General features: G+C 69.0%; 53 protein-coding genes, 1 tRNA gene and 3 pseudogenes (1 of these 57 only partly in view). 25 read left to right on the top strand and 32 right to left on the bottom strand.

The features are described from left to right. Positions 1 to 176, top strand: partial view of a hypothetical protein gene (locus AB0H88_RS03295; protein ID WP_357640647.1) — the 3' portion only. Its footprint begins 70 nt before the window's first position; only the last 176 of its 246 coding nucleotides appear in the window; its start codon lies beyond the left edge, outside the window; it ends in the stop codon at positions 174 to 176. Here AB0H88_RS03295 and AB0H88_RS03290 read toward each other — a convergent pair. Next, positions 173 to 1,192 carry a LacI family DNA-binding transcriptional regulator gene (locus tag AB0H88_RS03290; protein WP_357640644.1) on the bottom strand — a complete coding sequence of 340 codons (1,020 nt, stop codon included), beginning with the start codon at positions 1,190 to 1,192 and terminating at the stop codon, positions 173 to 175. The genes AB0H88_RS03295 and AB0H88_RS03290 overlap by 4 nt on opposite strands. Positions 1,193 to 1,588: 396 nt before the next feature. Here AB0H88_RS03290 and AB0H88_RS03285 point away from each other — a divergent pair, with 396 nt between their 5' ends. The 4 genes from AB0H88_RS03285 to AB0H88_RS03270 all read left to right on the top strand — a co-directional run bounded on the left by AB0H88_RS03285 (position 1,589) and on the right by AB0H88_RS03270 (position 6,457). Continuing rightward, positions 1,589 to 2,923 carry an extracellular solute-binding protein gene (locus tag AB0H88_RS03285; RefSeq protein WP_357640643.1) on the top strand — a complete coding sequence of 445 codons (1,335 nt, stop codon included), beginning with the start codon at positions 1,589 to 1,591 and terminating at the stop codon, positions 2,921 to 2,923. Between the two features lie 194 nt (positions 2,924 to 3,117). Beyond that, entirely contained in the window at positions 3,118 to 3,993 is an 876-nt protein-coding gene (locus tag AB0H88_RS03280) for a sugar ABC transporter permease (protein WP_357640641.1), read from the top strand. Continuing rightward, positions 3,990 to 4,895, top strand: coding sequence for a carbohydrate ABC transporter permease (locus tag AB0H88_RS03275; RefSeq protein ID WP_357640638.1), 906 nt, complete (start codon positions 3,990 to 3,992; stop codon positions 4,893 to 4,895). The genes AB0H88_RS03280 and AB0H88_RS03275 overlap by 4 nt, the downstream gene beginning before the upstream one ends. A 53-nt stretch (positions 4,896 to 4,948) precedes the next feature. Then, a complete protein-coding gene (locus AB0H88_RS03270; RefSeq protein WP_357640635.1) occupies positions 4,949 to 6,457 on the top strand; it encodes an alpha-N-arabinofuranosidase in 1,509 nt (502 codons plus the stop codon). Between the two features lie 194 nt (positions 6,458 to 6,651). On the opposite strand, the gene AB0H88_RS03265 is transcribed toward AB0H88_RS03270, so the two are convergent. From AB0H88_RS03265 to AB0H88_RS03245, 5 genes are read right to left on the bottom strand one after another with little or no spacing between them, the layout of a single operon-like run. Beyond that, positions 6,652 to 8,133, bottom strand: coding sequence for an alpha-N-arabinofuranosidase (locus tag AB0H88_RS03265; protein WP_357640632.1), 1,482 nt, complete (start codon positions 8,131 to 8,133; stop codon positions 6,652 to 6,654). Between the two features lie 3 nt (positions 8,134 to 8,136). Beyond that, on the bottom strand, positions 8,137 to 10,254 hold the full coding sequence (locus AB0H88_RS03260; protein WP_357640629.1) for a family 43 glycosylhydrolase: 2,118 nt from the start codon (positions 10,252 to 10,254) through the stop codon (positions 8,137 to 8,139). 9 nt (positions 10,255 to 10,263) lie between these two features. Further along, the gene (locus AB0H88_RS03255; protein ID WP_357640627.1) at positions 10,264 to 11,073 is read right to left on the bottom strand and encodes a carbohydrate ABC transporter permease; all 810 of its coding nucleotides are present in this window, start codon (positions 11,071 to 11,073) and stop codon (positions 10,264 to 10,266) included. Further along, positions 11,070 to 11,993, bottom strand: coding sequence for a sugar ABC transporter permease (locus tag AB0H88_RS03250; protein WP_357640625.1), 924 nt, complete (start codon positions 11,991 to 11,993; stop codon positions 11,070 to 11,072). Before AB0H88_RS03250 ends, AB0H88_RS03255 begins: the two co-directional genes overlap by 4 nt. Then, the gene (locus AB0H88_RS03245) at positions 11,993 to 13,324 is read right to left on the bottom strand and encodes an ABC transporter substrate-binding protein (protein WP_357640623.1); all 1,332 of its coding nucleotides are present in this window, start codon (positions 13,322 to 13,324) and stop codon (positions 11,993 to 11,995) included. The genes AB0H88_RS03250 and AB0H88_RS03245 overlap by 1 nt, the downstream gene beginning before the upstream one ends. A 132-nt stretch (positions 13,325 to 13,456) precedes the next feature. Between AB0H88_RS03245 and AB0H88_RS03240 the strand changes: the two genes are divergently transcribed. Both AB0H88_RS03240 and AB0H88_RS03235 read left to right on the top strand, forming a co-directional pair. Beyond that, positions 13,457 to 14,497 carry a LacI family DNA-binding transcriptional regulator gene (locus tag AB0H88_RS03240; RefSeq protein WP_357640620.1) on the top strand — a complete coding sequence of 347 codons (1,041 nt, stop codon included), beginning with the start codon at positions 13,457 to 13,459 and terminating at the stop codon, positions 14,495 to 14,497. A gap of 50 nt (positions 14,498 to 14,547) precedes the next feature. Then, positions 14,548 to 15,738, top strand: coding sequence for an NAD(P)/FAD-dependent oxidoreductase (locus AB0H88_RS03235; protein WP_357640617.1), 1,191 nt, complete (start codon positions 14,548 to 14,550; stop codon positions 15,736 to 15,738). Positions 15,739 to 15,873: 135 nt separating this feature from the next. On the opposite strand, the gene AB0H88_RS03230 is transcribed toward AB0H88_RS03235, so the two are convergent. After that, complete coding sequence (locus AB0H88_RS03230) at positions 15,874 to 16,749, bottom strand: UbiA family prenyltransferase (protein WP_357640614.1); 876 nt, start codon at positions 16,747 to 16,749, stop codon at positions 15,874 to 15,876. A 92-nt stretch (positions 16,750 to 16,841) separates the two neighbouring features. Here AB0H88_RS03230 and AB0H88_RS03225 point away from each other — a divergent pair, with 92 nt between their 5' ends. From AB0H88_RS03225 to AB0H88_RS03215, 3 genes are read left to right on the top strand one after another with little or no spacing between them, the layout of a single operon-like run. After that, on the top strand, positions 16,842 to 17,918 hold the full coding sequence (locus AB0H88_RS03225; RefSeq protein WP_357640612.1) for a 3-oxoacyl-[acyl-carrier-protein] synthase III C-terminal domain-containing protein: 1,077 nt from the start codon (positions 16,842 to 16,844) through the stop codon (positions 17,916 to 17,918). Between the two features lie 23 nt (positions 17,919 to 17,941). Further along, on the top strand, positions 17,942 to 18,463 hold the full coding sequence (locus tag AB0H88_RS03220; RefSeq protein ID WP_357640609.1) for an isoprenylcysteine carboxylmethyltransferase family protein: 522 nt from the start codon (positions 17,942 to 17,944) through the stop codon (positions 18,461 to 18,463). Between the two features lie 4 nt (positions 18,464 to 18,467). After that, positions 18,468 to 19,481 carry an NAD(P)/FAD-dependent oxidoreductase gene (locus AB0H88_RS03215; protein WP_357640606.1) on the top strand — a complete coding sequence of 338 codons (1,014 nt, stop codon included), beginning with the start codon at positions 18,468 to 18,470 and terminating at the stop codon, positions 19,479 to 19,481. A gap of 36 nt (positions 19,482 to 19,517) precedes the next feature. On the opposite strand, the gene AB0H88_RS03210 is transcribed toward AB0H88_RS03215, so the two are convergent. From AB0H88_RS03210 to AB0H88_RS03175, 8 genes are all read right to left on the bottom strand, one after another. Next, positions 19,518 to 19,952 carry a GtrA family protein gene (locus AB0H88_RS03210; RefSeq protein ID WP_357640604.1) on the bottom strand — a complete coding sequence of 145 codons (435 nt, stop codon included), beginning with the start codon at positions 19,950 to 19,952 and terminating at the stop codon, positions 19,518 to 19,520. Positions 19,953 to 20,146: 194 nt separating this feature from the next. Further along, complete coding sequence (locus AB0H88_RS03205) at positions 20,147 to 20,866, bottom strand: DUF4429 domain-containing protein (protein ID WP_357640602.1); 720 nt, start codon at positions 20,864 to 20,866, stop codon at positions 20,147 to 20,149. A 92-nt stretch (positions 20,867 to 20,958) separates the two neighbouring features. Beyond that, positions 20,959 to 22,143, bottom strand: a complete 1,185-nt coding sequence (locus tag AB0H88_RS03200; RefSeq protein WP_357640600.1) for a DUF2786 domain-containing protein — start codon at positions 22,141 to 22,143, stop codon at positions 20,959 to 20,961. 103 nt (positions 22,144 to 22,246) lie between these two features. Next, on the bottom strand, positions 22,247 to 23,629 hold the full coding sequence (locus AB0H88_RS03195) for a GH1 family beta-glucosidase (protein WP_357640597.1): 1,383 nt from the start codon (positions 23,627 to 23,629) through the stop codon (positions 22,247 to 22,249). Positions 23,630 to 23,662: 33 nt separating this feature from the next. Further along, complete coding sequence (locus tag AB0H88_RS03190) at positions 23,663 to 25,171, bottom strand: family 43 glycosylhydrolase (RefSeq protein WP_357640594.1); 1,509 nt, start codon at positions 25,169 to 25,171, stop codon at positions 23,663 to 23,665. Continuing rightward, a complete protein-coding gene (locus AB0H88_RS03185) occupies positions 25,168 to 25,995 on the bottom strand; it encodes a carbohydrate ABC transporter permease (protein WP_357640592.1) in 828 nt (275 codons plus the stop codon). Before AB0H88_RS03185 ends, AB0H88_RS03190 begins: the two co-directional genes overlap by 4 nt. Next, positions 25,992 to 26,933 (bottom strand): sugar ABC transporter permease, encoded by a 942-nt coding sequence (locus AB0H88_RS03180; RefSeq protein ID WP_357640589.1) that lies wholly within the window; start codon positions 26,931 to 26,933, stop codon positions 25,992 to 25,994. The genes AB0H88_RS03185 and AB0H88_RS03180 overlap by 4 nt, the downstream gene beginning before the upstream one ends. Positions 26,934 to 26,941: 8 nt before the next feature. Continuing rightward, complete coding sequence (locus tag AB0H88_RS03175) at positions 26,942 to 28,210, bottom strand: sugar ABC transporter substrate-binding protein (protein WP_357640587.1); 1,269 nt, start codon at positions 28,208 to 28,210, stop codon at positions 26,942 to 26,944. A 325-nt stretch (positions 28,211 to 28,535) separates the two neighbouring features. Here AB0H88_RS03175 and AB0H88_RS03170 point away from each other — a divergent pair, with 325 nt between their 5' ends. Beyond that, on the top strand, positions 28,536 to 29,792 hold the full coding sequence (locus AB0H88_RS03170; protein ID WP_357640584.1) for a LacI family DNA-binding transcriptional regulator: 1,257 nt from the start codon (positions 28,536 to 28,538) through the stop codon (positions 29,790 to 29,792). Positions 29,793 to 30,028: 236 nt separating this feature from the next. After that, a complete protein-coding gene (locus tag AB0H88_RS03165; RefSeq protein WP_357640583.1) occupies positions 30,029 to 30,601 on the top strand; it encodes a hypothetical protein in 573 nt (190 codons plus the stop codon). 273 nt (positions 30,602 to 30,874) lie between these two features. Here the strand turns inward: AB0H88_RS03165 and AB0H88_RS03160 are convergent, their stop codons facing one another. The 5 genes and pseudogenes from AB0H88_RS03160 to AB0H88_RS03140 form a co-directional block, all read right to left on the bottom strand. Then, entirely contained in the window at positions 30,875 to 31,351 is a 477-nt protein-coding gene (locus tag AB0H88_RS03160; protein WP_357640580.1) for a transposase family protein, read from the bottom strand. 85 nt (positions 31,352 to 31,436) lie between these two features. Next, positions 31,437 to 31,787, bottom strand: a pseudogene (locus AB0H88_RS03155) (IS110 family transposase); the annotation flags it as partial. Further along, positions 31,735 to 32,076: pseudogene (locus AB0H88_RS03150) on the bottom strand (hypothetical protein); the annotation flags it as partial. The pseudogenes AB0H88_RS03150 and AB0H88_RS03155, both read right to left, overlap by 53 nt. A 515-nt stretch (positions 32,077 to 32,591) precedes the next feature. Next, entirely contained in the window at positions 32,592 to 34,076 is a 1,485-nt protein-coding gene (gene tcuA, locus AB0H88_RS03145; RefSeq protein WP_357640578.1) for an FAD-dependent tricarballylate dehydrogenase TcuA, read from the bottom strand. Between the two features lie 34 nt (positions 34,077 to 34,110). Continuing rightward, complete coding sequence (locus tag AB0H88_RS03140; protein ID WP_357640576.1) at positions 34,111 to 34,815, bottom strand: GntR family transcriptional regulator; 705 nt, start codon at positions 34,813 to 34,815, stop codon at positions 34,111 to 34,113. 177 nt (positions 34,816 to 34,992) lie between these two features. Between AB0H88_RS03140 and AB0H88_RS03135 the strand changes: the two genes are divergently transcribed. From AB0H88_RS03135 to AB0H88_RS03115, 5 genes are read left to right on the top strand one after another with little or no spacing between them, the layout of a single operon-like run. Then, on the top strand, positions 34,993 to 36,651 hold the full coding sequence (locus AB0H88_RS03135; protein WP_357640573.1) for a thiamine pyrophosphate-binding protein: 1,659 nt from the start codon (positions 34,993 to 34,995) through the stop codon (positions 36,649 to 36,651). Then, positions 36,648 to 38,006, top strand: a complete 1,359-nt coding sequence (locus tag AB0H88_RS03130) for an MFS transporter (protein WP_357640571.1) — start codon at positions 36,648 to 36,650, stop codon at positions 38,004 to 38,006. The genes AB0H88_RS03135 and AB0H88_RS03130 overlap by 4 nt, the downstream gene beginning before the upstream one ends. Positions 38,007 to 38,042: 36 nt before the next feature. Next, positions 38,043 to 39,383, top strand: coding sequence for an MmgE/PrpD family protein (locus tag AB0H88_RS03125; protein ID WP_357640569.1), 1,341 nt, complete (start codon positions 38,043 to 38,045; stop codon positions 39,381 to 39,383). Beyond that, the gene (locus AB0H88_RS03120) at positions 39,380 to 40,378 is read left to right on the top strand and encodes an asparaginase (RefSeq protein WP_357640566.1); all 999 of its coding nucleotides are present in this window, start codon (positions 39,380 to 39,382) and stop codon (positions 40,376 to 40,378) included. Before AB0H88_RS03125 ends, AB0H88_RS03120 begins: the two co-directional genes overlap by 4 nt. Next, positions 40,375 to 41,277, top strand: coding sequence for a polysaccharide deacetylase family protein (locus AB0H88_RS03115; RefSeq protein ID WP_357640564.1), 903 nt, complete (start codon positions 40,375 to 40,377; stop codon positions 41,275 to 41,277). Before AB0H88_RS03120 ends, AB0H88_RS03115 begins: the two co-directional genes overlap by 4 nt. A gap of 452 nt (positions 41,278 to 41,729) precedes the next feature. On the opposite strand, the gene AB0H88_RS03110 is transcribed toward AB0H88_RS03115, so the two are convergent. Next, positions 41,730 to 42,017 carry a site-2 protease family protein gene (locus tag AB0H88_RS03110; protein ID WP_357640561.1) on the bottom strand — a complete coding sequence of 96 codons (288 nt, stop codon included), beginning with the start codon at positions 42,015 to 42,017 and terminating at the stop codon, positions 41,730 to 41,732. A 268-nt stretch (positions 42,018 to 42,285) separates the two neighbouring features. Here AB0H88_RS03110 and AB0H88_RS03105 point away from each other — a divergent pair, with 268 nt between their 5' ends. The 3 genes from AB0H88_RS03105 to AB0H88_RS03095 are packed head-to-tail and all read left to right on the top strand — an operon-like array spanning position 42,286 to position 44,403. Then, positions 42,286 to 42,780: a SigE family RNA polymerase sigma factor gene (locus AB0H88_RS03105; RefSeq protein ID WP_357640559.1), complete on the top strand. Its 495-nt coding sequence runs from the start codon at positions 42,286 to 42,288 to the stop codon at positions 42,778 to 42,780. Beyond that, a complete protein-coding gene (locus tag AB0H88_RS03100; RefSeq protein WP_357640557.1) occupies positions 42,773 to 44,023 on the top strand; it encodes a hypothetical protein in 1,251 nt (416 codons plus the stop codon). Before AB0H88_RS03105 ends, AB0H88_RS03100 begins: the two co-directional genes overlap by 8 nt. A 23-nt stretch (positions 44,024 to 44,046) precedes the next feature. Continuing rightward, positions 44,047 to 44,403, top strand: a complete 357-nt coding sequence (locus AB0H88_RS03095) for a hypothetical protein (protein ID WP_357640554.1) — start codon at positions 44,047 to 44,049, stop codon at positions 44,401 to 44,403. A 136-nt stretch (positions 44,404 to 44,539) separates the two neighbouring features. Here AB0H88_RS03095 and AB0H88_RS03090 read toward each other — a convergent pair. The 7 genes and pseudogenes from AB0H88_RS03090 to AB0H88_RS03060 form a co-directional block, all read right to left on the bottom strand. Further along, positions 44,540 to 44,812, bottom strand: a pseudogene (locus AB0H88_RS03090) (hypothetical protein); the annotation flags it as partial. Between the two features lie 423 nt (positions 44,813 to 45,235). Beyond that, the gene (locus tag AB0H88_RS03085) at positions 45,236 to 46,105 is read right to left on the bottom strand and encodes an alpha/beta hydrolase (RefSeq protein ID WP_357640552.1); all 870 of its coding nucleotides are present in this window, start codon (positions 46,103 to 46,105) and stop codon (positions 45,236 to 45,238) included. Between the two features lie 430 nt (positions 46,106 to 46,535). Continuing rightward, positions 46,536 to 47,012: an ester cyclase gene (locus AB0H88_RS03080; RefSeq protein WP_357640549.1), complete on the bottom strand. Its 477-nt coding sequence runs from the start codon at positions 47,010 to 47,012 to the stop codon at positions 46,536 to 46,538. A 49-nt stretch (positions 47,013 to 47,061) separates the two neighbouring features. After that, positions 47,062 to 48,009, bottom strand: a complete 948-nt coding sequence (locus tag AB0H88_RS03075; protein ID WP_357640546.1) for an NADP-dependent oxidoreductase — start codon at positions 48,007 to 48,009, stop codon at positions 47,062 to 47,064. A gap of 453 nt (positions 48,010 to 48,462) precedes the next feature. Further along, complete coding sequence (locus AB0H88_RS03070) at positions 48,463 to 49,113, bottom strand: helix-turn-helix domain-containing protein (protein WP_357640543.1); 651 nt, start codon at positions 49,111 to 49,113, stop codon at positions 48,463 to 48,465. Between the two features lie 221 nt (positions 49,114 to 49,334). After that, complete coding sequence (locus AB0H88_RS03065) at positions 49,335 to 49,532, bottom strand: hypothetical protein (RefSeq protein WP_357640540.1); 198 nt, start codon at positions 49,530 to 49,532, stop codon at positions 49,335 to 49,337. A gap of 153 nt (positions 49,533 to 49,685) precedes the next feature. Continuing rightward, positions 49,686 to 49,759: transfer RNA gene (locus AB0H88_RS03060), tRNA-Ile, on the bottom strand. A 106-nt stretch (positions 49,760 to 49,865) separates the two neighbouring features. On the opposite strand from AB0H88_RS03060, the gene AB0H88_RS03055 reads away from it, so the two are divergent. Then, positions 49,866 to 50,393 carry a histidine phosphatase family protein gene (locus tag AB0H88_RS03055; RefSeq protein ID WP_357640537.1) on the top strand — a complete coding sequence of 176 codons (528 nt, stop codon included), beginning with the start codon at positions 49,866 to 49,868 and terminating at the stop codon, positions 50,391 to 50,393. 120 nt (positions 50,394 to 50,513) lie between these two features. Here the strand turns inward: AB0H88_RS03055 and AB0H88_RS03050 are convergent, their stop codons facing one another. Next, complete coding sequence (locus tag AB0H88_RS03050) at positions 50,514 to 51,446, bottom strand: LysR family transcriptional regulator (RefSeq protein ID WP_357640534.1); 933 nt, start codon at positions 51,444 to 51,446, stop codon at positions 50,514 to 50,516. Positions 51,447 to 51,543: 97 nt separating this feature from the next. Here AB0H88_RS03050 and AB0H88_RS03045 point away from each other — a divergent pair, with 97 nt between their 5' ends. Beyond that, positions 51,544 to 51,768: a DUF6158 family protein gene (locus AB0H88_RS03045; RefSeq protein ID WP_357640531.1), complete on the top strand. Its 225-nt coding sequence runs from the start codon at positions 51,544 to 51,546 to the stop codon at positions 51,766 to 51,768. Beyond that, the gene (locus AB0H88_RS03040; RefSeq protein ID WP_357640528.1) at positions 51,768 to 52,004 is read left to right on the top strand and encodes a hypothetical protein; all 237 of its coding nucleotides are present in this window, start codon (positions 51,768 to 51,770) and stop codon (positions 52,002 to 52,004) included. Before AB0H88_RS03045 ends, AB0H88_RS03040 begins: the two co-directional genes overlap by 1 nt. A gap of 53 nt (positions 52,005 to 52,057) precedes the next feature. Here the strand turns inward: AB0H88_RS03040 and AB0H88_RS03035 are convergent, their stop codons facing one another. Further along, the gene (locus AB0H88_RS03035) at positions 52,058 to 52,219 is read right to left on the bottom strand and encodes a hypothetical protein (protein ID WP_357640525.1); all 162 of its coding nucleotides are present in this window, start codon (positions 52,217 to 52,219) and stop codon (positions 52,058 to 52,060) included. Continuing rightward, positions 52,216 to 53,847 (bottom strand): sodium:solute symporter family protein, encoded by a 1,632-nt coding sequence (locus AB0H88_RS03030; protein ID WP_357640523.1) that lies wholly within the window; start codon positions 53,845 to 53,847, stop codon positions 52,216 to 52,218. Before AB0H88_RS03030 ends, AB0H88_RS03035 begins: the two co-directional genes overlap by 4 nt. A 75-nt stretch (positions 53,848 to 53,922) precedes the next feature. Here AB0H88_RS03030 and AB0H88_RS03025 point away from each other — a divergent pair, with 75 nt between their 5' ends. After that, on the top strand, positions 53,923 to 54,702 hold the full coding sequence (locus AB0H88_RS03025; RefSeq protein ID WP_357640520.1) for a putative hydro-lyase: 780 nt from the start codon (positions 53,923 to 53,925) through the stop codon (positions 54,700 to 54,702). A 31-nt stretch (positions 54,703 to 54,733) separates the two neighbouring features. Here AB0H88_RS03025 and AB0H88_RS03020 read toward each other — a convergent pair whose 3' ends face one another. Then, a complete protein-coding gene (locus AB0H88_RS03020) occupies positions 54,734 to 55,315 on the bottom strand; it encodes an ATP-binding protein (protein ID WP_357640517.1) in 582 nt (193 codons plus the stop codon). A gap of 88 nt (positions 55,316 to 55,403) precedes the next feature. Between AB0H88_RS03020 and secY the strand changes: the two genes are divergently transcribed. Further along, positions 55,404 to 56,693, top strand: a complete 1,290-nt coding sequence (gene secY / locus AB0H88_RS03015; RefSeq protein WP_357640514.1) for a preprotein translocase subunit SecY — start codon at positions 55,404 to 55,406, stop codon at positions 56,691 to 56,693. The last annotated feature ends 28 nt before the right edge of the window (positions 56,694 to 56,721 follow it).

Genomic DNA, 56,721 nt, shown 5'->3' with positions numbered 1-56,721 from the left:
ACCATCGGACGTGGCGCGCCCTGGACTTCGGCGAGCGCCGGGTGAGCGCGGACGCGGCGTCGCGGCAGCTCGGGCCGCTGCCCGGGCCGATCGCCGAGCAACTGGCCGCCAGTGCCCCGGCATCTCGACACGTCCTGGCGGATCTTCTTGCGCTCTCGAGGCATGGGCTTTCCTAGCTGCGCCCGAGGGTGCTCTGGCGGGGGATCAGCCGGTGCTTGGCGAGCAGCTCGACGCCGGCAACCGGCTGGGGGCCGCTGATCCGCATGATCAGTCGCTCAACCGCCAGTTGGGCGATGGCGGTTTTGTCGGGGGAGATCGTGCTGATCGTGGGGTGGCTGTAGCGGCCGTCCTCGATGTCGTCGTAGCCGATGATGGCGATGTCCTCGGGAACGCGCAGCCCGCGCTCCAGGATGGTGTGGATGGCGCCGGAGGCAACCAGGTCGCTGTAGCAGAACACCGCGTCGGGCGGGTCATCGCGGTCAAGGAGTGCGGCCATCGCGGTCGCGCCGTCGGCCCGGTTGAACCGGGGGGTTCTGATGATCAGTGACTCGTCGACCGGCAGCCCGGCTGCGGCGTGCGCGTTGTGAAAGCCGCGCGTGCGCAACTGGGCCGCTTCGCCGGTCGCGTACGGCTGGTCGCCGATGGCCGCGATGCGTTTGCGGCCGAGTGAGATCAGATGTGAGACGGCATCCTGCGAGGCGGCGACGTCGTCGATTCCGATGTGGTCGAACGTGCCGTCGCAGACCCGTTCGCCGAGCACGACCAGGGGCAACGACAGGTCGCGCACGGACAGGTCCTGCTGGGACAGGCCGAGCGGGCTGATGATCATGCCGTCGAACAGGAAGCCTCGGGAGCCGCGCCTGATGAGCTCGCCCTCGTGCTGCCGGTCGCCGTCCGTCTGGTCGATGAGGACGTTGTAGCCGCTCTTGCGCGCGGCCGGAATGATGGCCTGTAAGAGTTCGGCGAAGTACGGGGTGTCCAGGTACGGCACGACGACCGCGATCTGACCGGAGCGGCCGTTGGCGAGGTTGCGGGCGAGCACGTTCGGCCGGTAGCCGAGTTCGGCGATGGCGCGCTCGACCTTCTCCCGGGTGGCCGCCGTCACGTGGGCGTAGCCGTTGACCACGTTCGAGACCGTGCGGGGCGAGACCCCGGCGAGCTCGGCAACGTCACGCAGCGTGGCGTCCCGCACGAGGTTCCTCCTGAGTGTAGGGGGCACTCATGTGCCCTGATGTAACGATCATATTTCGGAGATATTGCCTCTTGCCAGAGCCGGAGGGTCAGTGCATAGTCCTTTGCAGCGCTGCAAATGCCAACATACAACACAGCTTGCCCAGCGTGGGAGCTTCCCCTCCCCGCGTCATCCGCCGCGCGAGCGCGACATTGCATCCTCCATCCGCCGAGAACCTGTCCGGTGGCATCGACGGCCACGGTCCTCCGGATTGTTCCCGACCGAGTGCGCCCGTAGGCGAGCGTGCAGGGATCGTGTGCGCACCGCCGCGCGGATCGCAGGCCGGCAAGTTCACCCAGGAAGGCCGGAACATTGAGCTTTAGGAACAAGATGGCGCTTCGACGTCTTGTGGTCACGATGTCCATCTCGTCCATCGCCCTTGGCGCGGCCGCCTGCGGAAGCGGTGGAGACGGCGGTGACACCGCCGCCAAGGCCAAGCCGACGAACTGCACCAACAAGATCGTCCGCCCGGATGCCGCCCGCGTCACGGTCTGGGCCTGGTACCCCAACATGGCCAAGGTCGTCGACAACTTCAACAACGCGCACACCGACGTGCAGGTTTGCTGGACGAACGCTGGTCAGGGCGCCGCCCAGTACGCCAAGTTCCAGACCGCGATCGCGGCGAAGAAGGGCGCGCCCGACGTCATCATGCTGGAGAGCGACCAGTTGGTCGGCTTCGAGATCCAGGACGCCCTGGTCGACATCAGCGCCTATGGCGCCAACGAGGTGAAGGCCAACTTCAGCGACGGCGCCTGGAAGGACGTCTCGCAGGGCGAAGCCGTGTACGCGATACCGGTCGACGGCGGCCCGATGGCGATGATCTACCGCACGGACGTCTTCGAGAAGTACGGGATCAAGACGCCGCCGAAGACCTGGGCCGACTACGCCGAGGCCGCCGCGAAGGTGAAGGCCGCGGGCGGTCCGCTCTTCGGCGATCTCGGCAGCAACGTGCCGGCCGTGGTGACCGCCCTGATGATCCAGAAGGGCGCCAAGCCGTTCACCTACGACCTGGCGAACAAGCAGAACATCACCATCAAGCTCGACGACCAGGCCACCAAGGACGTGCTGAACTACTGGGCCGACCTGGTCGGCAAGAAGCTGGTCGGCACTGCGGACCAGTTCACCACCGACTACATCGCCGGTGTCGTCAACGGCAAGTACGCGACATACATCTCCGCGGCCTGGGCCCCCGGATACCTGACCGGAGCCGGCGTGGGCAGCGGCGCGTCGAAGGGCAAGTTCGCCGTGGCGCGGCTGCCTCAGTGGGATGTCAACGCGCCGGTCTCGGTGAACTGGGGCGGCTCCGCCTTCGCGGTGACCTCGCAGGCCGCGGACAAGAAGGCCGCGGCCAAGGTCGCGACGGGCCTCTACGCCGATGACGCGTCGCTGACCGACGGCTGGAAGACGCAGACCATCTTCCCGCTGAACCAGAGCGTGCTGAAGTCCGACGCTTTCATCAACAACAAGGTCGAGTTCTTCAACGGCCAGACGGCGAACAAGGACATCTACCTCCCCGCGGGGGACGCCTACCAGGGCGCCACGTACAGCCCCTTCACGGTCTACTACTACGCCCAGCTCCAGGCGCAGATCGTGAAGATCAACAGCGGCAAGACCACCGGCGACCAGGCGGCGACCGAGCTCCAGGACATCATGGTCAAGTACGCCAAGAGCCAGGGCTTCATCGTTCAGTGATCCGCCGACCGGACGGGCGCCCGCTGCTCTGCTCCTCCGCAGTCGGCGGTCGCCCGATCCTCGCTCGTGACGCGACGACGCCGCAAAGAGAGACGCGAACCGCCATGGCCCTCACCCGATCGACACCACCCACACCGCTACGCGCAAGCACCGGCACGCGGCACCGAGCCGCCTCGGCGCCACCAGGCCGCCGATTGGCGCGGCGTGGTGCCGTCGGCTGGCTGTTCATCCTGCCGTTCCTGGTGGTGTTCCTGGTCTTCCTGATAGCGCCGCTGCTCTACGCGGGCTACCTGAGTCTTTACACCAAGGGACTCGCCACCGGGACCGCCTTCGCGGGCATCGACAACTACATCCGCGCGTTCACCGACCCGTCCTTCCTCACGGGACTGTGGCTGGTGCTGCGGTTCAGCCTCGTGGTCATCCCGCTGCAAATGATCGTCGCGCTGGCGGCGGCACTCCTCTTCGACGAAATCACCGGCCGGCTCGCCCGCTTCTCCCGCCTGATGATCTTCCTGCCGTACGCGGTGCCCGCGGTGATCGGCGCACTGATGTGGGGCTTCCTCTACAGCCCGAGCTTCGGGCCGCTCGAGCAGATCTTCTCGCTGTTCAACACCCAGGCGCCGTTCATGCTCAGCCAGGGCAACATCTTCTACGGCCTGCTCAACGTCGTCACCTGGCAGTGGTCCGGCTATTACATGGTCATCATCTACGCCGCCTTGAAGGGCATCGACTCCTCGATCTACGAGGCGGCCCGGATCGATGGCGCCACCAGCCTGCAGATCGCGCTGCGCATCAAGGTCCCGATGGTGTCGTCGGCGTTCGCGCTCATCCTGATCTTCTCGCTGATCGGCACCCTGCAGTTCTTCACCGAGCCTCAAGCGCTCGGGCCGATCGCCAACGGCTCGGTGACGCCGGACTTCACACCCAACATCTACGCCTTCAACCTGGCCTTTACCTACGCCCAGTTCAACTATGCCTCGGCGATCTCCTTCGCGTTGGGAATCGTCGTCTTCGTGGCGGTCGCGATCTTCATGTTCTTCACCCGCAAGCGAGGGAGCATCTTCACGTGAGCACCGCATCCACCACGCGCGGGTCGAGTCCCCGCCGTGTGTCCACCGGGCGCGGGCGACGTCCCCGCCACGTCTTGGCGAAGCTGCTCATGCTGGCCCTGGTCTGCTACTTTCTCGTCCCGGTCTGGTGGCTCATCGTCGCCAGCACCAAGAACGCCGAAGGGCTGTTCTCCGGTACGGGCGCCCTGTGGTTCAACGGCTTCCACCTGTTCGACAACCTGCGGGACCTGTTCACCTTCAACAACGGCGAATACCTGCGCTGGCTGGGCAACTCGGTGCTGTACGCGCTGGCCGGCGGGATCGGTGCGACGATCATCTCGGTGCTGGGCGGATACGGATTCGCCAAGTACAGGTTCCGTGGGCGCAACGTCGTCTTCGCGCTGGTGCTCGGCTCGGTCATGGTGCCGCTGACCGCCCTGGTGATCCCGACGTTCGTCATGATGTCCAACGCCGGGCTGACCGACACGGTGTGGGCGGTCATTCTGCCCTCGCTGCTCAGCCCGTTCGGCGTCTACCTCATGCGCGTCTACACCGCGGCGTCCGTGCCCGACGACCTGCTCGACGCGGCCCACATCGACGGTGCGGGGGAACTGCGTACCTTCTTCCAGGTGGCGCTGCCGCTGATGCGGCCCGCGGTCGTGACCGTGCTGCTGCTGTCGGTCGTCTCCACCTGGAACAACTACTTCCTGCCGCTGACGATGCTGTCCGACGCGAAGCTGTACCCGCTCACCGTGGGCATCGGCCTGTGGTCGCAGCTGGCCAGCTCGAACAACGGCGGCGGTCAGTCGCTCTGGAGCCTGATCATCATCGGCTCCCTGGTGTCCGTCATCCCGCTCATCATCACCTTTCTCACCCTGCAGAAGCACTGGCAGGGCGGGCTGACCGTAGGCAGCCTCAAGTGAACCTCCCGCCCGACGCCACTCATGACCACATCCCCTCGATCTCTGGGAGATCTGTGCTTTCCGCGACCCTCACCCTCAACCCCGCCTTCACCATCGCACCGGTTTCCCGCCGCACCTTCGGCTCCTTCGTCGAGCACATGGGCAGATGCGTTTACACCGGCATCTACGAACCTTCACACCCCACCGCGGACGCCGACGGCTTCCGTGCCGACGTGCTCGCACTGACCCGCGAACTCGGCGTCTCGCTCGTGCGCTACCCCGGCGGCAACTTCGTCTCGGGCTACCGCTGGGAAGACGGCGTCGGCCCGGTCGCGGACCGGCCCGTACGGCGCGACCTGGCCTGGCACAGCCTGGAGACGAACGAGGTCGGCATCGACGAGTTCATGCGCTGGGCGCGCAAGGCCGACGTCGAGATCATGTACGCGGTCAACCTCGGTACCCGCGGCGTGCAGGAGGCCCTGGACGTACAGGAATATCTCAACCATCCCGACCGGACCCGCCTGGCACTCATGCGCCAAGCCAACGGATCCGCGGAACCGTACGGTGTGACCATGTTCTGCCTCGGCAACGAACTCGACGGCCCCTGGCAGACCGGGCACAAGACCGCCCGAGAGTACGGCCGGCTCGCCATGGAGACGGCCCGGGCACTGCGCAGCGCCGAGCCGTGGCTGGAACTGGTGGCCTGCGGCAGCTCCAGCTCCTCCATGCCGACCTTCGCCGCCTGGGAGGCAGAGGTCCTCGAGCTGACCTACGACGCGGTCGACTACATCTCGGCGCACGCCTACTACGAACCGATCGACGGTGACCTGGGCAGCTTCCTCGCCTCGGCGGTCGACATGGACCACTTCATCAACAGCGTCGCCGCCACTGCCGACAGCGTCGGCGCCAAGCTGAAGAGCTCCAAGCAGCTCAAGATCTCCTTCGACGAATGGAACGTCTGGTACCAAAGCACCTTCCAAGCCACACAGGAGACCGAGTGGCAGGTCGCCCCCCGGGTCATCGAGGACTGCTACAACGTTGTCGACGCCGTGGTGGTGGGCAACCTGCTGATCTCACTGCTGCGGCACAGCGATCGAGTGACCGCCGCCTGCCAGGCCCAGCTGGTCAACGTCATCGCCCCGATCCGCACCGAGCCCGGCGGTCCCACGTGGCGGCAGACGATCTTCCACCCGTTCGCACTGACCTCCCGCCTCGCCCGCGGCGAAGTGCTGCGTATAGAGACACAGGCGCCCAGCTACCCGACCGCCCGGTACGGTTCGGTGCCCGTCCTCGACGCCGTGGCCACCCACGACGCCGAGACCGGCGACGTCACGGTCTTCGTCGTGAACCGGCACCTCACCGACGGCATCGACCTGGCGGTCTCACTGGCCGACTTCCGCCCGGGCCTGCGGGTGTCGGAGTCGTACACCCTCGCCGACGAGGACCTGTATGCCACGAACACCATGGACGACCCCGACCGCGTCGTCCCCGGCCCAGCGAAGGACGCGGACGTCACCGACGGCATCTTGCGGGCAAGCCTGCCGCCAGTGTCCTGGACCGCGATCCGGCTGTCCGTCGACTGACCCGCACGGCCGAGGAGGGAAACCGAAACGCGATCGATCCCAACCGGGTCATCGACCTTCGTGATCGGGGGCACCCAGTTCGCCCTCCAGTACGGGCAGGGCTTCTACGGCTGGATCGGGGACGTGCGGATCGTCGCCCGGGCGCTCAGGCCGGCGGACTTCCCGACATAGGGCGACTGCCTCCGGACGACAAATTATTGAGGATCGCGCAGATTTTCGCACTCCGCAAGAATCATCGTCCACGAGGCGGCGGGCAGCCGCGCCGTCAGCCGGTCACCGTCGGCCTGTACGGTCAGCGGCCGCGGAAGGGCCTCCACCCGGTGCGGGTCGTCCCCGGCGGCGATCACCGAGGCCGACACCGGCCGGACCGCCGCCGGGAGCCGGGCGGTGAGGTCGAGGTCCTGGTCGGGTGACCGGTTGACGGCGAACAGCGCCACCTGGGACCCGTCGACGGTGGCCACCGCCGACAGCGCGGGCGCCTCGCCGTACCGTTCGGTCTCCAGGAGCGGCCCGGACGGCTCCACCCGCAGCACGGTGCCGCGCGCGTGCCGGGCCGTCAGCGCGAACGGGTGGAAGATCGTCTGACGCCAGGCCGGGCCGCCGGGCTCGGTCCTGATCGGCGCGATGATGTTGGCCAGCTGCGCCTGGCAGGCGATGCTCACCCGGTCGGCGTGCCGCAGCAGGGTGATCAGGAAGTCCCCCACCACCACGGCGTCGGCGGCGGTGAAGGTGTCCTCGATCAGCTCCGGCGCCTCCTGGAACGGCGAGCGCTCGCGCCCGGTGAACCGGCTCTGGTTCCAGACGTTCCACTCGTCGAAGGACAGGTTGATCTTCTTCTTGCGCCGGAGCTTCGCCCCGATGTGGTCGGCCGTGGCCACGATGGCCGAGATGTAGCGATCCATGTCCACGGCGCTGCAGAGGAAGCCGGGCAGGTCGCCGTTCTCCTCGTAGTAGTTGTGCAGCGACAGGTAGTCGACCGCGTCGTAGGCGTGTTCGAGCACGGTGGCCTCCCACGCGCCGAACGTCGGCATCCCGCTGTTGGAGCTGCCGGACAGCACCAGCTCGATGTCGGGGTCGACGAGCCGCATGGCCTTGGCTGTCTCGTTCGCGAGCCGTCCGTACTCGTGCGCGGTCTTGTGGCCGATCTGCCAGGGTCCGTCCATCTCGTTGCCGAGACACCAGAGCTTGATCCCGTACGGGTTGGTCACTCCGTGTTTGACCCGCAGGTCCGACCACTGCGTACCCGAGCGGTGGTTGGTGTATTCGAGCAGGTCACAGGCCTCCTGGATGCCCCGGGTGCCGAGGTTGACGGCCATCATCGGCTCCACCTCAGCGGCCCGGGTCCAGGTCATGAACTCGTTGAGCCCGAACGCGTTCGTCTCGATCTGCCGCCAGGCCAGGTCCAGCCGGGAGGGCCGATCGGGGCCGACGCCGTCCTCCCAGCGGTAGCCGGAGACGAAGTTGCCTCCCGGGTAGCGAACCACGCTCACGCCCATCTCGCGGGCCAGCTCCAGCACGTCGGTGCGGAAGCCGTTGTCGTCCGCCGCCGGGTGGCCCGGTTCGTAGATGCCGGTGTAGACACACCGGCCCATGTGCTCGACGAACGAGCCGAACAGGCGCCGGTTGACGGGGGCGATGCGGAAAGAGGGGTCAAGGGTCAGGTGTGCTTGCGGCACAGGTCAGGCTCCTCGGTAGACGCGTACGTAGTCGAAGTCGGCGTTGACGGCCGGCTGGGCCCCTCCGTGGGCGACCAGGCCGATGCGCACGGCCGCGTCCTTGGGGAAGGTCCACACGCCGCCCCAGGTCCAGGTCTTGCCGTCGCGGCTGGATCCGGCGCGGAACTCGTGCTCCCCGTTGGCCGGGTCCACGTGGTGCGCCAGCCGAAGCCAGGTGGTTTTGGCGGGCGGGCCGACGATGTTGCCGCCGTAGGACAGGCGGCCGGCGAAGGTCAGCTCGCGGCCGTACTCGACCTGGCGGGTGTTCCAGATGGCGACCTGGGACAGGCGGGCGAAGTCGTCGTCGGAGGCGTAGGCGACCAGCCCGGCCTGCTGGTAGTTGCGTATGGCGTCCTCGCCCAGGTCGAGCGTGACCTTGGTCTCCACGACGTAGTCGCCCTTGGGGGCCTCGCGCAGCAGCACCGACGCCTTGTTGCCGGTCCCGACCAGGTCGGTGCCCTGGACGGGCCAGCGCAGCACGCCCTGCTCGATCGTGGCCGCGGCGTCCTGCCGCACCCAGGTCCAGCGGGGGTCGAGCGGCCCGGTGAACTCGTCGGCGTCCAGCAGCCTGCCCGTACGCGGCGTCGGCGCCGCCTTGGTGACGGCCTTGAACAGCGGGGCGGCGGAGACGTTGTCGAAGTCGGCGCCCCCGTCGGCGACCAGCCCGATCGGGCCGTTCGCGCTGCCGGTGACGGTGACGCTCGCCTGCGGGTCACGGAGCCGGGCCTCGGTCACCTCGGCGGTGATCGTCCGTCCCTTGACGGTGACGGCCAGGTTGTGCCAGCTCGCGGCCCCTCCCGGCAGCGCCACCGTACGGGACGCGCCGCCCGAGGTCAGCGTCAACCCGTCGCGCGAAACGACCGCGGTCGTGCCGCCGATGCGAATCCCGGCGGACTTGTCCGTCTTCAGGTCGGTCTCGACGCGGACGTCCCCGCCGAGCGACTTGCGGCTGATGAGCGTGCCCTGGCCACGGAGATGTCCCTCCTGTACGGTCCAGCCGGCCGTGTTCCGCCAGCCCGACAGATCGCCCGCGAACCGATCGTCCACGACCCCGCGGGTCACCGGCGTCTCCCGCGACCGCTCGGAAGGCCCGGCCCCCGCCCGTACGGTCGGCCAGCCGTCGATCCAGTCCAGCCGGTCCAGCAGCATGGGCCGCTCGTTGATCCCGTACGGCTCGTCCAGGAACGGGTCGCTTCGATCGATGGCGTGGTAGAGCATCCAGTCCTGACCGGAAAGGTCGGTGAGCTGGGCGTGGTGGCCGGTGCCGATGAAGCGGTTGCCGTTCTGGTCCAGGACAGGAGTGCCACCGGCGCGCGAGGCCAGCAGCGGCACGCCCTCGCGGTCGACGAACGGCCCGCGCGGGCTGGTCGAGCGCCCGGCCAGCACCGAGTAGCCGGTGGTCGGCCCGGCGCAGCAGTTCGCCGAGGAGCCGAGCAGGTAGTAGTAGCCGTCATGGCGCACCACGTACGCGCCCTCGAACTTGTTGTCGATCGCGACCTGCTGCGGCTGCCCGGTGGCGTGCAGCCCGTCGGCGGACAGCTCGCTCACCCACAGGCCGCCGAAGAACCCGCCGAAGTACAGGTACTTGCGCCCGTCCACGTCGGTGAACTGCGAGGGGTCGATCGTGTTCCAGTACGAGTTGCCCGAGGGACGCGGGGCGACGACCGGGGCGTCGATGTGCGTCCATGGCCCGGTCGGCGTGGGTGCCGTGGCGGCGCCGATCGAGTAGTCCCAGTTGGCGGGCGTGGTGGCGGTGTCGGTGACGGTGAAGTACATGACGTATCGGCCGTCGAGGTACCGGATGTCCGGGGCCCAGAACAGACTGCCCGGCGCCGCGTACGACGGCAGGTTGTCCGGCCCGAACGCGTCGCCCACGTAGGTCCAGTTGACCAGGTCGCCGGAGCGGGCGATCGGCAGGTTGTGCAGGACCTTCTCGCCCTCGCGCAGCGGGTCCGAGGTGCCGTAGGAGTACCAGTAGCCGTCCTGCCCGCGGATCACCGACGGGTCGGCGAACGTGTCGGAGAAGGAGCCGGACACCGGATTGGTGAAGAGGGAGAGGATCAGCGTGGCAATGGCAGCCAAGTACATATGTCAGCCTTTCAGGCCGCTACGAGAGATGCCTTCGATGACGTACCGCTGGGTCAGACTGAAGAGGATCAGGACGGGGATGCTGGCCAGCACCGCGCCCGCCATGATCACCGGATAGTGGATCGTGTACGCGCCCTGGAGGATCGACAGGCCCGGCGGCAGCGTGAAGTACTCGGGACTGAAGATCACGTAGATCGGCCAGATGAAGTCGTTCCAGTTGGACAGGAAGCTCAGCACGGCCAGCGTGGCCAGCGCGGGCCGCGACAGCGGCAGCGTGATCCGCCAGAAGATGTGCCAGTGGTTGGCGCCCTCCATCAGCGCGGCCTCGTCCAGCTCACGCGGCAGCCCGACGAAGAACTGCCGCAGGAAGAACACCCCGAACGCGCCCGCCGCCCCCGGCACGATGAGCGCCGTGAGACTGTCCAGCCAGCCGAGCTGGTCGACGATCAGGAACTGCGGGATGAGGAAGACGAACCCCGGCACCAGCAGCGTGCCGACGATCATCCCGAACATCAGCTTCTTGCCGGGGAACTCCAGCCTGGCCAGCGCGTACGCGGCCAGCGACGACACCACGAGTACCAGCAGCATGTGCCCTGTGGCGGCGACGAGACTGTTGGCGAACCAGCGCAGCACCGGCGTGTCCGTGGTGCCCTGGAAGACCGTCCCGTACGCGGACGTCGTCGGCTCGGCGGGCAGCAGTGTGGGGGGCACCCGCGTGGCCTCGGTCTGCGTCTTGAACGACACGCCCAAGGCCCACACCAGCGGGCCCACGAACAGCACGGTGAGGGCCAGCAGGCCCGTGTAGCGCTTCATGACCGAGTCCTGAACAGCCGGAAGTTGACCACGCTGACCAGGATCAGCAGCAGCGTGAGCAGGTAGCTCATGGCCGAGGCGCTGCCCATCTTGTACTCCCTGAGCCCCTGCTGGAGCATGTACATGATCGCTGTCCGCGTCTCCCCGCCCGGCGCCCCCTGGGTCAGCAGGTACGACTGCCCGAACATGTTCGCCGAGGCCAGGATCGTCGTCGTCACCACGAACAGCGCGACGGGCCGCAGCCCCGGCAGCGTGACGTGGACGAACTCGCCCCACCGGCCCGCGCCGTCCACCTTCGCCGCGTCGTACAGCTCGCGCGGGATGTCCTGCATCCCGGCCAGGTAGATCACCGCGTTGAACCCGAGCGTCCACCAGACCGTCACCCCGACCAGCGCGATCCAGGCCCACGGCGTGGCGGTGGTCCAGGGGATCGGCGTGCCGAGTATCCAGGCGACCAGGCCGAGGTTCGGGTCGAGCAGCAGCCGCCACATCAGGCACACCACCGCCACGCCCAGCACGAACGGCGCGAAGAACAGCCCCCGGAAGAACGTCCTGCCCCGGAAGGGCCGGTTGAGCAGCAACGCCACCCCGAGCGGCAGCACGACCAGGAACGGCACGCTGAACACGGTGAAGATCCCGGTCGCCCGCATCGACATCCAGAAGTCGCCGTAGACGGGCGACTGGGCGTCGAACAGCGCGGTGTAGTTGTCCAGGCCGACGAACGGCTTGCCTTCGAGCATGTAGTCCCAGTCGTGCAGGCTCACCCAGATCCCGAACAGGGCCGGGGCCAGCACGAACACGGAGAACAGGATCAGGTACGGCGCCAGGAACAGGTACGGCGTCGCCTTGCCCGATCGGGGAACGCGCACCTCCCGCCCCGGCGTCTCCTCCGCCGCCCTCTTCGCCGAGATCGCGACCATCAGGCGCCGTACTTCTTCCGGTTGGCCTCGAGTATCTTGTCGGCCTTGGCGGCGGCCTCCGTGAGCGCGTCCTTGGGGCTCTTCTTGAGCAGGATCGCCGCGTTGATCGCCTGGTCGACGGCCGCGAAGGCGTCCCCGATGCCCGCCGCCGACGGCGGGAAGTACAGGTAGTCGATCTGGGTGCCGATCGTGGCCTGCTCCTTCAGCGCCGCGAACTCCGCGCTGTCGCGGATCGACTTGCGGGCCGGCACCTGGCCGCCCTTGGCCCACTCCAGCGAGTGGCCGCTGATCCAGTTGATGAACACCTTGGCCGCGGTCAGCTTGTTCTGGTCGGGCGTACGCTGCTTGAACACCACGAACTGGTGCGAGCCCGCCCACGCCGCCGGCTTCGCCCCGATCTGCGGGAGCGGCGCGACACCCCACTCCAGGTTCTTGATCTCCTTGAGGGTGTTGATGGACCAGATGCCGTTCCAGTTGAAGGCGGCCTTGCCGTTCTGCAGGGCGATGAAGTCGGCGTCCTGGCCGACGTTCTTGGGGCTGTAGCCCTTGTTGACGAGGTCGACGAGCCAGGTCAGGGCCTGCACGCCGGGGTCCTCGGCGAAGCGCGAGACGCTGGCGTCGTCGGCGAAGTGCTGGCCGCCGTTCTGGTAGAGCAGCGACCCGAACTGCATGCTTCCGGTGAACGGGAACGGCGTGGCCCAGTGCCCCTGGATGCCCGCCTTCTTCAGCGTCTCCAGCGCCGCCATGTACTCCTCGCCGGTCTTGGGCGGCTGCTCCGGGTCGAGCCCGGCCTGCTTCATGACCGTCTTGTTGTAGAAGAAGCCGAGCGGGTGCACGTCGAGCGGGATCGAGTAGCGCGCGCCCTTGTAGACGCCGGCCTTCCAGACCGGCGGGGAGAAGTCCGCCTCGGTGAGGCTGAGCGCGTTGGCCACGTCGTCAAGGGGCAGGACCACCTGACGTGCCGCGTTGGTGGCGACGCTGTCGACGTGCATGATGCCGAGGTCAGGGCCTTGACCTGCGGACACGGCCGCGGGGACCTTCGCGTAGTAGTCCTCCCACTTGTAGACGTTCATCGACACCTTGATGTTCTGGTGCTCGGCGTTGAACTGGTCCACCAGCTTCTTCATGACCGGGCCGTCGCCGCCGGTGAAGCCGTTCCAGAACTTCAGCGAGACCGAGGGCCCGGCGTATGCGGTGGGCGCCGCCGTGGTCGCCGGCGCCTGCGCCTGCTTGGGACCGCCGCCGCCTCCGCCGCAGCCCGCGGCGCCGATGACCAGCGCACCGAGGCCCAGGCCCAGTGCGTGCCGCCTGGAGAGATTATCGAGGGACATGCCAGATCACTCCTGCCAGTGAGGTTACGGACGTTCTACAACGTTGGTTCCAACGTTGTAAATTGTCTGGCGCCAGTTCGTTACATCGTTGTAAACCAGATAGGGTTCCGACGGCGAAGGGGGCGAGGGGGCATGGTGCGGCCGAGGCTGAAGGACGTCGCCGAGCTGGCCGGGGTGTCGATCAAGACCGTGTCCAACGTGGTCAACGACTATCCGCATGTCAGTGACGAGACACGCGCCCGGGTGGCGGCGGCCATAGCCGAGCTCTCCTACCGGCCGAACCTGTCGGCGCGCAGCCTGCGCGCGGGCCGCTCCGGTGTGGTCGCGCTGGCGGTGCCCGACCTGGACAACCCCTACTTCGCCGAACTGGCCACGCACGTCATCGAGGCGGCCGACCGGCGAGGCTGGACCGTGCTCATCGACCAGACCCAGGGCGACCGGACCAAGGAACGCGTGGTGATCTCCGGGATCCGCGACCACCTCATCGACGGGCTGCTGTTCAGCCCGCTCGCGCTCACGGGCAAGGACCTGGCCGGGCGCGACGAGCGTACGCCGATGGTGCTGCTCGGGGAGCGCATCGGGATGGGCCGCTCGCCCTACGATCACGTCGGCATCGACAACGTGGCCGCCGCGCGGGCGGCCACCCTGCACCTGGCCGAGCGCGGCAGGCGCAGGATCGCCGCCATCGGCGTGCAGCGCACGGCCGTCGCCGCGACGGGCCGCCTGCGGTTGAAGGGCTACCAGCAGGCGCTCGCCGAAGCCGGCGTCCCCGCCGACCCGTCACTGGTCGCGCCGGTCGCACGCTGGGGGCGCGCCGACGGCGCCGAGGCCATGAGCCGCCTGCTCGACTCCGGCGCGCCGGACGCGGTCTTCTGCTTCAACGACACGCTCGCGCTGGGCGCCCTGCGGACGCTGCTCAAGCGGGGGTGCGAGGTGCCGGGCGAGGTCATGGTGATGGGGTTCGACGACATCCAGGACGGCCGGTTCGCCACGCCCACGCTGTCGACCGTGGCGCCCGACAAGGCGCTGATCGCGCAGTCGGCGGTGGACCTGCTGGCCGAGCGGCTGAGCGGCGGGACGGGTAAGGCACATGAGGTGTGCGTGCCGCATCGACTGGCATTTCGGGAGAGTACGGATGTGCTGGGGGAAGAGCCTTCCCGAACGCTCAACTAGAACAGCCTTTCGCCGCGACGGCGACATTCGCGGCAGCGGTCAGTCGCCGCATGAGTTTCCGGTCGTGCGTGCAGTGGGACAGAACTCGCATGGACGACATGTGGGACGTGGCGATCGTGGGAGCGGGACCGGCGGGCTCGGCGGCGGCGCTGCGGGCCACGCAACTACGCCCGGAGCTGCGCGTGCTCCTGCTGGACAGGGCCGACTTTCCCCGTGACAAGCCGTGCGGCGACGGCATCGCCGCCCACGGGCGCGACGAACTGGCCCTGCTGGGGCTGCCGGCGCTCATCGACGACTACCGGCCCACTCCCCGCCTGACCGTGGTCTCACCGGGTGGGGTGCGGGTCTCCGCCGAGGCCGCGCGGCCCAATCACGTGGTGCCGCGCCGGGTGTTCGACGCTCGCCTGGTGGCCGCCGCGCGGGCCAGGGGCGTCGAGGTACGCCGCCACCGCGTCAAGGATCTCGTCTTCGACGGGTCCGGGGTGGTCATCGACGGGCGGCTGCGGGCCCGTACGGTGGTGGCCGCCGACGGCGCCGGCTCGGTCGTGCGCCGCCTGATCGGCCTGGCCGCCGCCGCCGAGAAGCACACCGCCATCGCCGTGCGCGGCTACGCCGACGTGCCCGAGGAGGACGATGTCCAGCTCATCGCCATGCAGAAAGCGGGCTGGCCGGCCTACGCGTGGTCGTTCCCCATCGGCGACGGCACCGCGAATGTCGGCTTCGGCATGCTGCTGCCCCGGCTGCGCGCGGCGGGGGCGCCCGGACGTCAGGTGCTGCACGGCAGGCTCGCCGAGTTGCTGCCCGACCGGCCCGCCCGCGATCTGCGCGCCCACCATCTGCCGCTCTCGACCGGGCGGCCGATGCCCGGCGCTGGACGGGTCCTGCTCGCCGGTGACGCCGCGGGGCTGATCAACCCGCTTACCGGCGAGGGCATCTACTACGCGCTGCTGTCCGGGCGGCTGGCCGGCGAGGCGGCGGTGGAGTCGCCGGGCGATCCGCTGGCGCTGTATCGGGGCAAGCTGCGCAGGGCGCTCGGAAGACACCTGCGCACCACCGACGTGCTGGCCCGGCTGGCCCAGTTCCCCGGTTTCATCGACGCGGCGATCGAGACCTCCGTGCGCCGCAAGGAGGTGTTCGACCTGCTGGTGGAGGTTGGGCTCGGGGCCGGGACGGTGCCCGCGCCGCTCGCGCTGGCCGTGGGGATGAGGTGGCTGCGCGGATCCTTGCGCGCTGGGCGGTGAGCGGGGAGTGGGGCCATGCGGTTACGCGGTGAGCGGGCGTGAGGGCGTGAGGGCGATGTGGGTTACGCGGTGAGCGGGCGTGAGGGCGTGAGGGCGATGTGGGTTACGCGGTGAGCGGGCGTGGGGCGATGTGGGTTACGCGGTGAGCGAGGCCCCGCCGGCGACCAGGAGGATCACGTCCACGGCCGCCACGGCGACGGCGGTGACGAACGGCACCCGTGAGGACCGGGTGGCCAGGAGCAGCCCCGTGGCCGCGAGGGCCGAGGCGGCGGCTACGGCCAGCCAGCCCGCCACGCCGGGGGCGGCGCCTCCGGGGCCGAAGACGAGCAGGCAGGTGGCGGCCAGCAGCGGCACGGGCACCAGGAGCCGTACGCGGGTGGCGCCCATGCGCTGCGGCCAGCCGCGTACGCCGGTGTCCAGGTCGCCCGCGATGTCCGGCAGCACGTTGGCCAGGTGCGCGCCCACACCGAGCAGCGCGGCGGCCAGGACCGCCCACCACGCGGGCCACGGTTCACCGGGCAGGCCCAGTGTCACGAAGGCCGGCAGCACGCCGAACCCCACGGCGTAGGGCACCCACGACAGAAGTGTCGCCTTCAGCCCGAAGTCGTACCCCCAGGCAGCCAGCACCCCCGTGAGGTGCAGCGCGCCCGCCCGCCAGCCGGAGGCCAGCGACAGCGGCACGCAGGAGGCCAGCGCCACAAGTGCGGCGATCCAGACGGCACGCGCGCTCACCGCGCCGCCCGCGACGGGCTTGCCCGCACGCCCGGCCGCCGCGTCCCGCTCGGCGTCGACCGCGTCGTTGCACCAGCCGATCGAGAGCTGCCCCGTCAGCACGGCCGCGCCCGCAAGCACGCACCCGACCGCGTCGCGCCCGCTGGCCACGGCCAGCGCGGTGACCAGAGCGGTCACGGCCGCGGTCGGGCCGGGATGGCACGCGCGCACCAGCCCGACGGCCGGTCGCCCCGGCCCATCGCGTACGACGGCGGCGGCCGCGGTGTCGGGGTCAGTCACAAGGTGATCGTAGACCGGGCGATCGCCGCCGAGAATTCCCACGCCATGCGTGGCTTAGATGACCATTTGGACGGGAAGCGTCGGAGCGAGAGTTGTCGGCTGCCGAGGGAGAACGCATGACCCGTATCGCCGCAGTTCGTTGTGCTTTCCCTCCCCACCGATACCCACAGTCCGAGCTCACCGACATGGCCGCCCGCGAGTTGCTGCCGGAGAACACCGACCGGCGCCTCCTCGACCGCCTGCACCGCAGTGCCCGGGTGGACTACCGCAATCTCGCCCTGCCCATCGAGCAGTATGGGAAGCTCAACGGCTTCGGCGCCGCCAACGACGCCTTCGTCTCGGTCGCCGTGGACCTGGGGCTCGAGAGTGTGAAGGCCGCCCTGGACGCGGCCGAACTGGAGCCGACCGACGTAGACATGATCATGTTCACGTCGGTGACCGGCATCGCCGCACCCTCCATCGATGCCCGGCTGGCGGCGGCGCTCGGCCTGCGGCCCGATGTCAAGCGGGTGCCCGTCTTCGGCCTGGGCTGCGTGGCCGGCGCGGCGGGCATCGCCAGGATCCACGACTACCTGCGCGGCTGGCCGGACCACGTGGCCGTGCTGCTGTCGGTGGAGTTGTGCTCGCTCACCGTGCAGCGGGGCGACTCATCGCCCGCGAACCTGGTCGCCAGCGCGTTGTTCGGCGACGGCGCGGCCGCCGTGGTGGCCTGCGGCGGCGGACGCGCGGCCGCCGGTCCCACCGTGGTGGCCACGCGCAGCCACCTGTATCCGGGCTCCGAGCACGTCATGGGATGGCAGGTGGGCGACACCGGGTTCCGGGTGATGCTGGACGCGAGCGTCCCGGCGGTCGTGCGGCGGTACCTGGCCGACGACGTGCACGGCTTTCTGGCCGGGCACGGCGTGACGGCCGGGGAGGTGACGGCGTGGGTGTGCCATCCCGGCGGGCCGAAGGTGCTCGAAGCCGTGTCGGACGTGCTCGGCCTGCCCGCGGACGCGCTCGACGTGACGTGGCGCTCGCTGGCGGCCAACGGCAACCTGTCCTCGTCGTCGGTCCTGCACGTGCTCGGCGACACCCTCGCCACCCGGCCGCCCGAGCCGGGAACCTGGGGACTGATCATCGCCATGGGCCCCGGCTTCTGCTCGGAACTTGTCCTGATCCGCTGGTGACCGCGCTCATGGGAGACAGCCTTATGACCTGGTATCTGATACTCATCGCGTTGGTCGGCCTGGAACGTGTGGCCGAGCTGGTCGTCGCCCGGCGCAACGCCGCGTGGAGCATGGCGCGTGGCGGTGTCATGACCGGTCAGGGGCACTATCCGTGGATGGTGGCCCTGCACACCGGGTTGCTCGTCTGCGCGCCGCTGGAGGTCGCGCTGGCGGAGCGGCCTTTCCTTCCCGCGCTCGGCTGGCCGATGCTCGCCCTCGTCGTGGCGGCACAGGGGTTGCGGTGGTGGTGCATCACCTCGCTCGGGCCGCGCTGGAACACGCAGGTGATCGTGGTGCCCGGCCTGCCGCTGGTGACACGCGGCCCCTACCGGTTCCGGTGGCTGCGGCATCCCAATTACGTGGCGGTGGTGGTGGAGGGGCTCGCGCTGCCGCTGGTGCACACGGCCTGGGTGACCGCGCTGGCGTTCACGGTGCTCAACGCGGCGCTGATGGTGGTGCGGATCCGATGTGAGAACGCGGCTCTCGCCCTCGCCTCGGAGCGGTGACGGCGTGATCGACGTGCTCGTCGCGGGCGGCGGCCCGGCGGGGCTGGCGACGGCCGTTCACGCGGCGCTGGCGGGGATGGAGGCGGTCGTCGTCGAGCCGCGGGCCTCACCCGTGGACAAGGCGTGCGGCGAGGGCGTCATGCCGGGCGGGGTGGCGGCGCTGGCGGCGATGGGGGTGGAGGTCGAGGGGCGTGAGTTCCGCGGCATCCACTACCTCGACGGCAGGCGAGAGGTGCGGGCCGCCTTCTCCGGCGCCCCTGGGCTGGGCGTACGCCGTACGCATCTGCATGCCGCGCTCGCGCGGCGAGCCGCCGACCTGGGCGTCAAGACGGTCACCGGCAAGATCACCCGCGTCGAGCAGGACCGGGACGGCGTTGCGGCCGCCGGGCTGCGGGCTCGCTGGCTGGTGGCCGCCGACGGGCTGCACTCGCCGCTGCGCCGCTCCCTCGGCATCGACCTGCCCGCGCGCGGACCCCGCAGGTACGGCCAGCGCAGGCACTACAGGATCGAGCCGTGGACCGACTTCGTCGAGGTCCACTGGTCGGGCGCCGGCGAGGCGTACGTCACGCCCGTCGCTGGGGACCTGATCGGCATCGCGATACTCAGCTCGGTGCGCCGCTGCTACGACGAGCACCTGCGCGGCTTCCCCGGCCTGAGCCGCCGCCTGCGCGGCCCGGCCGTCACCCCCGTGCGCGGCGCGGGCCCGCTGCGCCAGGCGGTGCGCGCCCGCCGCGCGGGACGCGTCCTGCTGGTCGGGGACGCCGCCGGCTACGTGGACGCGCTCACCGGCGAGGGCGTCTCCCTGGCCGTGCGCTCAGCCGAACTGCTGGTCAGGTGCCTGGCCGAGGACCGGCCCGAGGACTACGACGGCGCGTGGCTGCGGCTGTCTCGCACGCACCGGCTGCTGACGGGCGCGCTGGTGCAGGCCGCGCGCCGCCCCGGCACGGCCCGGCTGGTGGTGCCCGCCGCCCGCCGCCTGCCCGGACTCTTCACCGGCATCGTCAGGATCCTCGCCTGACACTGTGGAGACATTGGCGAGCACGCAGCCGAGCGGCTACCTCCGTGCGTAACCGCCACGCGCCTGCTCGTCGGGGAAGACCCACTTCCGGAGCGCCCAGAAGCGGAAGACCATGGCGATCAGCGTGCCGATGATCTGCGCGCTCATGAAGTCGGCGATCTCCTGGGTCACCAGGCTCACGTCCGGGGTCTCCAGGCGAAACACGTACCGGGAGATCCATAGCGGCGCGGAGCTGAGCACCAGACCGACGCCACTGACCAGGAAGAACAGCGCCGCCTCGTGACGGCGCTCGCGGCCGCCCCTGGTCCGGAACGACCATTCGCGATTCAACACGTAGGACACGATCGTCGCCACGAGCACGGCCATGACCTTCGCGGTCACCGGCTTCGGCTCCAAAATGGTCAGCTTCAGCCCATAGAACACAGCGTTGTCCACTAAGAACGCTGTTCCACCCACCACCGCGAACTTCACCAGTTCACGATGCTTCAGCACAAGTGCGCGCAGCGGTTCCGGTAATCTCGCGAGTACTGCGTCTGCCATTCGGAGCACCCCCGATCTTCTCACCAGCCGCACACGCTCATGGCCAGGTGGCGAAACTGCTGAGGGACCGTGACGCTACGTATCCAGCGACCGCTCTCGAATCCGAGCCGCTGCTCATAAGCAGCTCAGCCTTCCGCCGCGACCCGTTCGATCATGGGAGCTTGTACGGCGGCCAGCACCGCGGCGGCGAAGGGCAGGGAGTGATGCGTGGCTCCCCAGCCAATGCCGAACACCACGCAGGCGGGATCGTTGTTGGGGTTGGAGACGGTCTGCTGCCCACGGATGTGCAGCCGCAACGACCCGCGAGCGTCCTCCAGCGCATGCCACTCGACGCCCTCGATCTCGGTGATCGGGTAACGCCGGTCACCTGCCGTGTATTTGGCGGGGGAAGCGCTGGAGGAGAACCAGGTGAAGGTGACAGCCTGCCCGTCGAAGGCGGCCTCACCGTCCCATGCCTTGAACCGACGCGGCACCGAAGGACCGGCGATCAGGAACCGCTCAGCCGGACCGCGCTCGGACAGGGCCGCGCGCATCTCGTCGGCATGCTGCTCGGCCAGCGTCTCCGTGGCGGCGGGCAGCACCAGCCGGTACGGATCGAGCGACTCCTGGAGCTGCCCCGTCGCCGCGGACATGACCGGATCGGCTCCCTCCCGGGGAACCACCCGCAACACCACCCTGCCGCGTGCGCCAGGCTCCAGCATGACATCGGCCAGCGCGTCGTAAGGTACGAACCGCTCACCGAGCTCCATGCTCAGTTTCGAGGCCTTACCCGGCTCAGGCGTAATGCGCAGCCCCCCGTCCTCGAACTCCCACGCGCAACCTCGCCCCTTCAGTACGTCACCCATGCAAGCAAGGATAGGTGCCCGAACACTGGCGGCTGCGCGGACGGGCGGCTACCGCGACGAGCCGGCTGGGCCTGTTTCCGGCACCCGGCGCTCTATCGGTCTCGCGCCCCGAGGCTGGCCTGATCGGCGGCGGTACGGCCGGCCGCCCAGCCCTCCCGGTCCCAGGACGTGCGGATCGCGTGCGAGACCAGGTTCGGGAACATGCGCTCGACCGCCTGCTCCACCTCCTGTTCACGGGCCGCCAGTACCGGCACCAGGTCGGTGCCCCGGCTGGCGCTCTCCTGCGAGACCGCGCAGGCCGTGGCCTCGGCCAGCCGCTCCCCGATCCTGGAGGCGAACGCCGACAGGAACGACTGGCGGAACGTCTTGTTCCTCGACCGGCCGGTGCCGTGCTTCTTGGTGCCCGAGTTCACCAGCGCGGTCTGCGCCTGCACCAGCAGCGAGGTGAACAGCACCTCCACCCAGGACAGGTCCGCCCAGAACCCCAGCACGGTGGCGAACCCCAGCTCCTTCGACCAGATCACCCGGCACCTGTTGGCCTCGGCGATGAGGTTGAGCAGCACGGCCTTGGGCTGCTCGTACGGCGCGTCGATGCCGACCCGGATGCCCGCCGGGGCCTCACCTCCACCTGGCCGCGCATCCAGCATCGCCGCGTCGATGCTGTACTTCGCCATCAAGCTCTGCGCCGCCGACGTGAACGTCTCCGCCTCCGCCTCGTACGCCGTCGACTCCGCCTTGGCAAGCAGCGCCCGCACCCGCGTGAGCGTCTTCTCGCTGACCGCGTGCGAGCGTGCCTGGACCGTACGGCGAGCGACCCCGGGCCGCGGGCTCAACGTCTCCAGCCGCGGCAGCCCGGTCAGCAACCCCAGCAGTTCCAGCACACCGGAGACGGTCGCCAGCCGGCCGGCCCCGTCGCGCGCCTGCCGCGCCGCCAGGTAGCCGTCCTTCCACCACACTGCGGCCTCCAGGCCGGCGAGTTGGTCGCGCCAGCGCTCATCCACCGTGGCCGGCGCGTAGGCCCGCATCTCCCAGGCGATGAGGTCAGCCGCCGCCCGCCCGTGCCAGTCGGTCAGCCGCCTGGCCGCGATCCTGACCACGTCGGCGGGCTGCCAGCCGTTCCGCCACAACCCCGAGATCGCACGGGTCACAACCCCCACCAGTACGCGATCGGCGTCGTCCCGGTCGGCCAGGAAGGCAGCAGCGGAGTCGAAAGCCGCCTGATCCTCGCTGGCAAGCGCCTCCATCGCCGCGCCGATCAGCTCATCAGCCTTACTCACACGTGCCGTCCACCTTAATGAAAGTCCGCCAGAACCCTACCGTGACGGAGTCTCGTCCCCTGCTCACCGGCGCGGCGGAAGGCCGGTCCCCGGCTGAGCATGGTCATGAGAGCTGGCGCGAGCGGATGACGTTGGCGTACCAGCGGGCGCTGTCCTTCAGCGTGCGGACCTGGGTGTCGTAGTCGACGCGGATGATCCCGAAGCGTTTGGAGTATCCATACGCCCATTCGAAGTTGTCCATGAGCGACCACAGGAAGTAGCCGCGCACATCGACACCTTTCTCGATAACGTCGAATACTGCCTGAAGGTGCCGCCGGACGTAGTCGATCCGGTCCTCGTCGTGAATCATCCCGTTGTCGACGGTGTCCGGGAAGGCGGCGCCGTTCTCGGTGATCATGAGGGGTTGGTTCGGGTATCGCTCATGAAGTTCGGTGAGGAGGTCACGGAGGCCGTCTGGATCGATGTTCCAGCTCATCTCGGTCAGCGGGCCCCGTTGGGTGAGGAACTCGACGTCTTCGGCACCGGGCCAGGGAGAAGCGGTCGAGCGGCCATGTCCGTCAGACCGCTCCCGATCATCTGACCCGTCCGACATCCGCACCCGGTTGGTGTTGTAGTAGTTGACGCCCAGGACGTCGATGGGCTGGTGAATGATTTCCAGGTCCCCATCCTGGACGAAGGACCAGTCGGTGATGTCGGCCGTCGTCTCCAGGAGCCGGTCGGTGTAACGACCCTCCAGCATCGGCCCCAGGAACGCGTCGTTCGACAGCGCCTCCACTTTTGAGCGCGCGGTCTCGCCACTCGGGCCGTCCGGGCGGAACACGTGCAGGTTGAGGGTGACGGAGAACTTTGCGTCGGATTTGACCTCCGAACGCATCGCCTGGATGGCCAGGCCATGCGCGCGGTTGAGATGGTGCACGGCCAGCAGCGGCTCCAGCCTGCTCGTGCGTCCGGGCGCGTGCACGCCGCTGCCGTAGCCGAGGTAGGCCGAGCACCAGGGTTCGTTGAGCGTGGTCCAGGTGTCGACACGGTCCCCGAGCGCGGAGCTGATGACCCGTGCATACTCGGCGAACGTGTCGGCGGTGGCTCTGCTGGTCCACCCTCCCTCATCCTCCAGGGGTTGGGGGAGGTCCCAGTGATACAACGTCGCCACCGGGCGGATGCCGCGTTCGAGAAGTCCGTCGACCAGGCGCGAATAGAAATCGACGCCCTGGTGATTGGTCGGGCCCACGCCGGTCGGAATGACCCGCGGCCAGGCGATGGAGAACCGGTAAGCCTCGAGTCCGAGCTCGGCCATCAGGTCGAGGTCGGCATCCAGACGGTGGTAGTGATCGTCGGCGACGTCTCCGGTGTCGCCGTTGAACGTCCGACCGGGCGTGTGGCTGAATGTGTCCCAGATCGACGGGCCGCGCCCGTCCTTGGTGGCGGCGCCTTCGATCTGGTACGCGGCCGTCGCGGACCCGAAGACGAACTCGTGGGGAAACCTCACTGGAGCTCCTCGCGAAAGGTTTGAGTCATGGCGTCACGGCCGGGGATCGACGTAGGCGTCATCCGCCTCGTACCGCACAGAGGCGACGTCGACCGTGCCGCTGATGGCGCGGACGCCGGCGACCCGGCCGGTGAATCCGCCGGCGACCTCGGTGGAGAGATATCGGCCGTCGAAGCGCGCGAGCATCACGCTCTGGCCGTTGTGGATCACTGACAATGCGATGTCATCTGGGCCGTCGTGGGTGGCGGGCAGTGACTCGATCCGCACCGTCGGCGTCGGCCCGAGGCCGGTCGCGGCCTCGCCGGCGTGGGATTCGAGCGGACCGATGTGCACAACCGCGTGCGCGGAGCCGTCGTTCACGCGCACCTCGCACCAGTGGCGGTCATCCAGTCGGAGCAGGACGCCCGCCGCGCCGTCGGCCGTCCGTAGCGCTACATCGAAGCGCCAGCGCTCGTCGGTCACACGGGTCATGAGGGCACTGACGTTCCCGCTGGCGGAGGCGGCCGGGATCAGCGAAATGCCGGGTTCGGCGGGTGAGACGAATTCGCCGAGGGGAGCGCCGGGGGAGACCCAGCGAGGATGGAGTGAGGAGGCGGCGAATCGATCCAAGAAGGAGCGGTCGGGGATCTCGTACACGAAGCGCCCCTCGTCGAACTGCGGCCACCCGTCGATCCAGTCGATGCCGGCGAGGAATGTCTCGCGGCCGTTGACGTGGAACATCGGGGTCATCCCGCGCGGGCGGACGCCGAGATACACGGCCGCCCACCGTCCGTCGGGGGCTTCGACGAGGTCCGCGTGCCCCGTGTTCTGCACGGGATGCGTGGTGCTGCGATGCGAGAAGACGGGATTGCCGGGGGCGGGCTCAAAGGGGCCGTCGGGGTTCCGGGATCGGGCGATGGTGATGGCGTGGCCACGTTCCGTGCCACCCTCGGCGATCACCAGGTACCACCACCCGTCGCGGCGGTAGAGATGTGGAGCTTCCGGGAAGGCCAGTCCGGTCCCCTGCCATACGGGCCTCGGCTCCTCCAGCGTAATCCCCTTCTCGAGATCAACTCGGGCCTGGGCGATGCCCTCCAGGCCGGGGCGTGTCGAGCAGTACGTGACGTAGCAGGTGCCATCGTCATCCCAGGCCAGGTCGGGATCGATGCCCGCCAGGCCGTCGATCACCACGGCCGGAGCCCACGGGCCGGCCGGGTCCGTCGTCGACGTCAGCAGTTGGCCGCCGCTGGTGGAGACGTTCGTCGTGATCAGCCAGAAGCGGCCCGCGTGATGGCGGAGCGTTGGAGCGTAGATTCCCTTGCTGGCGCCGGCTTCTCCCGCCTGGAACCCATCGGTGCCGCCCAGGGCGTTGCCGATCTGAGTCCAATGGGTGAGGTCGGTGCTGTGCCAGACCGGGACGCCGGGGGAGTATTCGAAGGAGGAGTTGACCAGGTAGTAGTCGGCGTCGGCGCGGCAGATGCTCGGGTCGGGGTAGAAGCCGCCGATGATGGGATGCACGCCGGCGGCCTCGCGGCGCCTGCCTTTTCGCGTTTCGAAGGTCATTTGATTCCGGTCGCCGTGATTCCTTGAATGAAGTAGCGCTGCAGGGCCACGAAGAGCAGCAGCACGGGGGTGATGACCAGCACGGAGCCGGCCAGCAGAACTCCGTAGTTGGTCGCGTTCTGCCCCACCGAGTACAGGGAGAGCGCGACGGGGAGGGTGTACATGTCCTCGGTCTGCGCGACCACGAGCGGCCACAGGAAGTTGTTCCACGATCCGAGGAAGGTGAGGATGGCGAGCGTCGCCAATGCCGGCCCGCAGAGCGGCAGGATGATGCGCGTGAAGATGCGCACCTCGCCCGCGCCGTCGATGCGGGCGGCTTCGATGAGCGCGTCGGGGATCTCACTGATGAACTGGCGCATGAGGAAGACGCCCATCGGCCCTGCGAGGAACGGAATGATCAGCGCAGGGTAGGTGCTGACCATCCCTAGTTTGCTCACCACGACGAACAGCGGGATGAAGGTGACGACACCGGGAACCATGAGCGTGACCAGCACGAGCAGGAAGAGGGCCCGCTTGCCGGCGAAGTCGAGTTTCGCGAGGGCGTAGCCGACCATGGAGCAGAACAACAGCGTTCCGAGGACCGTGAAGACGGCCACGATGACGCTGTTGAGAAAGAACGTCTGGAAATTCAGTCGGCCGAACCAGGTGGCGAAGTTCTCGAACGTGAAAGTCTCGGGCCACCATGTGGGCGGTCGCCTCAGCAGTTCCGACTGGGTCTTCGCCGAACCGAGGTACATCCAGACGAACGGGATGAGCGTGGCCACAACGGCGATGACGAGCACGATGTACACCAGGGCCCGGCCCGGGATGATGGGCTTTCTCATGGCGCGTCCTTGGGGCGGAAGGCTCGGAACTGCACGATGCTGAGCAGCGCGATGGCGATGAAGAGCACGTAGCTCGCCGCCGACGCGGTGCCGTAGTTGCCGAATCCGAACTGGTTGTAGGTGAAATAGCTGATCGAGAGCGTGGAGTCCAGCGGGCCTCCCTTCGTCATGACGAACGGTTCCTCGAAGAACTGCAGATACCCGACCGAGAGGAGAACGGCGCCGAGGAGCAGCGTCGGGCGGAGCATCGGAAGCGTCACCCGGACGAATCGCTGCCAGGCGGTGGCGCCGTCGACGGCGGCCGCTTCCAACACGCTCGCGGGGATGTTCTGCAGCCCGGCAAGGAAGATGATCATGAGGGTGCCCATGTTGCGCCAGATGGCCATGAGGATCATGGCAGGCATCGACCAGAGCGGGTCATTGAGCCAGTCCGGACCCTGGATGCCGACGGCGTCGAGCGCGGTGTTCAGCAGGCCGTCCGGTTGGAGGATGAACCGCCACACCACCGCGACCGCCACGATGCTGGTGATGACAGGGGCGTAGAAGCCGACGCGAAATGCCGTGCGGAATCGCGTGATCCCGTTGTTGAGCGCCACGGCGAGGGCGAGAGCCGCGACCATCGTGAGCGGGATGCCCACTGCGACGAAGTACACGGTGTTCAGCAGCGACCGCACGAACTGCTGGTTCTCGAACAGCCGGAGGTACTGGTCCATCGCGACGAACTCGACGGCCATCGGGCTCTCGATGTCGCTGTTCCTGAAGTCGGTGAAGGACATCAGGAACGACGAGACGAGCGGGAACACCATGAAGACGGCGAAGCTCAGGATGAACGGCAGAGCGAAGAGGTAGGCCATCACCGTCATCCGGCGACGACGCGCCCTGGTGGTGCCGTCGCCGCCGGAGCGCGACAACGCTCCGGCGCCGGCGACTCGTGTCACGGCCATGCCTATTCGCCGGTTCCCAGCGAATCGGCGGCGGACTGCAACTGCCTGACCGCGTCCTGCGGGCTCTTGCCGCCACGGGCCATCCGCTCGATCTCCGTGTCGGCGGCCGCCGACACCTGCGTCCACGTGGTGAGCGCGGGAGCCGTCTTGACGCTCTCGAGCTGCTTACCGAAAACCGACACCTTCGGGTCGCTCGTCAGCGCGGTGTCCTTCCACGCCGACTGCCGCGAGGGAAGGTCATTGACCGCCTTGAACCACTCGACCTGAACCTCGGGCTGCGTGAGCCACTGGATCAGCTTCCATGCCGCGTCCGGGTTCTTGGAGTTCTTGAACACGGCGAGGTTGGCGCCGGCCGCGAACGAGGTGGACGTCCCGCCCGGCGGGGCCGGGATCGGCGCCACCGCGAACTTGTCCTCGAATCCGGCGCCGCCCGCGGTCTTGAGCCCCGGGATGTCCCACGGACCACTGATGAACATCGGGACAGTACCTTCGACGAAGGCCGAGGCAGTGGACGCCGACTCGGAATCGGGATTCTTGTTGGCGATGCCTTCCTTGAAGAAGCTGTTGACGTATTCGAGGGACTCGACCATCTTCGGGGTGTCGAACGTCCACTTCGTCTGGTCGGAGTTCATGACGTCGGCTCCGCCCGACCAGACGAACGGCAGACTGTTCAAGAACCCGTTCCAGCCGCCGGACGGAAGCACGACGCCGTATTTCGCGTCGGCCTTGTCCTGGTACGCCTTGGCGAGCGCCTTGAATCCCTGCCAGTCTCTGGGAAAGCTGTCGAAGCCCGTCTTCTTCATCAAGTCGGTACGGTAAAAGATCACCCGCGTTTCGACGTACCATGGCACACCCAGCTGCGATCCGCCGATGTTCGTCGTCTGCCGCGAAACCGGGAAAATGTCACTCGTGTCGATGTCGGCGGGCGTCGGAAGGAGCGCCGAGGCGAACGTCGGCATCCAGTCGGTCCCCAGCATGCCGATATCTGGAGTCGTTCCACCGGCGATCGCCGTCTGATATTTGTTCTGCGCCGAGTCCCACGGAATCGGGGTCACCTTGACCTCGATTCCGGGGTTCTTCTCCTTGAAGGGCCTAAGGAAATCGGCGAGCGCTTCACCCTCCGTGCCTTGCGCCCAGATAGTGATGGTGCCAGTGGCCGGACCATTCGTCAGGCGACTTGCCGGCACGTCGTTCTGTGGGCGGTCGTTCGAACGTCCACAACCGCTGAGCATGAGTGCAAGCGTCGCGGTGACGGCCGTGGCTGCCGCCATATTCCGTCGGATCATCATCGTTCCCCTTCGTGCATGGGGGGTTGCGGGGTGCGCGAGCGGTGCTCCACTGCAAGCACAGGTCGTGCCGGATCGACTCCGTTTCGGCATCTAAGCGCATAACATCAGGTAGGCGCAACCATGCTCACGACTGAACTCTTTGCACGGTGATGCGCGCGCCGCATGTCTGACGCGGGTCGCCGTTCTTGATCCATGCGGCAATAACTCCTGGTAGAAGGGATGGATATCAAGATCAGCGTTGTCTGCTCGTCATCTCGGGCGCGCGGCTTCCGTATGGTGGCCGCGTTCGCCGGAGGCGGCTCTCCTCATGCGGGACATGATCGTGATGACTGTCCCGGCCGACCGCGTCCGCCGCGCGGTCGCGTGTCAAGGCCGAGCCTCCCGATCACCGGGCGACAGCCGAAGGGGGCGCAAAGGCGGCGGCCTTGGAGCGCCGTCGAACCGGTACTGTACGAGTGCTCTTGATGGACTCCTGACTCGAATTGGGGTGGACATGACGAGGCGACCGACGGTATACGATGTCGCTCAGCTTGCTGGAGTGTCGATCGCAACGGTTTCCTTTGCTTTCACCAAGCCAGAGCGGGTGAAGGCGGACACTTTGCAAGCGGTTCTGCGCGCTGCCGACTCCATCGGCTATGTGCCCAGTGCGAATGCCCGGGGGCTTGCCAAAGGAAAGACCGGAGCGCTGGGCTTGTATGCGTTCGACTATCTGCTCGAGCCGGTCGCTGATTCACCGAATTCCGCTTCGCTTGATTCGACTCGCGTTCCTGACGGGCGACTTTTCCCGTTGTATTCGGATGAGGTCCAGCGGGGCGTCGAGTTGGAGTGCCGAAGGCACGGTTACGCTCTGATGCTCGGTTCCGGCCGTAATCCTGGACATTTGCCGAGCGTGATCGACGTCGCGGGGCGCGTCGACGGCCTCATAGCGTTCGCCGGTGCCGCATCGGGCGCTCTTTTGGAACAGATCTCAGCCCGTATACCCGTCGTCGAACTCGGCGGGGAAATCCGGCGAGAGGGGATGCACACCGTCTTCGTCGACAACCGTGCCGCCATGGCCCGTCTTACCGAGCACTTGCTGATCGATCACGGTTATCGCGACTTCGCCTACCTCGGCGAGTTGGGCACCCCGGAGTTCGTGGCCCGCTATGAGGGCTTCTCCGAGGTCCTGCGGCAGGCGCGACTCTCCCCACCGCCCCCGGTGAGAAGCCATCCCGGCGACGATCAATCGACGATCGCCGCCGTTCGCGGCCTTCTCGATCGGCCTTCCTTCCCGCAGGTCCTCGTGTGCGCGACCGATCAGGAGGCCCTCGTCGCCATCGACGCGCTTCAGGAACAGGACATGGACGTGCCGGCCCAGGTGGCGGTGACCGGCTTCGACGGCATACTGGCGGGACGGCTGATCACACCACGCTTGACGACGGTGCGACAGCCAATGGAGGACGTCGGGCGGGTCGCGGTGCGCATCCTCCTCGAAGCCCTCGAGGGCAACGAAGACGCGAGCCGTCACGAAACTCTCGGGTGTGTGGTGTGGCGTGGCGGAACCTGCGGTTGCTCCGACGACTGACAGAAACCTGCTGCCGGCTGTAGTGGCGCAGCGCGACCGCGACTCATGATCCGGAACGCTCCCGCCACCCTGGTGGAAGCGTAGAGGACTCCCCTCCCGTCATGCCAGGTCAAAGGGCACCTCGCCCTATTTCACGCTTCTATTGTCAGTCCCCAGCCGTGGATTCAGGCTCAGAGGCCCTATGCGCGGGCCCTGTCCAAGGTGGCCAGGAAGTCTTCCGCGCGTCGTGCGAACAGGTGGGTTCTGCGTTCGGTGGAAATCCTGCGGCTTCGCTCGGCGATGGCCCTGACCTCGGCGACGGGTTCCCTTCGGGCCAGCAGCAGGCGCGCCCGCAGCAGGAGAAGCAGGCCCTCCGGGTAGCGCTGACCATAGAGGTCGAGGCTCGCGTCGGCCCGGCCGAGGGCCGTGGCGGCCTGATCGAGCGCCCCCGCCGCCAGCCATATCTCGCAGAGATGAAGGAGATCGCGGCCGAGGCAGACGGGCGCGGGGCGCTCGTCGTCTGGGGCCGCTGCCTGGAAGGCGACGGGACACCGTCGATGTGGCCATGGGTACAGGCGGTCGGCACGATCCTGAACGCGTTGCCCGCCGCCGCGCGGGACAAGTGGCTCGCCACCGGACTCAGCCGTCTCGTCGACCCGCGCGATGACGGATCCGCACCAATATCGCCTCCACCGGCCGGGACGGACAAGTCCTGGTCCTTGATGCTGCCAAAAGCGATGGAGTACTCAGGGTGGCTGACGGCGAGTCCGTTGAGCAGGACTCTTCGGATGCCCTTGGAGGTGATGCCCGCCCACGGCCCCGTCAAGTGAAGTGACACCGCCGCCGCCAGAGCCAGGGCGATCACCACGCCCACGCCGGCCATCCAACGCTTACGGGCAGAAAATGCTCTCATGTTCGAGGTCCGATTCCCAAGTTGTCGTAGAGGTGCGAGGCCGCTCCGGCCCCGCACCCCTTCGTCCGACCCGCTACCGAGAACTCAGTTCAGTCCTCCGTAGAGGGGCGTGGCCGATCCCACGCAACCCAACGGCCAGTAGTTCGTCAGCGGGAAGACGCCGCCAGGGAACAGTGAACGCTTTTCATCCTCACGCCACCTGCGCAGCTCGGTGATTCTGCAGGACGGCGATGGCCTTGCATAGGTGGCCGGCCTTGGACGGGCTGCAGCGTAGCTTGCGGAGGATCTTCCAGCTCTTCAGCTGGGCGTTCGCGCGCTCTCCGGGGCCGCGGAGCCTGGCGTGGGAGCGGTTGGCCCGCTTGATGTGGATCAGCGTGCCGTCCAGCACCAGGTAGTGCAGGCCGTCGCGCTTGGCTTTGCGCAGCGCCTGGTCGAGCTTGGGTGAGCGCGCCGACAGCAGCATCACGGTCTCCTCCACATACCGCCACGCCGTCGTCGTGGAGACTCCGAAGCCAGCTCCGAGCTGGGGGAACGTCTCTCCCTTGCGCAGATAGACCAGCACCAGCAGGGCTTGCTGTCCCGGGTTGAGCAGCCGCCATGTCGACCCGATCGTCTTGCGGTGCCGGCGGATGAGGCCGGCGACGTAGTTCAGGGTTGAGCGCGACAAATCGACGGCAGCACGATGCTTCTATGGTTTGTCAAGCGCGGATGGATGATTCGGTTGCTTGCGCCTGCGCGCGGGTGATGATCTTGTAGAGCTGGCGGGCGACGTATCGCTTCAGACAGCGGATGATCTCTCTTTTGGACAGTCCGTCGGCGGTTCTGCGTTCAACGTAGGCGCGGGTGGATGGATCGCAGGACATGCGGGACAGCACGACGATGTATAGGGCCCGGTTGGCCTGCCGGTCGCCGCCATGGTTGAGCCGGTGGCGTCGTGTTTTGCCGCTGGATGCGGGGACCGGTGATACTCCGCACAGGGCCGCGAACGATCCCTCTGAGCGCAGCCGATCAGGATTGTCGCCACAGGTGACCAGCAGCTGCGCCGCCGTCTCAACACCCAAACCCTTGACGCTCAGCAGTTCGGGCCGGGCCTGCTCGATCAGCGTCTTCAACTGGTCGTAGGTGGCGTCGATCTCGACGCTGAGGGCGCGATAGCGAACGGCCAGATGCCGCAGCGCCGCCTTGACACTCTGGGCTGGATCGGCCAAATCCGGGGAGGGCCTCAACCGTTTCCTGCACCACCTTCATCTTCACTCCGGCGGCCAGCATCAGCGAGGCCGCGCCGTGGCGGAGGTCGTGGAGCCGGATGGGAGGCAGCCCGGTCAGGTAGGCGAGCCAGAGGAACTGGTCGGAGACGTGCTGCGGGTGCAGGCGGTTGCCGTCGGGCTGGGTGAAGACGAACGCGGTGTCGGTTCATGCCTCGCCCATGGCCAAGCGTTCCTGGAGTTGCTGTTGCCAGTGGGCGCATAGTATGCGGGCGGTGTCGGTGTCCAGGGCGATGGTTCGCACGGAGGCGTCGGTTTTCGGGGTGCCCTCGTGAACTTCCCAGGCCAGTTGTACGAGTTGCCAGTTCACGGTCGCCGCACCGACCCTCCGGAAGCGTGAGGTGCTCGCGCACCGGTGTAGCGCTCACGTGAATTGCTGGAACAGTGGTGAGCCGATCGTCGCAGGCGGATGAGAACGCCAGCTGCGCGGTCGTGGTCCTCAGGTTGCGGGCGGAGACCGGCGGGAGCACTCCCCGGGGCAGCCCCAGCCCGCCCTGTAACAGGCCCATGAGCCGAGCCGGGGAGCACCCAGGCTACCGTCTCGCCCGCGACGACACCGTCTACCGACCCGAGCTCAAGAAGTTCACCCAGGTCGCCGTCCCCACGGAAAGGTGCCCGCGGGCTCGGTGACGATGGCGGCGCTCAGGAGGCCAGCAGGCCGCTCGACACGAGGGTGGCGGCTTCGGCGCCTGCCCGCCGGCCGAACACCGACCCTGCGGCCAGGCCGCTGCCGCCTGGGTAGTTGTGGAAGAACAGGCCGCCCGCCATCTCGCCCGCCGCGAACAGCCCGGTGATCGCCGCGCCGGCCTCGTTGATGACGCGGCCGCAGGTGTCGATCTTCACGCCGCCGAAGGTGAACGTGATGCCGCAGGTCACGGCGAACGCGAGGTAGGGAGGCTGGTCGAGCGGCTGGGCCCAGTTGCTCTTCGGCGGGGTGAGGCCGGTGGTGCCGAGCCCGTCCTTGACGGCGGGGTCGAACGTGCCGGGGCGGGTGGCCGCGTTGTACTGCTCGACCGTGGCGGCCAGCCCGGCGGGGTCGATGCCGGCCAGTTCGGCCAGTTCGGCGATCGAGTCGGCCTGGTAGCGGGAGACGCCGGGGGCCTCGTACTCGGCTTCGCGCAGCAGGGGCGCCGTCTTGGCGTCGAAGAGCTGGAAGGCCAGGGCGCCCGGCTGGCGCAGGATCTCCGCGCCGTACTTGGCGTAGGTGTAGTTGCGCAGTTCGGCCCCCTCGTCGAGGAAGCGGCGGCCGGCCGTGTTGACCACGATGCTCAGCGGATAGGACTGCTTGGTGAGCCGGTTGGTCAGCTCCAGGTCGCCGCTGTCCGGCGCGTTGGCGTCCCAGGCCACGGCGTGGCAGCCGCTCCAGTGGCCCGCCGGCTGCGCTTCCACCTCCAAGGCGGCCATGAGCGCGCTGCCTGTGTTGTACGGGGTACCGCGCACCTTGGCCAGGTCCCAGTTGGGCCCCAGGTACTGGGCGCGCAGCACCCTGCTGGCCTGGAACCCGCCGGCGGCCAGCACCACCGCGCCTGCCCGGAACTCGGCGCCGCCCGCCGCGACGCCCGTCACGCGCCCGTCAGCGTCGCGCAGGATACGGTCGACGGCGGTGTCGCAGAGGATGCGCACGCCGTTGCGCTCAGCCTCCGCCAGGTGCTGGGCCACCAGGCCCTTGCCGCCGTCGACGGTGGCGAGCGGCAGTCCGCCCCAGAACCGGTGGCGGCCATTGACCTCGTAGGCCTGGCGCTCGTACTGCAGGCGAAACCGGATGCCGTGCTCGCGCATCCACCGCACGGTGTCGGCGATGCCGCGCACCACCGCGTCGGTCAGTTCGGGGTCGCAGCGGCCCAGCGTCACCCTGCTCATGTCCTGGGCGAAGTCGGCGGGGCCGTAGGGGGCGATGTCGGTGTGCGGCAGCCGCTCGTCGGGGTCGTCGATGACGCTCACGAGGTCGTCGAGGTCGCTGAACGTGGTGCGAATCGCTCCGGCCGTGAAGTAGGTGTTGCCGCCGATGGCCGTCGCCGGCCCCTTCTCGAGCATCAGGACCCGCGCCCCTCGCTCCGCCGCCGCGTGTGCGGCGCAGAACCCGGCGTTGCCCGTGCCGACGACGATCACGTCCGCGTCGTAACCCATAAGTGAAGATCCTCCTGGTCGTGGTGGGGAGAGGTCAGCCGGCGGTGTTGCCGGCCCGCGACTGGACCCGCTTGGAGAGGATCCGGATGGCCGTCGCCTTGTTGAAGTGCCGCAGGGTGACGCGCTCCGCCAGACCGGCGTCGCGTGCGCCGATGGCGTCGAGAATCGCGCGGTGCTCGTCGAGGGCCTGCTTCTGGCGGGCCTCGGAGCCGAGAGTGGTGGAGTTGAGGCGTTCGATCAGGGAGCGCGTCTGTCGCAGGAGCCGCTTGAGCGGGGCGTTGCGGGCCGCGTCCCACACCGCGTCGTGGAAGGCGTGATTGAGCTCGACGATCTCGGCGACGTCGCCGCCGATGGCCTCCTCGAAGCGTTCGGTGAGCTCCTGCAGCAGCGCGACGTCGAGGTCGGTACGGGTGGAGGCCGCGAGCCGGGCGGCGAGGGCCTCCAGCGCGTTGCGGACGGTGCACGTCTCCGACAGTTCGTCCGCGGTGAGCTCGCTGACGAGCAGTCCGTGCTGGGAGGCCCGCAACAGCCCGTCGGACTGCAGGCGGCGCAGCGCCTGCCCCGCCGGCGTGCGGCTCACGTTGGCCCGCGCCGCGATGTCGCCTTCGACCACGCGCATACCGGCCGGCAGTTCGCCGCGGATGATCGCCTGCCGGAGGTATTCGTACAGCTCGTCGGCGATGGGAAGGTTGCCGGGGAGCACGATCGGGGGTGCGTCGTCTGCCGCGGATTCGTCCATACGACCAGAATACCTTTGAATGCACACGTACTCAAACTCCTTCCCCGATGTTCGTGTCATCCGTTTCCGTTGAGCGAACGGAGGGACGTTCGCCAAGGTAGAGCGGGGTCCGGCCACATTAGAGCGGTCCGAAACTTGCCCTTGTGGTCGTGAATACGGCCGAGTACAGTCGCATCCATGCCAGACGAAACGGTTGTGGGCGCGGTCGTGCAGGCGCTGGAGGCCGAAGGCACCGACGTGGTCTTCGCGCTGATGGGCGACGGGAACCTGGATCTGCTCAGCAGGATCTCGGCGGCGGGACGGATCAAGGTGGTGCACGCGTGCCACGAGCAGGGCGCGGTGGCCATGGCCGACGGGTACGCCCGGTTCTCCGGCAAGCCCGGGGTCGCGAGCGTCACCCACGGCCCCGGCCTGAGTAACACGGCCACCTCGCTACTGACCGCGGCGGCCGCCGCGTCGCCCGTCGTGCTCATCGCGCCTGACACTCCAACCGGCGACCTGAACCATCCGCAGCGCTTCGACCAGCAGTCGTTCATCCGGTCGACGGGAGCCCTGTTCCGCCCGCTGTACCGGCCGGAGTCGGTGCACACCGACACTGCCGCGGTGTTCCGGCATGTCCGGTCCGGCAAGGGTCCCGCGGTGCTGAACGCCCCCGTCGACGTGCTGCTCGCCCGCATGCCTCAGGGCACGGCCCCCTACCGGCCCGCGGACGGGCCGCCCGCAGGCCCGCTACCGGATCCCGCGGCCGTCGACGCCGCCGCGGCCGCGCTCGCCGCCGCGCGCAGGCCGGTGATCCTCATCGGCCGGGGCGTGCCGCCTGACGACGCCGCGCCGGTCGGCGACCTCGCCGACCTGCTGGGCGCGCCTATCACCACCTCGCTCAAGGCCAAAGGGCTGCTCGCCAGGCACCCGCGTAGCCTCGGCACGGCCGGCGGGCTCGGCACCATTCCCGCCGCCCGCGCGCTCGCGGACGCCGACTGCGTGCTCGTCCTGGGCGCCACCGCGAACCAGTGGACGACCGACGGCGGCCTGGACGGCCGGGTAGTCGTGCAGGTCGACCGCGATGCCGAGGCGCTGGGCAGGTATACGCGGCCGGACGTCGCCGTCCTCGGCGACGCCGTCACGACCGTGACCGCCCTGATCGAGCGGCTGTCCGCGGGCGGCGCGCGCACCGGCTGGACGCCTCCCGCCATACCAAACGGCCCGGCCGGCGTCACGGGCGACACCGCGCCCGTCCATCCGCAGCAGGTGGTCGACGCCCTCGACGCGGCACTGCCCGAGGACCGTCTGCTGGTCGTCGACGCCGGCCACTTCGGCTCCTACGCCCAGCAGACGCTGCGGAGTTTCGACCCCCGCCGGTACGCCTTCACGCACGATTTCGGCGCGATCGGTCAGGCCCTGGGCGTCAGCATCGGCGCGGCCTTCGCCAAGGAGGGCGAGCGGGTCACAGTGGTGCTCGGCGACGGGTGCCTGATGATGAGCCTCAACGAACTGGCCACGGCGCGGCGCTATGACCTGCCGCTGACCGTGGTGGTCATGAACGACGGCGGCTACGGCCAAGAGCGGCACAGTCTGCGGGCCAAGGGCTACCCCGTCACGGGGTCCGAGCACTCCTGGCCGGACATCGCGCGCATCGCGGAAGGCTTCGGAATACCGTCGCATTCCATCGAGCGCGCCGAAAGCCTCGCCCTCATCCCCCACGTGCTGGACCAGGCCATCGGCCCGGTCCTGTTCGACGTCCACATCGACCCGGACGCCCAGAACCGGGCGTTCGCCGACATCGCCGCCAGGCTCCGAGGTTCGGACGCGCAGCATCCCGAAGGAGAGACACGATGACGCAAGCAGAGGCAAGTGACGGGGTGCTCGACAGCAGAACCCCGAGCCCGGCGGAGGCCTCCCGCGTCGCCAAGGCGGCATTCATCGGGACCACGATCGAGTGGTACGACTTCTACATCTACGCGAGCACCGCGACCCTCGTGTTCGGTACCCAGTTCTTTCCCGCGATGTCGCCGTTCGCGGCGACGCTCGCCTCGTTCGCCACGATCGCGGTTGCCTTCATCGCCAGGCCGATCGGCGGCCTGATCTTCGCCCACTACGGCGACCGGGTCGGCCGCAAGACGACGCTGATCGTCTCCCTGCTGCTGATGGGCGTCAGCACGATGCTCGTCGGCCTGCTCCCGACGTATGCCACGGCCGGCGCGCTGGCACCGATCCTGCTCGTGCTCATGCGCTTCGTCCAGGGCGCGGCGGTGGGCGGCGAGTGGGGCGGCGCCATCCTGATGGCGACCGAGTTCGCGCCGCCCGACCGGCGGGCCCGGCTGTCGAGCTGGGCGCAGCAGGGGGTGACCGCGGGGCTGGCGCTGTCCACGGCCGTGCTGCTGGTGGTGTCCCTCGCCGTTCCGCACGAGCTCTACGTGGACTGGGTATGGCGGCTGCCGTTCCTGTCCAGCGCCGTCCTGATCGTCGTCGGGCTGGTGATGCGGCTGCGCATCGCCGAGTCGCCGATCTTCGAGGCCGGCAAGAAGGCCGGTGAGTCGGCCCATGCGAGGGCGGGTGCGAGCGCGGGTGGCACCACGAGGGCCCGGCTGCCGATCGCGACCGTGCTGCGCGAGTCGCCGCGCACCCTCGCGCTGGCGACCCTCGCCTACCTGACCGTGAGCGCGACCTTCTACGTCGCGTTCGTCTTCCTGCTCTCCCATGCCACCGGCACCCTGAAGATCAGCCAGGCGGCGGCGCTCACCGGGGTGCTGGTCGCCGCCGGGTCGTACAGCATCGGCCTGCGCGTGTCGGCCGGGCTGGCCGACGCGCGCGGCAGGCGTACCGCGCTGATGACGGGCTTCGCCGGGATCCTGGTCGTCGTCTTCCCCGCGCTCGCCCTCATCCAGACCGGCTCGCCCGCCCTGTTCGCCGCCGGCCTCGCGCTGCTGGCCTTCCCCGTGGGCTGTGCCTACGCCCCGATCGGCGTCTACTTCGCGGAGCTGTTCCCCACCGCGACCCGCTACTCCGGCATCACCGCCGCCAACCAGGCCGGCTCCCTGCTGGGCGCTGCGGTGGCCCCGTTCATCGCCATCGCGCTGTTCGCCGCGGCTGGAATGTACGCCGTCGGCGCGTACGTGGCACTGGTCACGATCATCAGCGCCGCCGCCGTCCATGCGCTCGGCGAGAGCCGGCACCTGAACCTCGAACGCTGAGAGAGCCGAGAACGCCGGGAGAAGCTGAGGAGAACCGTGCACAGCATCGACATCGCCGTCCAGCGAGCGGCAGAGCTGGAGCTGGCCCAGGTGCCCGACCAGACGCTGCGCCGCGCCCTGCTCGTCATCGCCGACAGCGTCGCGGTCGCCACCGCGGGCGCCAGGACCCCCGAGGTCACCGCTCTGGTGGCCCTCGACAGGCACGACGCCCTGGTGACCCCGGCCGACCGGCCCGGCGCGGGGCACACGGCGACCGTGCTCACGACGCCGCGCCTGCGGGCGCACCCGGCGCACGCGGCGTACCTCAACGCGACCGCGGGCACCAGCCTCGAACTCGACGAGGGCATGCGCCCCACCGGCCATCCCGCGATGCACGTGGTCCCCGCGGCCCTCGCCGTCGCCGAGCGCGCGCACGCCACGGGCGCCGACCTCGTCCGGGCGGTGCTGGCCGGGTACGAGGTCAGCAGCCGCCTCTTTCGCACCTTCCGGCTGCGGCCGGGCGTGCATCCGCACGGGCACGTCGGCGCGGTCGGCGCCGCGGTCGCCGCCGCGCTGCTCGACGGCACCGACCCCGTGGCGGCGGCCAGGATCGCGGCGACCAGCCCGCTGCTTTCGGTGTGGCAGGCTTGCTACGACGGCGCTACGGCGCGTAACACCTATACAGGTCATGCGGCCCAGAGCGGCGTACGCGCCTCCGCCCTGGCCCGTGCCGGATACACCGGCTCGGCCGGCGCGCTGGAGGTGGCCTATGGCCAGGTGGCCGGCGAGGCCGTGGACGAGTCCGCGCTCACCGCGCCGTTGCGCTACGACGATCTTGGCATCACCCGTAACTACTTCAAGGTCCACAGCGCCTGCGCCCTGTCGCACAGCGCCGTGGAGGCGGCCCTGTCCGTCGCGCCGATCCGCCCGAAGGACATTCGCCAGGTACGGGTCGACACCGTGGCGGTGAACCTGAAGATCGACCGGCAGCCGGTCGCGAACGACCTGTCTGGCCGGTTCTCGCTGCCTTACGCCGTGGCGACCGCGCTAGTCCTAGGCCGCAGCGACGTGGCGGCCTTCCGCTTCCGCCCCGAGATCGCCGCCGTGGCGGAGAGGGTCCAGGTGCACGTGCTGCCCGAGTTCGAGGACCAGTGGCCGGATTCCGCCCCGGCGCGGGTGAGTGTGGTGACAGGCGACGGCGGCACCACCGCCGCGACCGTGCCGAATCCGCGCGGCCATCACACGCGCCCGCTGAGCCAGGCCGAGCATCGGGAGAAGTTCGCCACGCTCATGGGCGATGGGCGCACGGCGACCGTGTGGCAGGACCGCCTCGACGGCCTGCTCACCCACGCCGACTGCGCCGACCTGCTGGGTGACCCGCCCGGGGAGGCGGCGTGACCAGAGCGGTGGTGAGCCTGCTGGCCATGGGCGGCACCATCGCCACCACCCGCTCCGAGGGCCGGGCCACTCCGCGCCGCGGCGCCGCCGACCTCGCGGGCCTGCTCGCGGGCCTGCCGGCCGCCATCCGGACCGTGGACGTGCGCACCGTCTCCAGCCGGGCCGTCACCCCGGCGGACATGTGGACGCTCGCGGAGGCCGTACGCCGCGAGATCGACGGCGGCGCCGACGGGATCGTGATCACACACGGTACCGACACCCTGGAGGAGACCGCCTACGCGCTGGCCCTGCTCGTGGACACCGCCGTTCCCGTCGTGCTCACCGGGGCGATGCGCGGCCCGCACCTGCCCGGGGCCGACGGGCCGGCCAACCTCACCGCCGCCGTGGCCGCGGCGTTGCACGCGCCCCTGGCCCGGTACGGCCCGGTGGTGGTGTTCCAGGACGAGATCCACGTGGCCCGGCTGGTGAGCAAACACCACAGCGCCAGAGTCGCGGCGTTCTCCTCCCCGTCCGCGGGACCGGTCGGATTCGTGATCGAGAACGAGGTCGAACTGCTGCTCGGCCCCCCACAGGACCCCGACCGGCTGGCGGCCGTCGCCCCTCCCGACCGCACCGTGGAGGTCGTTATGGCCGTGACCGGTTCCGGCCCGAGGATGATCGAGGCGATCGCCGGCGACGTGGACGGACTCGTCGTCGCGGGCATCGGCGGCGGGCACCTGCCCCCCGCCATGGCCGAGGCGGTCGTGCGCGTGGCCAGGGCGGGCCGGCCCGTCGTCCTGGCCAGCCGCTGCGCCGACGGCCCCATCCTGCGCGGCACCTACGGCGGCCCCGGGTCCGAAACGCATCTGCTCGGCGAAGGGGTGCTCGCCACCCGCGTCCTCTCGCCGGTCAAGGCCCGCCTCCGACTGCTCTTCGGTCTGTCCGCCGGTCTGCCCGCCACGGACCTTTTCCCACCCCGCACTCCCTCCACCGATCCCGTAAGGAGCCGGCATTGACGACCGCGGCACGCGACTTCATCGGCTACGGCCAGAACCCGCCGGAGTTCAGCTGGCCCAACGGCACCCGGCTCGCCGTCAACATCGTCATCAACTACGAGGAGGGCGCCGAACGCAACGCGCTCGACGGCGACACCGCCCGCGAGACCCTCGTTGAGGCCCGCTACGACGTCCCGGACGGCGAGCGTGAGCTGTTCACCGAATCCACCTTCGAGTACGGCAGCCGCGTCGGCATCTGGCGGATCCTCCAGGCGCTCGACGACCACGGCGTCGTTCCCACCATATTCGCCTCGGCCCTCGCCCTGGAGCGGAACCCGGCCGTGACAGACGCGATCGTCAAGCGCGGTTGCGACGTGGTCGGACACGGCTACCGCTGGATCCCGCACACCGGCATGACCGTCGATGAGGAACGCCGCAACATCGAGGACTGCGTCACCGCCCTGGAGCGCCTCACCGGCCGGCCGGTCAAGGGCTGGTTCACCCGGCCGCCGAACACCGTGCACACCCGCCCCCTGCTGGCCCAGGCCGGGCTCCTCTACGACGCCGGTTCGGTCAGCGACGACCTGCCGTACTGGGAGCGGGTCGGCGACAGGCCGTTCCTCATCGTCCCCTACTCGCTGGACGTGAACGACACCAAGTTCTACAAGGGCCAGTTCTTCACCGCCGACGACTTCGCCCGCTACGCCATCGACTGCTTCGACGTGCTGCTCGCCGAGAGTGTGCGGCAGCCGCGGATGATGTCGATCGGGTTGCATCCGCGCATCATCGGCCGTCCGGCCCGGCTGGCCGGGCTGCTGCGGGTGCTCGAGCGGATCAGGGAGCGCGACGACGTCTGGATCACGGGACGCGACGCCGTCGCGGACTTCTGGCGTGACCGTTTCCCTGCTGCCGGCCTCTGACAGGGGTGGCCCTCCACCGGCCGTGTCCTGCGCGCGCAATCGGCCGCCCCAGCGATCAGTCGGCACGTAGGTCACCCTGCGGTTGGTGCTCGGCATGCGCCCGCTCACCGCAGCGTGCTGTGGTCTAGGCCCAGCTTCGCCGGGATGGCGGCCGGCACCACGATGGCGGCCGTGCCGGCCCGGCGCACACGTCCCGGCTGGGTCATCACTGGTGCGCTGATACTCGCGGCCGCAGGGCTCCTGCTGATCACCGGGGTGCGCATGGACGGAGGGCGGCGCTCCTGGCGACCGGCAGCGTGCTCATGGCCGGCAGGTATGGCGGTCCTCAGAAGCGTCGGTCCGGTCGTGTACCGGGCGGAACGCAACGTCACCATGCCCGCCGGCCTGGCGGCGGATGCGGCCGACGCCGCCCGTACCACCCTCGGCGGCTCTGCTGAGGCACGTTCCCCGCATCACTCCGGAGCGGACGATCTGCCACGAGGGGCGAACCAACTCCTGTGCGTGGTGATGCCGAGCCTGACCGGGCCGGGGCCGTGGGAGCGGATCAGGCTGGGGATGACACACGTTTCGGTGGTGGGCGAGACGATCGCGACCTCGGCGGGCAGGCCGATGCCGACCAGCAGGATCATGAAGAAGATGAACGCCGGCACGAAGTTCGTCAATGGCCCGCCGGACATGATGATGACCTTCTGCCACCACTTCTTGCGGTAGAAGACGCGGTGCTCGTCGCCTGGACGCACACCTCCTCCAGCGCGGCCTCCCGGGCGGACTCGATCAGTCCCTGGAAAGGTCCTGTCGTCGTGCTCCTGACCTTGGTGGGATTCTCTCCAGGGTGCGGCGGCAGCATGCCGATCATGCGGATGTAGCCGCCGAACGGGATGCACTTGACGCCGTCCCGCTTCCTCGGTGGTCGGCCGCTTGACGCGCGGGGCGGACGGGTTCGCGGCAATTCGCGCGGTCACTCAACCATTCGGCCGGTTGCCGTGTCCTTGACAGGCGGAGGTGCGAGTGGGCGACCCGACGCTCGAGACTTTCGCGGCGCAGCGGCTGCCGGCGCTCTATCGCTACGCCATGGTCCTGACCCAGAACCGGCACGACGCCGAGGACCTGGTGCAGGAGGCGCTCACCCGTACCGGCTTGCGGTGGAACGCGATCAGGCGCAAGGACGACCCGGAAGGGTACGTCCGCACCGCCATGGTCCGCATCATGACCAATCGCTGGCGGCGGCCGAAGCGCGAGGTGAGCATGGCGGCTCCGCCCGAGACCGTGGCGGAGGACGTGGGACTGCAACGCCTCCTCGACGACGACGGCCTGCGCTCCAGGATCGCCGCTTTACCCCCGCGGATGCGAGCCGTGCTGGTGCTGCGATACGTCGAAGCCCGTAGCGAAGAGGAGATCGCCCGGCTGCTCGGCTGCAGCCGCGGGACCGTCAAGAGCCAGGTCTCGCGAGGGCTGGCCCGGCTGCGTGAGGCCGTCAAGACCGAGGAGGTCGAACATGGATGACCTGGAGCGTCGCCTGGCCGCGTTGCTCAGCGAACCCGCCGCGGACGATCCACCGCCCGGCCTGGCCGATCGGATCCACCGGGCCGTGGCCGTGCGCCGCAGGAACAGGCGGGCGCTGGCGCTGGCCGCCGCGACGGGCATGACGGCGGTGCTGGTCGCCGTGCCACTGGCTGTGCGCGGCGGGAACGGCGACGCCGCGACGACGGTGACGCTCAGCCCGACCTCCGAGCCGACCCTCCCGTCGCCCTCCACGTCGATCGATGACCCGACCGCACCCTCGGTGCCGACCGCGACCGTGACGCCGACGCCGGACGAGGCGGGTTTCCGCACCCCTGCCGCGGGCGGCCTCGAACAGGCCCTGCGTGACCTCGTCGACGTGCGGAGTGTTGTGGACGTCGAGAGCCGTACGAGTCAGGGTGAGCCGTTCGTACCCTGGGCACTGGGCAGCGACGGGACGGTACTCGGCTCCACGCCCGACGGGCAGGTAGCGGAGGTGGGCGCGAGCGGCGGCACGCCCAGGGACCTCGGTTTCCCGGCGCGGTCGGGACTAGGGACGGGTACGGGCTTCTCCACCTGGGCGGAGCAGAACGGCTCGGCGGCCGAGCAGCGGTGCAGGACGGCGGACGGGACCACGCGCACGGTCAGCCCGCAGGGCACGGACGCCGGGGCCCGGGTCTGGGTGGACGGCGGCGTGATCGTCGGCAGCGACGTCATGCGGCAGCCCTGGGCGGCCAAGGGCTGCGCGGGGGTGGGCACGGTCGTCAGGGACGGCGACCCGGCGAGCGGGGAGGCGGTGGCGTTCTCCTACCCCTACCTGTTCACTACCGACCGATCGAACGACAAGGTGCTGCGCGTGATCGACGTCGAGACCGGCACGGTGACAGCGGAGCATCCGTTGCCGGAGGGGGTCCGCCCGCAGCGCATGGGCGAGCCGCGCCAGAGGTGGTACGCGGCGGCTTCCGGGAACTGGTTCGCCTGGGTGGCCGGCAACACGGTGCGGTGGATGCCGCGTGTCTCCTGGGGGCCGGTGTCCACGCTGGCCGGGGTTCCGGCGGCGAAGAAGGACGTCTCGCCGTGGATGACGGCGGGCAGGCGGTTCATCACGTACAACACCGGGGCCGACTCCTTCCTCCTCGACCCGGTCACCGGCCGGCGCTTCAAGAGCCCGGACGTCATGCCGGCGGCGGGCGACTGGCTGCTGTGGAGGGACGGCGACGTCTACCGCCTGGCCAGCCTCCGTTGAGGTCTCCGGGAAGCGTCCTGCTGGTGTTCGTCGCGACCCCGACGGCCGCCAACCTGGCCGGCGGCGGCCCGACCTGGATCTGGACGCCGTCGCTGCCTATGCCGGTGCTGCGCCTGGTCGCGGAAGCGGGGCTGCTGGACGCCTGGCTGGTCGTCGATCTGCTCACCGCCGTGGGCGTGCTCGGCGGCCTCGCGGTGGTGGCGACGGCCGCGCGAGACCTGGCCGTGGCCGCGGTGCTGCTGGCTCTGGTGGCCGCCGTCAGTTTCGCCGGCGCGGCGAGCGGGGGCTGGCTGCCCCTGGGGTACGCCCTCGCCTACACGGCAGGACTCGTGCTAATGCTGCGGGCGAGGCGTTCCCGAAACCGCGGGTCCGGAAGGTGACCTCGTCCAGGTCCACGAGGCGCGGCGTGTCCGCAGCCGGTCGGTGGCCTCATCTCGCATCGGGCGACCAGCTGGGCGCGGGTGGCTGCGAGCGGCGCCCAGCAGCCGAGTACGGAACGCCGCGATGTTTTGTGGGTCACGACCGGCTCGTCTCCTCGTACACGGCTGTCGCGATCTCGCCCAATGTCTGGCCCGCGGTCGTGAGGAGATCGGGAGAGGTGGCCTGCTGTTCCATGAATGCCGCGAACGTCGTCCAGGAGCCGTCGGGAAGCTCGATGTATCCGGCCAGCGCCTTGGCGATCAGCGGCTCGCCCGTGTCGGGGGAGGGTGCCCCGGCTGTCCCGGTCTTGGCGTGGACATGACCCGCGGCGGGCGAGTCCGCCTGGATGTCGGCCAACGTCCCGTCCTTGCCCGCGGCGGGATCTCACGCCGGCGGCCAGCGGCCCGTCACGGTGCCGGACCCAAGCGCCCCCGTTTCACGACCCGACGGATCGTCGCACCGCTCGCCTGACTACAAGCCCGCGATCGAGCAGGTGTACGGCAGCAGGGCCGGCGCCGTGCTGAAGCGCTACCCGCCGGGCACGTCGGCCGGAGACGCTGGCGAAGGTGAAGACCGACTCGACGTGGTCGGTGCCGGCTCTCGACACCGCCCGCGCGCTGTCCCGCTGGACCTCCACGCGCATGGGCCCTGTTCGCCAAGCTGTCACCCTGCCAGGCTGGCCTCAGTGACCGGCTGATCGGAGCCTGGACCCGCGCCGCCTTCGACGGTGAGCCGGCGAAGTTCGCGGGCCTTTCCGGACGGTGTTCGTGTACGGCTCGACGGGCCGCTGCGTCAGTCGTGGTGACGACGGAACCACTCCAGGATCAACCCGGCCACGGTCTCCGGCGCCTCCAGGTGGGGGAAGTGGCCGGCAGCGGGGAGAATGGTGCGTTCATAGGGCCCGCTGAACCCGGGAGCTTCCTCTCCGGCGTACTTCGTGGTGAAGTCGGTCTCGCCGAACAGCGAGAGAGTCGGAACCGCCGTCGCGCCCACTGGCACGGCACCGTCGCGGTGAGCGCGCCACAGGGCGCGATAGTAGGCCAGCGCGTTCTTGATGCCGTCGGGTGCCGCCAAGGTGCGTTTCACGCCTGCTATGTGATCAGAGTCCTGAAAGTTCGGTGACCATGTGCGCCACAGGTGGTCCACCATGGGCAGGCCCTCGATGGGCACCGCCCAGTCAGCGCTTTCGGACTGGAAGAACCAGAAGTGGAACAGCCGCTGAACCAGCTCGGGATCCTTCACACCGTGAAGCACACTGTACGGGTGGGCGGTGTTCAGGACGACCGCGGCCTTGATGCGGTCGGGATGGGTGACCAGGGCGGCGTGGGTAGCCGTCCCACCCCAGTCCATGCCCACCACGTGGGCCCGCCCATCGGGGCTCAACGCGTCGATCAGGGCCGCCACATCGGTGCCCAGCGTACGCGGATCGTAGGCCCCGTCCATGGGCGCGCTTGACGGGGCGTATCCACGGAGGAAGGGTGCCACGGCGCGATATCCGGCCTCGGCGAACCGATGCATCTGCCAGGTCCAGGTGAACGCATTGTCGGGGAATCCGTGCAAGAAGATGACGAGGGGTCCCGTGCCGTGCTCGATGTAGGCAAAGTCGATGCCGTTGGCTCTCACTCGGTGGATCTCGCCGTCGAACATGGTTTCTCCGATCATCACGCCTCTCCTCGCGCCCATCGCCGTGTCGCCCGCGTGGGCGTCTCTTTCGGGATGACGAACAGATAACGTACGTACATCATGTATGTGTTTTGGATGGGTGGCGATGCGCAGGGCGTCGTACCCCGGGTCTTGTCCGGTCCAGCGGCGCTTTGATTCGGTGGACCTCGGCCGACCAGGCCGAGGAGTGCGGGACGATCGGCTACAGGTCGTCGGTGAGGACTGCTTGCTGCTTACCTGCGAGGTGAACGGGACAACCGTCGGTCCCACGTACTTCCATCGGTCTCGAAATCCGGATTATGGCATCAACCACACCATCCTCCATTCAGCGAATCAGTTCTCCGCCTGAAGAGGGGACATTTCGGCGCACAACCAAAGAACACTGGCGGCTGCTCGCCATGTCCAGCCGCCTGACCCAGCATGCACGCCGTCATCGAGCCGTCCTTTCGGCACGCTCTCGCCAGGCGGCGAATTTCGCTGCTGCGGCCTCGGTGGGCAGTCCGAGTTGCTCACACATCTGATGGAAGTCGAAGAAGAACCGTTCATGGGCGATCAGCCCGTCCCGCACGGTCCAGTGGCAGGCGAACGGCAGCGCAAAGGAGCGGCCCGTGGGCTCGATCCCCACCAGCTTCTGCATCATGGTGGCCCGCACCGTCCCGGCGCCGACGACCAGTTCACTGGCCTCGACCAGGTATTCCAGTTCCACGCCGTAGTCGGGGAAGGTGCGCAGGAACGCGGTGTTCTGCCGGGCGACTTCGTCCAGACCGGTCGCGACGGCCTGGAAGGCGATCGTCTCGAAGACGACATCCCGGCGGCAGCACGCCAGCGCCGCCGGCAGGTCGGCGCGGCTCTTCGCCCGCGCGTAAGCTCGTACGACGCCAGACGGAGTGATGTGCTTCTCGGGCATTCCCATCTCCTCTTCTGTCGGCGGCCCGCTGTTCACACTGACTCTGCTCTCACGAGGGCTCGCCGACAGCGAGCACGACTTTGCCGGTGGTACGGCCTGCGGCGACGTGGTCGTGCGCCCTGGCCGCCTGCGCCAACGGGAACACCGCGTCGACGTGCACCTTGAGTCGTCCTTGCGCGACGAGGTCGGCCAGCGCCTCCAGCCCCGCGCCGTCGGGGTCGACGAGATAGGCCACGGCGCGCACGCCGAGTTCGCCGGCCCGCTCGTGCAGGCCGGGGGTCCAGGCCGCCTGCCCGCTGACCAGGACGCCGCCGGGCCGCAGGCACTCCAGCGCCGTGAGCCCGGCCTGGCCGCCGAACATCTGGATGACGATGTCCATGTCACGCGCCGCGGCCGGCACCTGCGCCGTGGTGTGGTCGATCACCTCGTCCGCGCCCAGGGCCCGGACGAAGGCGTGTTTGGCGGCGCTGGCCGTACCGGTCACATGAGCGCCGCGCGCCTTGGCGATCTGGACCGCCAGATGCCCCACGCCGCCGGCCGCGCCTGCCACGAGGACTCGCTGTCCCGGGACGACGCCGGCGACCTCGGTGAGCATCTGCCACGCCGTCAAACCAGCCAGCGGCAGCGCCGCCGCCTCGGTGAAGCTCAACCCCTGAGGCATCCGGGCCAAATGGCGGGCGGGAGCGGTGACGTATTCGGCATAACCACCCGCCACCCGCGGGAACCACGGCATCCCGAACACCAGGTCGCCCACCTGGAACCGGGTCGTGCCATAACCGGTCCGCACCACCTGCCCGGCGACGTCCCAGCCGTTGACGAACGGCAGGTCGAGCACCCGGTTGTAGGCCTGCCCCCGGCGCGTGTACACATCGACCGGGTTGACACCGGCCGCGATGACCTTGACCAGCACCTCACCGAAGACCGGCTCGGGCGCCGCCACCTCGACCAGCGCCATGGCCGCTGACTCTCCCCATGCCGACTGCCGTATCGCCCGCACGAGCGCTCCCTTCCGACGTGTGATGAAGCCAAGATACATACATACAGAACGTACGTAAATGGGACGGGGGCATCCGCGCGGTGGTCGATTGTGTGGTGGCGGACCGGCCAGGTAGGAGAGAAACCTCCTCCAGCCCAGTTTCAAGATCGGGTATCGCCCAGCCCTCAGCGCATGGGCGGTGCTCAGGACTTCACGGAGTGCGGGAGTGCCAGGCGCAGGCCGGCGTGCGCAATCTGAACACCCCTGCCGACTTGGTCGAGGCTGGACGGCTTCTCGGCTCCATAGATTACTTTTGGCATACCCCGCTCCTCCCGCCCTGGAGAATGGTGGCCGATCGAGAACCGACAGCCGGTGCACGAGGCCGGACCGATGCCGGCCGTGGCATTGCTCGCCACTCGGCGGATCGATGTCACACGCGGCGCATTCCAGCAAGATCACATATGCCGGGCGAGCTCAAGGTCGGGACACCGCCTGCTCTCCGTGCGCGCAGCCCGGGGCGGAACGGCCGGCGACACCGGCGAGCACCATGCCCAATTCGGCCAGCGTGTCCTTCAGCGCGGCCCGCTGGTCGGCGGCGCGCGCGATGTCCAGGGTGCTCTCGCAGATCCCCCCGTACAGCAGCGAGGTGACCGGGGCCAGCGGCCGGTCGGGGATGCAGCCGGCCTCGACCGCGATGGCCAGCCCGCGCCGCATCAGGTCCTTGCACCCGGACTGGATGTCGCGCATGGCGGACCAGCCGAGCGCGCCCGGCGCCTCGACCAAGGTGATCTGGCGGACAGCGGGCTCCAGTGAGGCCTCCAGCAGAGCCCGGCAGCCCGCGAACACCCCGTCCCACGGGTCCTGCCGGGTCTGGAACGCCTGCCGGACGACGACGGCAAGTGCCCTCTGGTCGGCGGCGTAGACCTCGCGGAAGATCTGCTCCTTGTTGCTGAAGTGGTGATAGAACGCGCCGCGTGTCACCCCGGCCCTGACGCAGATCGCATCGAGCGAGGTCGCGGAGAAACCATCGCTGACGAACAGCTCACGCGCCGCCGTGACCAGGGCGCCCGTGGTCGCTTCGGTGCGTTCCCGCTGGCTCCGGCGCGCACTCGTGTTCGTTGCCATCCGCGTATCCCTCCCGCTTGAGTCCGAGGATAGAAGAACATACGCGGCGCAGATGTCACCGAAGTGCTCACATCCCGAGCAGGAGGGGGCTGTACAAAAAGAACGACTCTGGCCTGGCCCGTTCTTTTGTACAGCCCCGCAGCAGCGCGTCGATCGCCGACCTGCTCATGCGCTGTGCCGGCGTCCTCCAGGTCGATCCCAGCCCGCGCATGACCTTCGTCTTATACGGTCCTGCGGGCGTAGCCGGGAGCGTGTTCCGGGCGGGGGCCGAAGCCCACGAAGCGGGCGGGGATCATCCGGAGCCGGGGGAAGGCGCGGGTGAGGAAGAGCAGGGCAGGGGGCGGCCCGGAGCGCTTGCCGGCGAACTGTTTCTCGAACATGACGCGCTGGAGCATCCGCTGGCCCGCCTGGACGATCACGGTGGGACGCTACCGGCGTCGTTGCACGGCCGCCAGGTCGGTGACGGTGACGGAGTGTACGGTCAGTATCAGCCGCAGACAGCCGGACACGCGAAACCCCCGCCTCACTGCGACAGCGCAGGTCGGGCGACGGTTTCTGCTGGTATTGAAGAGTAGGGCGGGTGGGACTTGAACCCACGACCCACGGATTATGAGTCCGATGCTCTGACCGGCTGAGCTACCGCCCCTTGCAAACAAGCAGTCTTCCACACCTGAGCCGTGATGCCAGCATAGATCGTCCTCGTTCACTCAGCGCGTACGCCCGACACCGGCGTTGATGGGTAGCGTCGGGCCATGGCGGTCAGGCTGATCTACGAGACGCATTCCCTCACGGTGGACAACGAGACGGGGATCGCCACCGGCTGGTTGCCGGGGGAGTTGTCCCAGGCCGGGCGGGAGTTGGCCGTGGAGCTGGGGGTGCGCAGGCAGGACGTGGATGTGGTCTACGCGTCCGATCTGCGGCGGGCGGTGCAGACGGCGGAGATCGCGTTCGGGGACGGGCGGGAGATTCGGCTCGACTCCCGGTTGAGGGAGTGCGACTACGGGATCTACAACGGGCGGCCCGTCAGTGAGGTGGCGCGGTTGCGGCGGCGGTTCATCGACGCGCCGTGGCCCGGGGGGCAGAGCTATCGGCAGGTGGTCGCGGAGACCGCGGCGTTTCTCGAAGAGGTGATGGACAGGTGGCAGGGGCGTACGGTGCTGGTCATCTCGCACTCGGCCAATCGGTGGGCGCTGCGGAATCTGCTTGAGGGGGCCGAGTTGGAGGAGCTTGTGGATGCTCCGTTCGACTGGAAGCCGGGGTGGGAGTACACCCTGGCTTAGCGGCCTGACGGGGCCGGGGAGACATGGCTCCCCAGCCCTCACTTGCAAGATTGCGAGATCGTGGCCAAGACGCAGCGGCCCGCATCGCCGGCGCGGACGTGGTTGAGACATCAGGACAGATTAGGGAGCGGTGCCGAAGCCGGTGTTTCGTACCAGCCAGTCCTGATAAACAGTGCTTCGCCGTACCACCTCCGCGTGGGTTTGCTTGGCCTGTTCCGCCACCCAGGCGGCGTCGGGGGCGGTGGCGTGGTGGCCGAGGAGTTGCCGCCAGCGCAGCGGCGCGCCCGCGAGCGGGATCATGGCCAGGCCGGGGGCGGCCTGGTGGGTGGCCTGGCAGAGTGCCACGGCGCGGCCGACCTGGGCGAGGTGGGTGCAGGTGGCCACGTCGGTCTCATAGATCGTTCTCGGGGTGAAACCGGCGCGGGCGCAGGCCGTGGCGAAGCAGTCGGCGAAGCAGCCGTCGCCGGGCGTGACGGCCCAGCTTTCGAGGGCGAGTTCGGACAGGTCCAGTTCCTTCTCGCCGGCCAGCGGGTGGGTCTCGGCGAGCAGCGTGAAGACCGGGTCGTAGCTGATCGTCTCCCATCGCAGCGAGCCGGTGGGGGTGCCGCCGTCGCCGCAGGCGCCGGTCAGCGCGTAGTCGAGCCGGCCGAGTTCGGTCATGGTGGTGAGCTCGTCGGCCGACCATGAGGTGTACGTGCTCACCGTCCGTTCCGCGGCGAGCCGGTCGACGAGGCCGCCGAGTATCGCCCCGTTCGTGGCGCCGATGCGGAAGCCGGGGGAGGGGGCCTGGGCGAACCGTACGGCCTCGTCCTGCAGTTCCTTGGCCGCAGGGAGGAGCACCCGGGCGCGGGCGAGCACCAGCTCGCCGAGCCGGGTGGGCCGGGCGCCGTGCCTGTCGCGCTCGAACAGGGTGCCGCCGAGTACCCGCTCGATGCGTTTGAGCTGTGCGGTGAGGGCCGGCTGCGCCAGCCCGAGCAGGGACGCGGCCTTGCTCACACTTCCCGCGTCCGCGACCGCGCGAACGATCCTGAGGTGCCTGAGCTCGAGGTCCATAACGGGAAGGTAAAGCGGTGATCTCCTCCCGACAATGCCCTTATGTCAGGAAATGTGACAGATATTGTCGAGCGCCTTCTGGGGTAGGGGGTAGGCCATGACGACGATGGGAATCGATCCAGCGCAACTCGAGGAAGAAGACCTGCTGCGTGAGCTGCGGCAACTGCACAGCACACGTACCGACGCCCTGCTGCACGGCTCGGCCGCCGCGTTCGCGCGCCACACCTCGCGGACCAACGAACTCGAGAGCGAGTATCTGCGCCGCTACCCGGAACGCGATGTCGACCCGGGCCGGCTCAGGGACGGGGCGAGGCGGCGCTGATGGCCCGAGATCACGATGTGCAGGCACTGTCCGACGTCGACATCCACGTGTACGAGGCGGTCGCCTCACAGGCGGTCGAGTCCGGCGGCGCGGAGCTCGGCGCGCTGGTCCGCGCGACCGGTCTGGAGGAGGAAGAGGTACGGCGGAGCGTGACGACGCTGATCGAGCAGGGGTACGTGGTGCCGCAGGGGAAGGGGTTCGGCCTGGGCGCCCATACGTTCGGGCTCGACTACTGAACATGACGCCGGGACAGGGGGCGGCGGGCCGATGGGCCGGCCGCCCCCCGGCGTCAGATGCGCTTGACGCGGGCCCAGATCACGAAGGCGCCGCCGAAGACCGCCATGGCCAGCCCGGTCCACAGGTTGACCGCCGCCCCCACCACCCCGGCGATGATCAGGATCACCCCGTAGATCAGGAACAGTCCGCCGATCACCATTCTGATGTCGCTCACAAGATCACCCCGTACATCGCGGCGGCCAGGACGATCGCGCCCGTCCCGAGGATCACGGGCGAGCGGTACCACTTCTTGTCACCGGCCAGCGCGTCGTCGGCCAGGTCGACCGCGCTGAGCCCGTACACCAGCCCGCGCAGCTCCTCCACCGGCTTGGGCGTGGTCACCAGTGTGACCACCACCGAGACGAGCAGGTCGACGACGAAGGCCACGCCCGCGCCCCAGAAGCTGGCGTTCAGTTCGGTGCCGAAGTCCAGCATTCCGGCCTTGTACGCGATGTACGAGGCGAACGCGGACGCAGTCCCGGCCAGCAGGCCCCAGAAGCCGGCCCACGGCGTCATCCGCTTCCAGAACAGCCCGAGGATGAAGGTCGCGAACAGCGGCGCGTTGAAGAAGGAGAACAGCGCCTGAAGGTAGTTCATGATGTTGGAGTAGCCGGCCGCGATGAACGCCGTGCCGACGCCCAGCGCGACGCCCGCGACGGTGGCGATCCTGCCGACCCGCAGGTAGTAGCCGTCGTCGCGGTCCTTGGCCAGGTGCGCCTGCCAGATGTCGTTGGTGAACACGGTGTTGAACCCGCTGATGTTGGCCGCCATCCCGGCCATGAACGAGGCCAGCAGCCCGGTCACCGCCACGCCGAGTACGCCGTTGGGCAGCAGGTCCTGCATGAGCAGCGGGATCGCGTTGTTGTAGGCCTGGCCCTTGCCCAGGTCCTTGAACAGAACGAGGGCGATCAACCCCGGCAGTACGGTCACCAGCGGGATGAACAGCTTCGGATAGGACGCGATGATCGGGGTGAGCCGGGCGGCGTTGGTGTTGCGAGCGGATAATGCCCGCTGCACCTCGGCGAAGTTCGTGGTCCAGTAGCCGAAGGACAGCACGAAGCCCAGGCCGAACACGATGCCGAGCCAGTGGGCCTCCATCGGGTTCTTGCCCGCGCTGTCGGCCCACGTGTGCAGACCGGCCTCGCCGAGCGCGCTCTGCCGTACCTTGTCGAACAGCCCGGAGATGCCGCCCACCTTGGCCAGCCCGAGGATGGTCAGCGGGATCAGCCCGGCCAGGATCACGAAGAACTGCAGGACCTCGTTGTAGATCGCCGACGACAGCCCGCCGAGCGTGATGTACGACAGCACGATCACCGCCGCCACCACCACCGACACCGGCAGGGGCCAGCCCAGCAGGGCCTCCATGACCAGCGCGAGCGCGTAGAGGTTGACCCCGGCGATGAGGATCTGGGCCACGGCGAAGGAGAGCGCGTTCAGCAGCTGGGTGGCGCCGTTGAAGCGGCGGCCCAGGAACTCCGGGACGCTGCGTACCTTCGAGCGGTAGTAGAACGGCATCATCACGATGCCGAGGAACACCATCGCGGGCACTGCGCCGATCCAGTAGTAGTGCACGGTCATGGCGCCGTACTGGGCGCCGTTGGCCGCCATCCCGAGGATCTCGATCGCGCCGAGGTTGGCTGAGACGAAGGCCAGCCCGGTGATCCACGGGGGTAATCCACGGCCGGCCAGGAAGAAGTCGAGGCTCGAGCTGATCCGCCGCTTGGCGGCGAATCCGATGCCGAGCACGGTCGCGAAGTAGATCGCGATGAGCGCGTAGTCGAGGAGGTTCACATCAAGGCGCACGGCGTCCCCTACTACCCCGAAAAGCCAGAGTATGTCGTCGATTGCGGGCCCAGTTACCGGGCGTAGTCTCGAGATGTGGATGTCGCAGACCTGACCCCGGCGCAGGCGCGCGAGCGCTTCCGCGCGGGCGAGCGGGTGCCGACCGCGGGCTGGTGCTCCGGCTGGACGCAGGCCAATCTGATCGCCGTGCCCAGGAAGCTGGGCTACGAGCTGCTGCTGTTCGCACAACTGAACTCGCAGGCGTGCCCGGTGCTGGACGTGGGGGAGCCGGGGGCGTGGTCCACCGCGTTGTTCCCTGGTGACCTGCGTACCGATCTGCCGGGATACCGCGTCTATCGCGACGGACGGCCGGTCGCCGACCTCGACGACGTCGTCGCCGAGTGGCGTGACGACCTCGTGGCCTTCCTCATCGGCTGCAGCTTCACCTTCGAGCAGGCGCTGCTGCGGGCCGGGGTGCCGATCAGGCACCTCGAGCTGGGGACGAACGTGCCGATGTACCGGACGAACGTGCCCTGCCATCCGGTCGGCCCGTTGTCGGGCCCGCTGGTGGTGTCGATGCGGCCGGTCCCGGCGGCGCTCGTGGACGTCGCGATCGAGGTCAGTGGCCACTACCCGCAGGTGCACGGAGCGCCCGTGCACGTGGGCGACCCGGCCGCGATCGGGATCGCCGACCTCGGCCGGCCCGACTTCGGCGATCCGGTGGAGGTGCGGCCCGGCGAGGTGCCGCTGTTCTGGGCCTGCGGCGTGACGCCGCAGGCGGTGATCATGGCCAGTGGCGTGGACTTCGCGATCGGCCACCTGCCGGGCCACATGGCGATCATCGACGCGCGCGACGCCGAGTATCGAGTGCCTTAACGCGATATTTCGCCCACAGGGCGAAATATCGTTAATGCGATCCGTGCGGGCGCGGTGGGATGCCCGCAGTCGTCAGCTGCTCGCCGACCGGCCGCGCGCCAGGACGGTTGTCGATCTCCAGATGCGGTACGGCCGGCGGCTCGGACACCCGGATCGCCGCCAGATACGCCTCGAACGCCGCCAGCTTGCCCGCGTCCTTCTCCAACCCCCTGGCCACCAGTCGCTCGCGCAGGGTCGGCCCGTCCGAGCGGACCCAGATGAGCCTGACCGGATTACCACCCAGCTCGCCGACCCAGCGCTCCCACAGCCGCGCCGAGTGCACCTGGGCGGTGAACGGGCCGTCGAGCAGCACCGGGCAGCCGTGCTCGCGGATCTGCCTGGCCGTTCGGGTGAGGCCCGTGTACTCGTGCGCCTTGATGTGCTCGTCGTACCACGGACCTTCGCGTTCGCCGTGGTGCCTGCCGTACCCCCGGAGGATCTCGGCGGCGAAGTCGCCGTACACGGTGTCCTTGTCGAGCAGTGCGGCCGGCGGGTCGAGGCGGGCGAGCAGCGCCGCCGCGACGGTGGACTTGCCCGCGCCCGGCGGGCCGCTGATCACCCATAGCGTGCTCATGGGGACAGTGTCGCGTACGCGGATCTGCGTACGCGGGTGACGCGGCTCGGCGGACGACCGGAGGCGGGGGCGCCGACAGACTCGGCTCATGCTGACCGTGCTGTTCAGGGCGTTCCGGGTGCCGGATCTCCGTAAGAAGTTACTGTTCACGCTGGCCGTCATCGGGCTGTTCCGGCTGGGACAGATCCTGCCGGCGCCGGGAGTGGACGTCGTGGCGGTCCAGCAGTGCCTGGGTACGGCGCGTGGCGGGCTGTTCGACATGGTGCAGATGCTCAGCGGCGGCGCGATGCTGAAGCTGTCGGTCTTCGCGCTGGGCGTCATGCCGTACATCACCGCGAGCATCATCATGCAGCTCCTGACCGTCGTCGTGCCACGGCTCGAGACGCTCAGGAAGGAAGGGCAGTCCGGGCAGGCGAAGATCACCCAGTACACGCGTTACCTGACCATCGGGCTGGCCGTGCTCAACGCCACCACGGTGGTCGCGCTGGCGCGCGGCGGGCAGCTGCTGCCCGGGTGCGCGCGGCCGCTGCTGCGCGACGAGAGCCTGCTGGGCGTCGCGGTGGTGGTGGTCACCCTGGTGGCGGGGACCAGCATGGTGATGTGGCTGGGCGAGCTGGTGACCGACCGGGGGATCGGGAACGGGATGTCGATCCTGATGTTCACGCAGGTCGTGGCCTTCTTCCCGTCGTACATGTCGACCATCTTCGTGCTCAGCCCGTTCGCCTTCGGCATGCTGCTGGTGACCGGGGTGTTCCTGGTGGCGGCCGTGGTGTTCATCGAGCAGGCGCAGCGGCGCATCCCCGTGCAGTACGCCAAGCGGGCGGTGGGGCGGCGGATGTACGGCGGGAGTAGCACCTACATCCCCCTGAAGGTCAACCAGGCGGGGATCGTGCCGGTCATCTTCGCCACGTCGCTGTTGTACCTGCCGACGCTGGCCGCCCCGCTGCTCGGTGACGAGGTCGGCGGCTGGCTGTCGCGGAACGTCACCGCCGGCACGCACCCGCTCTACATGATCGGATTCTTCCTGCTGATCGTGGGATTCGCGTACTTCTACGTGTCGATCACCTTCAATCCCGTCGAGGTGGCCGACAACATGCGGCGGTACAGCGGGTTCGTGCCGGGCATTCGCCCTGGCGCGCCGACGGCGCGGTATCTGGCGTACGTGCTGTCGCGGCTGACGGCGCCCGGGGCCGTCTACCTGGGAGTTCTGGCGCTGTTGCCGCTGCTCGCGTTCGCGATCCTGCGGGATCCGAGCACCCAGCAGAACTTCCCGTTCGGGGGGACCAGCATCCTGATCATGGTGGGGGTGGGGCTCGACACGGTGAAACAGATCGAGGCGCAGCTTCAGCAGCGCAACTACGAGGGGTTCCTCAGATAGTTACGGCGGTACGGCCAGGTCGGCTGGC

This window comes from Nonomuraea sp. NPDC050680 (genome assembly GCF_040654555.1).
GTDB lineage: Bacteria > Actinomycetota > Actinomycetes > Streptosporangiales > Streptosporangiaceae > Nonomuraea.
This window is presented reverse-complemented; position numbering and strand designations above follow the sequence as displayed.

Bases quoted from the DNA above. Each gene is read 5' to 3' on its own strand.
- AB0H88_RS03285 (WP_357640643.1), top strand. From the start codon at position 1,589: ATGTCCATCTCGTCCATCGCCCTTGGCGCGGCCGCCTGCGGAAGCGGT.
- AB0H88_RS03255 (WP_357640627.1), bottom strand. From the start codon at position 11,073: ATGAAGCGCTACACGGGCCTGCTGGCCCTCACCGTGCTGTTCGTGGGC.
- AB0H88_RS03250 (WP_357640625.1), bottom strand. From the start codon at position 11,993: ATGGTCGCGATCTCGGCGAAGAGGGCGGCGGAGGAGACGCCGGGGCGG.
- AB0H88_RS03245 (WP_357640623.1), bottom strand. From the start codon at position 13,324: ATGTCCCTCGATAATCTCTCCAGGCGGCACGCACTGGGCCTGGGCCTC.
- AB0H88_RS03240 (WP_357640620.1), top strand. From the start codon at position 13,457: ATGGTGCGGCCGAGGCTGAAGGACGTCGCCGAGCTGGCCGGGGTGTCG.
- AB0H88_RS03235 (WP_357640617.1), top strand. From the start codon at position 14,548: ATGAGTTTCCGGTCGTGCGTGCAGTGGGACAGAACTCGCATGGACGAC.
- AB0H88_RS03220 (WP_357640609.1), top strand. From the start codon at position 17,942: ATGACCTGGTATCTGATACTCATCGCGTTGGTCGGCCTGGAACGTGTG.
- AB0H88_RS03205 (WP_357640602.1), bottom strand. From the start codon at position 20,866: ATGGGTGACGTACTGAAGGGGCGAGGTTGCGCGTGGGAGTTCGAGGAC.
- AB0H88_RS03190 (WP_357640594.1), bottom strand. From the start codon at position 25,171: ATGACCTTCGAAACGCGAAAAGGCAGGCGCCGCGAGGCCGCCGGCGTG.
- AB0H88_RS03185 (WP_357640592.1), bottom strand. From the start codon at position 25,995: ATGAGAAAGCCCATCATCCCGGGCCGGGCCCTGGTGTACATCGTGCTC.
- AB0H88_RS03175 (WP_357640587.1), bottom strand. From the start codon at position 28,210: ATGGCGGCAGCCACGGCCGTCACCGCGACGCTTGCACTCATGCTCAGC.
- AB0H88_RS03170 (WP_357640584.1), top strand. From the start codon at position 28,536: ATGCGGGACATGATCGTGATGACTGTCCCGGCCGACCGCGTCCGCCGC.
- tcuA (WP_357640578.1), bottom strand. From the start codon at position 34,076: ATGGGTTACGACGCGGACGTGATCGTCGTCGGCACGGGCAACGCCGGG.
- AB0H88_RS03140 (WP_357640576.1), bottom strand. From the start codon at position 34,815: ATGGACGAATCCGCGGCAGACGACGCACCCCCGATCGTGCTCCCCGGC.
- AB0H88_RS03135 (WP_357640573.1), top strand. From the start codon at position 34,993: ATGCCAGACGAAACGGTTGTGGGCGCGGTCGTGCAGGCGCTGGAGGCC.
- AB0H88_RS03130 (WP_357640571.1), top strand. From the start codon at position 36,648: ATGACGCAAGCAGAGGCAAGTGACGGGGTGCTCGACAGCAGAACCCCG.
- AB0H88_RS03100 (WP_357640557.1), top strand. From the start codon at position 42,773: ATGGATGACCTGGAGCGTCGCCTGGCCGCGTTGCTCAGCGAACCCGCC.
- AB0H88_RS03085 (WP_357640552.1), bottom strand. From the start codon at position 46,105: ATGATCGGAGAAACCATGTTCGACGGCGAGATCCACCGAGTGAGAGCC.
- AB0H88_RS03080 (WP_357640549.1), bottom strand. From the start codon at position 47,012: ATGCCCGAGAAGCACATCACTCCGTCTGGCGTCGTACGAGCTTACGCG.
- AB0H88_RS03070 (WP_357640543.1), bottom strand. From the start codon at position 49,113: ATGGCAACGAACACGAGTGCGCGCCGGAGCCAGCGGGAACGCACCGAA.
- AB0H88_RS03055 (WP_357640537.1), top strand. From the start codon at position 49,866: ATGGCGGTCAGGCTGATCTACGAGACGCATTCCCTCACGGTGGACAAC.
- AB0H88_RS03050 (WP_357640534.1), bottom strand. From the start codon at position 51,446: ATGGACCTCGAGCTCAGGCACCTCAGGATCGTTCGCGCGGTCGCGGAC.
- AB0H88_RS03045 (WP_357640531.1), top strand. From the start codon at position 51,544: ATGACGACGATGGGAATCGATCCAGCGCAACTCGAGGAAGAAGACCTG.
- AB0H88_RS03040 (WP_357640528.1), top strand. From the start codon at position 51,768: ATGGCCCGAGATCACGATGTGCAGGCACTGTCCGACGTCGACATCCAC.
- AB0H88_RS03020 (WP_357640517.1), bottom strand. From the start codon at position 55,315: ATGAGCACGCTATGGGTGATCAGCGGCCCGCCGGGCGCGGGCAAGTCC.
- secY (WP_357640514.1), top strand. From the start codon at position 55,404: ATGCTGACCGTGCTGTTCAGGGCGTTCCGGGTGCCGGATCTCCGTAAG.